The 53,369-nt window shown below is 48.4% G+C and carries 48 protein-coding genes and 2 tRNA genes (1 of these 50 only partly in view); 21 read left to right on the top strand and 29 right to left on the bottom strand.

Going from position 1 to position 53,369, the window contains the following annotated elements; all coding sequences use genetic code 11:
* The 15 genes from typA to secA form a co-directional block, all read right to left on the bottom strand.
* Positions 1–166, bottom strand: the 5' portion of a protein-coding gene (gene typA, locus H8705_RS11895; RefSeq protein ID WP_262396008.1) for a translational GTPase TypA. Its footprint begins 1,658 nt before the window's first position; only the first 166 of its 1,824 coding nucleotides appear in the window; the start codon lies at positions 164–166; the stop codon falls past the left edge of the window.
* 170 nt (positions 167–336) lie between these two features.
* On the bottom strand, positions 337–1,557 hold the full coding sequence (locus H8705_RS11900; RefSeq protein ID WP_262396009.1) for a sensor domain-containing diguanylate cyclase: 1,221 nt from the start codon (positions 1,555–1,557) through the stop codon (positions 337–339).
* Between the two features lie 24 nt (positions 1,558–1,581).
* Positions 1,582–3,819, bottom strand: coding sequence for a bifunctional diguanylate cyclase/phosphodiesterase (locus tag H8705_RS11905; protein ID WP_262396010.1), 2,238 nt, complete (start codon positions 3,817–3,819; stop codon positions 1,582–1,584).
* 408 nt (positions 3,820–4,227) lie between these two features.
* Positions 4,228–4,860 (bottom strand): V-type ATP synthase subunit D, encoded by a 633-nt coding sequence (locus H8705_RS11910; protein WP_392392097.1) that lies wholly within the window; start codon positions 4,858–4,860, stop codon positions 4,228–4,230.
* A 114-nt stretch (positions 4,861–4,974) separates the two neighbouring features.
* Positions 4,975–6,381 (bottom strand): V-type ATP synthase subunit B, encoded by a 1,407-nt coding sequence (locus tag H8705_RS11915; protein ID WP_262396011.1) that lies wholly within the window; start codon positions 6,379–6,381, stop codon positions 4,975–4,977.
* A 19-nt stretch (positions 6,382–6,400) separates the two neighbouring features.
* Positions 6,401–8,161 (bottom strand): V-type ATP synthase subunit A, encoded by a 1,761-nt coding sequence (locus H8705_RS11920; RefSeq protein WP_392392098.1) that lies wholly within the window; start codon positions 8,159–8,161, stop codon positions 6,401–6,403.
* A gap of 21 nt (positions 8,162–8,182) precedes the next feature.
* Positions 8,183–8,779 carry a V-type ATP synthase subunit E gene (locus H8705_RS11925; protein ID WP_262396012.1) on the bottom strand — a complete coding sequence of 199 codons (597 nt, stop codon included), beginning with the start codon at positions 8,777–8,779 and terminating at the stop codon, positions 8,183–8,185.
* A 14-nt stretch (positions 8,780–8,793) separates the two neighbouring features.
* Complete coding sequence (locus tag H8705_RS11930) at positions 8,794–9,102, bottom strand: V-type ATP synthase subunit F (protein WP_262396013.1); 309 nt, start codon at positions 9,100–9,102, stop codon at positions 8,794–8,796.
* A gap of 201 nt (positions 9,103–9,303) precedes the next feature.
* Entirely contained in the window at positions 9,304–9,750 is a 447-nt protein-coding gene (locus H8705_RS11935; protein WP_262396015.1) for an ATP synthase subunit C, read from the bottom strand.
* A 47-nt stretch (positions 9,751–9,797) separates the two neighbouring features.
* Positions 9,798–11,768, bottom strand: a complete 1,971-nt coding sequence (locus H8705_RS11940) for a V-type ATP synthase subunit I (protein WP_262396016.1) — start codon at positions 11,766–11,768, stop codon at positions 9,798–9,800.
* 180 nt (positions 11,769–11,948) lie between these two features.
* Complete coding sequence (locus tag H8705_RS11945) at positions 11,949–12,992, bottom strand: V-type ATPase subunit (RefSeq protein ID WP_262396017.1); 1,044 nt, start codon at positions 12,990–12,992, stop codon at positions 11,949–11,951.
* Between the two features lie 5 nt (positions 12,993–12,997).
* A complete protein-coding gene (locus H8705_RS11950; RefSeq protein WP_262396018.1) occupies positions 12,998–13,309 on the bottom strand; it encodes a hypothetical protein in 312 nt (103 codons plus the stop codon).
* 134 nt (positions 13,310–13,443) lie between these two features.
* Positions 13,444–13,614, bottom strand: coding sequence for a hypothetical protein (locus H8705_RS11955; RefSeq protein WP_262396019.1), 171 nt, complete (start codon positions 13,612–13,614; stop codon positions 13,444–13,446).
* 70 nt (positions 13,615–13,684) lie between these two features.
* A complete protein-coding gene (locus H8705_RS11960; protein WP_262396020.1) occupies positions 13,685–14,533 on the bottom strand; it encodes a hypothetical protein in 849 nt (282 codons plus the stop codon).
* Positions 14,534–14,724: 191 nt separating this feature from the next.
* Positions 14,725–17,454, bottom strand: a complete 2,730-nt coding sequence (secA, locus tag H8705_RS11965) for a preprotein translocase subunit SecA (protein ID WP_262396021.1) — start codon at positions 17,452–17,454, stop codon at positions 14,725–14,727.
* 306 nt (positions 17,455–17,760) lie between these two features.
* Between secA and H8705_RS11970 the strand changes: the two genes are divergently transcribed.
* Positions 17,761–18,453: an iron-sulfur cluster assembly scaffold protein gene (locus tag H8705_RS11970; RefSeq protein ID WP_262396022.1), complete on the top strand. Its 693-nt coding sequence runs from the start codon at positions 17,761–17,763 to the stop codon at positions 18,451–18,453.
* 23 nt (positions 18,454–18,476) lie between these two features.
* Positions 18,477–19,475 carry a GGGtGRT protein gene (locus H8705_RS11975; RefSeq protein WP_262396023.1) on the top strand — a complete coding sequence of 333 codons (999 nt, stop codon included), beginning with the start codon at positions 18,477–18,479 and terminating at the stop codon, positions 19,473–19,475.
* A gap of 88 nt (positions 19,476–19,563) precedes the next feature.
* Here the strand turns inward: H8705_RS11975 and H8705_RS11980 are convergent, their stop codons facing one another.
* The gene (locus H8705_RS11980; protein ID WP_262396024.1) at positions 19,564–20,466 is read right to left on the bottom strand and encodes a M14 family metallopeptidase; all 903 of its coding nucleotides are present in this window, start codon (positions 20,464–20,466) and stop codon (positions 19,564–19,566) included.
* A gap of 192 nt (positions 20,467–20,658) precedes the next feature.
* Here H8705_RS11980 and H8705_RS11985 point away from each other — a divergent pair, with 192 nt between their 5' ends.
* The 4 genes from H8705_RS11985 to H8705_RS12000 all read left to right on the top strand — a co-directional run bounded on the left by H8705_RS11985 (position 20,659) and on the right by H8705_RS12000 (position 25,126).
* Complete coding sequence (locus tag H8705_RS11985) at positions 20,659–21,204, top strand: NUDIX domain-containing protein (RefSeq protein WP_262396025.1); 546 nt, start codon at positions 20,659–20,661, stop codon at positions 21,202–21,204.
* Positions 21,205–21,513: 309 nt separating this feature from the next.
* Positions 21,514–22,098: a class I SAM-dependent methyltransferase gene (locus H8705_RS11990; RefSeq protein WP_262396026.1), complete on the top strand. Its 585-nt coding sequence runs from the start codon at positions 21,514–21,516 to the stop codon at positions 22,096–22,098.
* Between the two features lie 114 nt (positions 22,099–22,212).
* On the top strand, positions 22,213–23,172 hold the full coding sequence (locus H8705_RS11995) for a polysaccharide deacetylase family protein (protein WP_262396027.1): 960 nt from the start codon (positions 22,213–22,215) through the stop codon (positions 23,170–23,172).
* Between the two features lie 175 nt (positions 23,173–23,347).
* Positions 23,348–25,126 carry a Na/Pi cotransporter family protein gene (locus H8705_RS12000; protein ID WP_262396028.1) on the top strand — a complete coding sequence of 593 codons (1,779 nt, stop codon included), beginning with the start codon at positions 23,348–23,350 and terminating at the stop codon, positions 25,124–25,126.
* A gap of 185 nt (positions 25,127–25,311) precedes the next feature.
* On the opposite strand, the gene gyrA is transcribed toward H8705_RS12000, so the two are convergent.
* The 10 genes from gyrA to H8705_RS12050 all read right to left on the bottom strand — a co-directional run bounded on the left by gyrA (position 25,312) and on the right by H8705_RS12050 (position 36,739).
* Positions 25,312–27,792: a DNA gyrase subunit A gene (gene gyrA / locus H8705_RS12005; protein WP_262396029.1), complete on the bottom strand. Its 2,481-nt coding sequence runs from the start codon at positions 27,790–27,792 to the stop codon at positions 25,312–25,314.
* A 17-nt stretch (positions 27,793–27,809) separates the two neighbouring features.
* Complete coding sequence (locus H8705_RS12010) at positions 27,810–28,409, bottom strand: hypothetical protein (protein WP_262396030.1); 600 nt, start codon at positions 28,407–28,409, stop codon at positions 27,810–27,812.
* Positions 28,406–29,293, bottom strand: a complete 888-nt coding sequence (locus tag H8705_RS12015) for a YcxB family protein (protein WP_262396031.1) — start codon at positions 29,291–29,293, stop codon at positions 28,406–28,408. Before H8705_RS12015 ends, H8705_RS12010 begins: the two co-directional genes overlap by 4 nt.
* A 41-nt stretch (positions 29,294–29,334) precedes the next feature.
* On the bottom strand, positions 29,335–31,266 hold the full coding sequence (gyrB, locus tag H8705_RS12020) for a DNA topoisomerase (ATP-hydrolyzing) subunit B (protein WP_262396032.1): 1,932 nt from the start codon (positions 31,264–31,266) through the stop codon (positions 29,335–29,337).
* A gap of 86 nt (positions 31,267–31,352) precedes the next feature.
* Positions 31,353–31,622, bottom strand: coding sequence for an extracellular matrix regulator RemB (gene remB, locus H8705_RS12025; RefSeq protein WP_262396033.1), 270 nt, complete (start codon positions 31,620–31,622; stop codon positions 31,353–31,355).
* A 4-nt stretch (positions 31,623–31,626) separates the two neighbouring features.
* Positions 31,627–32,742 carry a DNA replication/repair protein RecF gene (gene recF, locus H8705_RS12030; RefSeq protein WP_262396034.1) on the bottom strand — a complete coding sequence of 372 codons (1,116 nt, stop codon included), beginning with the start codon at positions 32,740–32,742 and terminating at the stop codon, positions 31,627–31,629.
* Positions 32,732–32,956 carry an RNA-binding S4 domain-containing protein gene (locus H8705_RS12035; RefSeq protein WP_262396035.1) on the bottom strand — a complete coding sequence of 75 codons (225 nt, stop codon included), beginning with the start codon at positions 32,954–32,956 and terminating at the stop codon, positions 32,732–32,734. Before H8705_RS12035 ends, recF begins: the two co-directional genes overlap by 11 nt.
* Positions 32,957–33,144: 188 nt before the next feature.
* On the bottom strand, positions 33,145–34,248 hold the full coding sequence (gene dnaN / locus H8705_RS12040) for a DNA polymerase III subunit beta (protein ID WP_262396036.1): 1,104 nt from the start codon (positions 34,246–34,248) through the stop codon (positions 33,145–33,147).
* A gap of 347 nt (positions 34,249–34,595) precedes the next feature.
* Positions 34,596–35,924, bottom strand: a complete 1,329-nt coding sequence (dnaA, locus tag H8705_RS12045; protein WP_262396037.1) for a chromosomal replication initiator protein DnaA — start codon at positions 35,922–35,924, stop codon at positions 34,596–34,598.
* Positions 35,925–36,208: 284 nt separating this feature from the next.
* Positions 36,209–36,739 (bottom strand): GNAT family N-acetyltransferase, encoded by a 531-nt coding sequence (locus H8705_RS12050; RefSeq protein ID WP_262396038.1) that lies wholly within the window; start codon positions 36,737–36,739, stop codon positions 36,209–36,211.
* 247 nt (positions 36,740–36,986) lie between these two features.
* On the opposite strand from H8705_RS12050, the gene rpmH reads away from it, so the two are divergent.
* From rpmH to H8705_RS12125, 15 genes are all read left to right on the top strand, one after another.
* Complete coding sequence (gene rpmH / locus H8705_RS12055) at positions 36,987–37,121, top strand: 50S ribosomal protein L34 (protein ID WP_262396039.1); 135 nt, start codon at positions 36,987–36,989, stop codon at positions 37,119–37,121.
* A 107-nt stretch (positions 37,122–37,228) separates the two neighbouring features.
* Complete coding sequence (gene rnpA / locus H8705_RS12060; RefSeq protein WP_262396040.1) at positions 37,229–37,555, top strand: ribonuclease P protein component; 327 nt, start codon at positions 37,229–37,231, stop codon at positions 37,553–37,555.
* A gap of 3 nt (positions 37,556–37,558) precedes the next feature.
* The gene (gene yidD / locus H8705_RS12065; protein ID WP_262396041.1) at positions 37,559–37,789 is read left to right on the top strand and encodes a membrane protein insertion efficiency factor YidD; all 231 of its coding nucleotides are present in this window, start codon (positions 37,559–37,561) and stop codon (positions 37,787–37,789) included.
* A gap of 54 nt (positions 37,790–37,843) precedes the next feature.
* Positions 37,844–38,902, top strand: a complete 1,059-nt coding sequence (gene yidC / locus H8705_RS12070) for a membrane protein insertase YidC (RefSeq protein ID WP_262396042.1) — start codon at positions 37,844–37,846, stop codon at positions 38,900–38,902.
* Between the two features lie 185 nt (positions 38,903–39,087).
* Positions 39,088–40,137, top strand: coding sequence for an RNA-binding cell elongation regulator Jag/EloR (gene jag / locus H8705_RS12075; protein WP_262396043.1), 1,050 nt, complete (start codon positions 39,088–39,090; stop codon positions 40,135–40,137).
* Positions 40,138–40,274: 137 nt separating this feature from the next.
* Entirely contained in the window at positions 40,275–41,645 is a 1,371-nt protein-coding gene (gene mnmE / locus H8705_RS12080; protein ID WP_262396044.1) for a tRNA uridine-5-carboxymethylaminomethyl(34) synthesis GTPase MnmE, read from the top strand.
* A gap of 138 nt (positions 41,646–41,783) precedes the next feature.
* The gene (gene mnmG / locus H8705_RS12085; RefSeq protein ID WP_316248658.1) at positions 41,784–43,688 is read left to right on the top strand and encodes a tRNA uridine-5-carboxymethylaminomethyl(34) synthesis enzyme MnmG; all 1,905 of its coding nucleotides are present in this window, start codon (positions 41,784–41,786) and stop codon (positions 43,686–43,688) included.
* On the top strand, positions 43,681–44,394 hold the full coding sequence (gene rsmG, locus H8705_RS12090; RefSeq protein ID WP_262396045.1) for a 16S rRNA (guanine(527)-N(7))-methyltransferase RsmG: 714 nt from the start codon (positions 43,681–43,683) through the stop codon (positions 44,392–44,394). The genes mnmG and rsmG overlap by 8 nt, the downstream gene beginning before the upstream one ends.
* Before the next feature lie 184 nt (positions 44,395–44,578).
* Complete coding sequence (locus tag H8705_RS12095; protein ID WP_262396046.1) at positions 44,579–45,412, top strand: ParB/RepB/Spo0J family partition protein; 834 nt, start codon at positions 44,579–44,581, stop codon at positions 45,410–45,412.
* A 460-nt stretch (positions 45,413–45,872) separates the two neighbouring features.
* Entirely contained in the window at positions 45,873–46,643 is a 771-nt protein-coding gene (locus tag H8705_RS12100) for a ParA family protein (RefSeq protein WP_262396047.1), read from the top strand.
* Between the two features lie 38 nt (positions 46,644–46,681).
* Positions 46,682–47,542, top strand: coding sequence for a ParB/RepB/Spo0J family partition protein (locus tag H8705_RS12105; protein ID WP_262396048.1), 861 nt, complete (start codon positions 46,682–46,684; stop codon positions 47,540–47,542).
* Between the two features lie 5 nt (positions 47,543–47,547).
* The gene (gene serS / locus H8705_RS12110) at positions 47,548–48,825 is read left to right on the top strand and encodes a serine--tRNA ligase (protein ID WP_262396049.1); all 1,278 of its coding nucleotides are present in this window, start codon (positions 47,548–47,550) and stop codon (positions 48,823–48,825) included.
* A gap of 179 nt (positions 48,826–49,004) precedes the next feature.
* Entirely contained in the window at positions 49,005–49,736 is a 732-nt protein-coding gene (locus H8705_RS12115; RefSeq protein WP_262396050.1) for an acyl-[acyl-carrier-protein] thioesterase, read from the top strand.
* Between the two features lie 93 nt (positions 49,737–49,829).
* Positions 49,830–49,906: transfer RNA gene (locus tag H8705_RS12120), tRNA-Met, on the top strand.
* A 42-nt stretch (positions 49,907–49,948) separates the two neighbouring features.
* Positions 49,949–50,023, top strand: a tRNA-Glu gene (locus H8705_RS12125).
* Between the two features lie 240 nt (positions 50,024–50,263).
* Here the strand turns inward: H8705_RS12125 and H8705_RS12130 are convergent.
* The 3 genes from H8705_RS12130 to sleB form a co-directional block, all read right to left on the bottom strand.
* Positions 50,264–51,715, bottom strand: a complete 1,452-nt coding sequence (locus H8705_RS12130; protein WP_262396051.1) for a PH domain-containing protein — start codon at positions 51,713–51,715, stop codon at positions 50,264–50,266.
* Entirely contained in the window at positions 51,712–52,167 is a 456-nt protein-coding gene (locus H8705_RS12135) for a PH domain-containing protein (RefSeq protein ID WP_262396052.1), read from the bottom strand. The genes H8705_RS12130 and H8705_RS12135 overlap by 4 nt, the downstream gene beginning before the upstream one ends.
* 118 nt (positions 52,168–52,285) lie before the next feature.
* The gene (gene sleB / locus H8705_RS12140) at positions 52,286–52,999 is read right to left on the bottom strand and encodes a spore cortex-lytic enzyme (RefSeq protein WP_262396053.1); all 714 of its coding nucleotides are present in this window, start codon (positions 52,997–52,999) and stop codon (positions 52,286–52,288) included.
* Positions 53,000–53,369: the final 370 nt, after the last annotated feature.

A 53,369-nucleotide genomic window follows, 5' to 3' on the forward strand; every position in this document is an offset into this window, starting at 1 on the left:
CTCTTTCCCGCTCAATGTCGTTGGAATCCATCACCCGCTCCTGTACCACCTGATTTTCCCGGAAGGTGCCGCTTTGTTTGAGCATCCCGTCCACCAAGGTGGTCTTACCGTGGTCTACATGAGCTATAATCGCGATATTTCGCAGTTCATCCCGTTTGATATTCATCTTTAAAACTTCCTATGTTATCAGATTTTTTCACCGTACTATCATACCCCCAAACCCACCTGCTGTCAAGGTTTGCGGGGAAATCATCCTATGAATCTAAACATACAGGCCCTCTCTCCCAAAAGGGCGATGACGGTCAAACCCGTCATCGCCCTTTTTCATAAAAATTTTTAAGGGGCAGGGAAGCTCAAGCGCCCCGCGTCAGTAAGTACGTAGCCGTTTTTTCCCGCCCGCTTGGCACAATACAGCACTTGATCCGCCGCCTGAAACAGATGGACATAATCCTGTCCATCCTGAGGATAACACGCGATGCCGATACTGCAGGAAGTGTAGGTCTCCCTGTCCTCTTCCAAAGAAAAATGCAGCGCCTGCAAAAGGTCCGACGCCTTTCTTTCCAGCTGATCCTGACTTATATTTTTCATCAGCACGGCAAATTCATCGCCGCCTACCCGTCCAACAATATCAGAATTGCGAAACTGGGCGAACAGCTTTTCCCCGAAGGTGGAAATCACCTGATCTCCTAACAGATGTCCTTTGGTATCGTTGATCTGTTTAAAATTATCAATGTCTATGGCAATCAATGCATGAAACCCATTTTCTCCATTGTTCTCCAAAAATTTATCCACCAAAAGCTGAGTCGTTTCCCGGTTATAAAGCCCGGAAAGCAGATCCTTTTGCGCTTTGATCCGCAGCCGTTCATTTTCTTGTTTTTGCCGGTCAATATCCTCTATGCGCCCTACAATTCTTTCCGCCGCACCCTGCCTGGTTAAAATCACGGAAGCCCTTATCGAGCACCAATGCCAGCTGCCGTCTGTTTTTTTCATCCGGACTTCTGCCCGTTGGAAACTTTCCCCCCGCTCAAACCGGCCCAGTACGTCGGTTAGTATCTGCCGATCCTGTGTATCGATAATCTCCGAGGTTTCCAGCGCTTTGGAAAAACCCGGTATTTCCATTGGCCGGCCAAACAGCCGTTTCCAAGCGGAGGAATAAAACCGGCAGGTATCGTCCGCAAACGTGTATTCGTAGATAATATTTTGCGACTGTTCCGCTACCAGCCGGTATCTTTCTTCATTGAGCAGCACCTTCCGATGATTTTCCTGAATGTTATCCATCAGCAGATTAAACGCCAGACAAATTTCTCCCATTCCATTTTCTTTGTGATAATCCACCCTTTGGGAATAATCCCCGTCTCTTCCTTTATGGATTGCGTCCAGCAGTTTCTCCCTAGGTTCTCTAAGGGCCTTGAAGCGAACGACAAACGCTGTCGTTACCACCGCCAGCGCCACTGCTAAAAAAACGCAAAGCCCTAAGAGGATTGCCTGAAAATTAGGAGATGGGGAAGCAGATATCTGCAAAAGGGATACCATTGCCGCAATATAAAATATCCGCATTTCTTGCTGGACCCCCCTTTATTTTTAAAATATCTGCCGCTCAAATTCCTCTGCAGACATGGGTTGGGCAAAATAAAATCCTTGGACTATGTCACATCCGGTCCCGTCCAGCAAATCCAACTGCTCTTTGGTTTCCACGCCTTCTGCTACAACCATTATATGCAAATGTTTTGCCATTAATATCACGTCGCGGATTACCGTTTGGCTTCGGGAGGTCTGCGGCTGCGCCGCAAAAAACTCCCTGTCCAATTTCAGCACATCCACCGGCAGGTCCTTAAGCAGATTAAGGGAAGAATATCCGGTCCCAAAATCGTCCATGGCAATTCTAAAGCCATCTTGCTGGAGTTCTTCCATCATTTGCGCCAGCTGCTGAGTATCCTTAAATTCCTGTGCTGCGCTTTCTGTAAGCTCCAATTCTATCAGTTTAGGCGGCACTTTCCAGCGCGCGGCAGTTTCCTTTACCTTGGCGACAAACTGGCTGTCATGCAAATTTACCCGAGAAATATTCACCGCCACCGGAATAGGGGTATACCCTTGTTCCAGCCATCGGCTGATCCTCTGGCACACTTGGTCCAGAACATAATTATCCAAACGGATGACAAACTCATTTTTTTCAAACACCGGAAGGAAATCCCCTGGCAGCAAAAGCCCTTTTTGGGGGTGCTCCCAGCGGATAAGGGCTTCCGCCCCGGCAATTTTTTTGGTGCTTAAAAAAACTTTCGGCTGAAAATACACCTGAAATTCCTGATTTTCAAGGGCTGCCTCCATCTGATCCTCGATCGCCTTTTCCCGAATAATCTCCGAGCGAAGCTGTTCGTCGTAATAGGAAATTTTATTTTCATGGCTTCCTTTAATTCGCCGTTTTGCAATGGTAGCCCGATCTCTAATCCGACTCACATCTAACGTTTTATCATGGATAAGATAAACCCCGAAAGAAAGGATAATCTCATATTGATGGTTGCCGCCGCTTGCTCCGCAAATTTGATCGGCCAGGGTGTGCAGGCGCTGTTCCAGCTGATGGGGCTCGGTGTAGCGGATAAGCGCCCCAAAGTTATCCGAGGACACCCTCGCGAAAACTTCCCCCTCCTGGGCCCAGTCTTTCAAGATCCCCCAAATGAAACAAAGCATCTCATTGCCTGCATCGTGTCCGAACAGATCGTTAAACACTTTGAATTTATCAATATCAAAAATAATCATAGCATAATGGTATTCCGAACTGGATGCTAATATCTCCTGTGCGTCCAGCAAGAATTTATTCCAGTTGCGCCCGCCGGTAAGCCGGTCCTTGTAAGCCAGCTGCCGAAGTTTCTCCCGGTTTTTCTTTTCCCGGCGCATATTATAAATAAGCAGTCCCAAAAAAGCCGCCGCTACAACAAAACAGGCAAACAGGGTAAGCAAACTCATCTGCAGCGACCGCTTGGTAATCACATCTGCGGAAACCACCGAAAGTACAAACCAGTCGTTAATTCCAATGGGCGTATAATTTAAATATCTTTTCTCGCCCTCATACTGGTAAGAAAATCCGCCGTCTTGCTTTTTTTTCAAATTTTCTCGGATAGCGTCCTCTTCCTGTTTGGAAAAACCGTCGTCTTTTTCCACGATATCAAACAGGTTTTTCGCTCCTTCTATTCCTTTCGGATGGTGGGTCTCTATTACAATTTCTCCGTCGGCGTCTATAATATAAGAATATCCCTCTCCGTCAAAAGTGGACACATCCAAAGTATCTACCAAAAATCCCGTATCAAATGTTGCAAACAGCACCCCTACCGGCAGCTGCCCGCTGTAGTGGTAAATTGGCACAGCATAAACATTAATCACCCCGCCGCCGATTCGGTCAATCAGCCGGTCGGAAACGGTGGAAAACCCTGCCATCGCCCGCTGGTAATATTCCCGGTCGGAAAAATCCATGGTTTCTCCGTCTGTGGTGTAAGCAATCCCAGAAACAGAAATAATCCCCATTCTTAAAAATCTCCTGGAGAATTTTTGACGGTTTAATCGGCTTACCTGTTCCTGGATATCAAAGGTTTTTTCCGATCCCATCACAGCGGAAATCCCTTCTAAGGTTTCCAGATCGCTTTCAATCTGTTTGGAAACAAGGCGGGCTCCCTGCTGAGCAACCTCCGAAAGATATCCTTTTGTCTCCTGTGCCAGCGTCGTCTGAACCGCATGCAAATACCACCCGCCGGTAAAGACGAGCCCTAAAACAGCAGCAATCAACAGTAAAATTGGCTTGAGTAGGATTCCCTTTTTCCCTAAGGTCATAGTATACGCCCCTTTATGCGTATTTTCTGTCGAAATCTAGGATAAATACCTTTTCAGCTTTTCTATATCTTCCGCACTTTCCTTGGCGGTCTCCAAGCGAATCCGTCCCTGTTTGCAAAGCTTGTCCAAATAGGCGGGCAGGGTCTGCCTGCCTTCCCGGGCGCCGGTTTGCATCCTATATGTCCACCGCCTGCTTCAGACAATAAAAGGCAAAAATAAACGCCATACGGGTCTCCAGCGCTTATCGGTGAAGCCTCCTATGGCGGCGCGCTGATCATTACCTCTTCCTAAAGGACGTAACTTTTCAGCATTTTGTCATTTAGTTTCATATAGTCGTCTTTGCTTTATTAAGTGTACAATCAGTTTTCTTGGTTGTCAAGAAATTTGACCAAATCCGTACATAATCCATCATATTTCTTCTTCCTGCGACTTCATTTTCACTTCTTTTATCACTTTCAGCCGGGAAAATTCCTCCCGTTCTTTTTCTTCCAGCGAATCCCCAATAAATTTTACCGTATTGCGAAAGCGCGGGATAACGATGTTTTCCAGTGCGTTTGCCCGCCGCTGGGTCTTTTGGATCGCGTTTCCCAATCGGTAAACGCTGTTTTCCACCTCTGCCAAAAGCACGGTAATCTGTTTCGCTTTTTTAAAGCACACATAAGCGTAGTCAAACCGGGAGTTGGTCTGGTCCAGCCCATAACAAATCCCATAGTCCTTCTCTTCCCAATGGACGTTAGGAATTTCTACCCCCATAACGCTGCGGTAGGTAATGGTCACGCCATCGTCAATCGGCACTGCCATGGCCAGTTCCTGGACCACCCCCAGGGTAATATTCGCCTCCTGCAGCGCCTTATACGCTTTTTCGTAGGTTTCCCGAATTTCTCCCCGGAGCTGTTTTGCCTTATCCATGAGCAGCATCATCTCCCGGATCAGAATATTGCGCTTGCGGTCCAAAAGGTCAAAGCCCACAACCGACAGCTGCAGGGATTTGTTGGTGCTGATCAAGTTCCCTTTGGTTGGGGTGATATTCATCTGATCCATGATGTTCCTCCTTCGCTTGAGCCCGGGGGCTCCGGCGGCTTCGCCGTGCCCGGCCAAAGGCCGGGCCTGCCGTGTTTCACACGGCAGCCGGAGCCCCCGGGGCCAGTTTCCCCTCTAGCCTTCCTTGGGGCTGAATTTCATTTTCGCCGCTTCCGGCTGATAATAGGTTTCCAGCAGCTTATCGTCCACCCGGTCCAGTTCCTCCCGGGGCAGCAGAGAAAGCAGCGCCCAACCCAAATCCAAGGTCTGGGCAATGGGACGGTTTTCCTCAAATCCTTGGTTTACAAAATGTTCTTCAAACATCCGGCCAAAGTACAAATATTGTTTATCAATATCCGAAAGTTCCTCCTCGCCGATCACTGACGCCAGCGCCCGGGCGTCCTGCACCTTGGCATAGCTTGCGAACAGCTGATTGGCGCAGGCGCTGTGGTCCGCCCGGGTATATCCTTCGCCGATGCCGTCCTTCATCAGTCGAGAGAGGGAAGGCAGTACAGAAATCGGGGGATAAATCCCGGTCTGGTCCAGCGTACGGTCCAAAACAATCTGCCCTTCTGTAATATATCCTGTCAGATCGGGCACCGGATGGGTAATATCATCATTCGGCATAGTAAGAATAGGGATCTGCGTAACCGAACCGGGACATCCTTCAATTACCCCCGCCCGTTCATACAAACTGGCCAAATCTGAATACAGATAACCCGGATATCCTTTTCTTCCGGGAATTTCCCCTTTGGAGGAGGAGAACTCCCGCAGCGCCTCACAGTAGGAGGTAATATCCGTCATAATTACCAGCACATGCATATTTTTCTCAAAGGCCAGATATTCCGCCGCGCAAAGCGCGCAGCGGGGAGTTAAAATACGTTCAATAATCGGGTCGTTGGAAAGGTTTAAAAACATGACTACTTTTTCCATAACCCCGGATTCTTCAAAGCACCGTTTAAAATAGTCCGCCACATCATTTTTTACTCCCATAGCGGCAAAAACAATCACAAAATTTTCCGCTCCTTCCCCGGAAAGCTGGGCCTGACGGACAATCTGTACCGCTAATTTGTTATGGTTCATACCGGATCCGGAAAAGATAGGCAGCTTCTGCCCCCGGATCAGGGTAGTCAGTGCGTCTATGGAGGAAATTCCAGTGTTAATATAGTTTCTGGGATATTCCCGTTTCACCGGGTTTAATGGTTTCCCGTTAATATCCTGGCTTTTTTCGCTGAACACCTGTCCCAGCCCGTCAATAGGCCGGCCGGCCCCGTTAAAGGTCCTCCCCAGAATTTCCGGGGAAAGGGACAGTTCCACCGGGTGACCCAACAGGGTGGTGCGCACATTATCCAGCGCCATACCGGAAGTGCCTTCAAACACCTGAATTACCGCTCGGTTCCCATCGATCTGAACCACACGTCCAAACCGGCGTTCTCCGCTGTCTAGGGTTAACTCCACCATTTCATCAAAGGCGATGGAAGACGCGCTGTCCAGCGCGATTAACGGCCCGTTGATATCGCTGAGGCCTACCAGTTGTATCATTCTTCACCCACGCCCTTTCTTAAAATTGCTGGTCTAAGCCGGCCAGTTTTTCATCGATCTGTTTATAGTAATCATCAAACAGCTCCAGCTGGCTGTTGGGTATGTCATATTTCATCTTGGTCAGCTTGTCAACCAGTCCTGCGGCGGCAATCTCCGAAATAGGCACCCCTTTGGTTACCAATGCTTTGGCTTTGTCATAGAAATATAAAATTACTTCCATCATCTTAAGCTGTTTGGACAAAGGGACATAGGTATCCTCTTTATGATAGGCATTCTGCTGCAAAAAGCCCACCCGGATAATTTTTGCCGTTTCAATGACCAGCTTCTGATCGTCCGGCAGCACATCCGAACCAATCAGTTTTACAATTTCCATCAGTTTGTTTTCTTCCAGCAGCAAAGAAGCAATCTGCTGGCGCCGGAGCAAAAAGTCCGGAGAAATATTCTTCCGGTACCATCCGGACAGATCGTCCAGATATTCACTGTAGCTGGTATTCCAGTTAATCGCCGGGTAATGCCGGGCATACGCCAAAGATTTATCCAGCGCCCAAAAACAACGAACAAACCGCTTGGTGTTTTGGGTTACCGGTTCAGAGAAGTCCGCTCCCTGGGGAGAGACCGCCCCAATAATAGAAACGGATCCTTCCCTTCCATTTAAATTGGTCATATAGCCCGCCCGTTCGTAGAACTGGGAGATTCGGGAGGGCAGGTAAGCGGGAAAGCCTTCTTCCGCAGGCATCTCTTCCAGCCGCCCGGAAATTTCCCGAAGCGCCTCCGCCCAGCGGGAAGTGCTGTCCGCCATCACCGCCACATGATATCCCATATCCCGGTAATATTCCGCTAACGTGATCCCCGTATAGATAGAAGCTTCTCTGGCGGCTACCGGCATATTGGAAGTATTGGCGATGAGCACGGTGCGGTCGGTTAACGGCCTGCCGGATTTTGGGTCGATCAGTCCTCCAAATTCTTTTAACACCTGGGTCATCTCGTTGCCCCGTTCGCCGCAGCCGATATATACAATAATATCCGCGTCGCACCATTTGGCCAGCTGATGCTGGGTCATGGTTTTTCCCGTTCCAAATCCCCCCGGCACCGCGGCGGTACCGCCTTTGGCAATAGGGAAGAGGGTATCGATCACCCTTTGTCCCGTAATCAGCGGCCGGTCGATGGCAAGCCGTTCTTTGACCGGACGGGCTCTGCGGATAGGCCATTTCTGGGAAAGGGAAAGGGAATGTTCTTTTCCTTTGTCATCTTTAATTACTGCCAGGACGTCTTTTACGGTATATTCTCCATTTTCCGCCGCGGAAATCACCGTTCCTTCCAGGGCAGGAGGAACCATCGCCCGGTGTTCCACCATCGAGCTCTCCGGACACAGGGCAAAAATATCCCCGCCCTTTACCCTCTCTCCAGGCGCCACCTTCATGGTTACCGTCCAGGTTTTTTCTGTATCCAAAGAATGAATATCGCTGCCGGCGCTGATAAACGCCCCTTCCTTGGAAGCGATTTCTGCCAGGGGCCGCTGAATGCCGTCAAAAATATTGGAAATAATCCCCGGGCCCAGGCTGGCGCACAGCGGCCCGCCGGTACCAAGCACCGGATCTCCCTTGCGAAGACCGGTAGTTCCCTCATACACCTGAATGGTAGTGCGTTTTTTAGAAATATTGATCACTTCGCCAATCAGCCGGTTTTTCCCCACATATACCATTTCCATCATCTGAAAATCCTGGGTATCACGGACGGTGACAACCGGGCCGTTGATGGAATAAACTACATTTTCACTCAAGATATCACCCCTCTGCGACCATTAAAAGTGAAAGCCGGAATTTTTATAAAACCAGTCTTTCTGCTGCCGCAACGCGGCGTCCAGGCTGCAGTCCTCTTCCACGCTGTGGACAGCGTTAAACAGGATCACCCCGCCAATTAAGATATTCTCATCATCTGTAACAATATCGGCCCCAGGACAGGCCTTCTCCAGCGCGTTTTTCAGCGGCAGATCTTTTGTGTTGATCCTAAGCTGATTTTTGGGAAAAGGATATGCCTCTGCCAGCTTTGAAACCTTATTTACCAAATAAGTTTCATACTCGGCCGACTTGGAAAACTCTATTAATTTCATCCGGGCATTGGCAAAAATCTCCTTTAGATACTGCTCCCGCTGCAGATACATCTGTTTTCTCAGCGCGGTTGTTTCCTGGGAAATTTTTTTCGTATTCTGGGTTTTCATATCTTTCATCTGCTGCTGAATTTTTGTATATAATTCTCCCAGCAGTTTATTTTCTTCCGCTTCCAGTTCCTGATGTTTGATCTTTTTTACCTCGTCGAGGATTTCCTGCTGCTGCCGGGCGGCCTTTGCCATAATCGCCTCTTCAAACTGGAATACTTTGTCATCCGACGCCTGAGCCATCCTCTCACCCCGCTTTACAATTTAATACCGATAGCTTCGCTTACATACCGCTCGATCATCTGGGACACATCCCCCGACCCATGGCGATCAGGAATTTCCACAATCAGCGGACGCTTTTGTTTGAGCTTATATTCATAAATCAGCTGGGGGCAGGTATTAATAAGCTTTTCTGTCATAAGCACAATGCCGATCTGAGGGTTTTTCATCACCCGTTCCAGCGCCGAGCTCACTTCCTGGGCCGTATGGATAACCTCCCCCTCAATCCCGGCCAGACGCATCCCCATATGGGTGTCCACGTTGTCGCTTAAAGTATAGAACCGCAAAACCGCTCCCCCTCCTTTTTTTAGGTTTACCGCATTATTTGTTTTCCCCGGGCCGCCAAGGCATTATCGGAACCAAAAAGCTGTCAGTGAAAACGCCCCGCGCAAGGCCCGCCGCCCCTGAAAGCCTCGCCTTTGGCCCAAAAGAGACCGTTTGTTCCTTTGTCCCTGGGGCCAAAGAACCGCCGGCGGGGGCTGCCCCGCCTAGAGTTTATTAATAATCAAAATAGAAATCAGCAACCCATACAGCGCTACGCCTTCGCCTAATACTACGAAAATCAACGCCTTACCAAAGGCCTTGGGGTCTTCAGAAAACGCCCCGATTGCAGCGGGAGCGGTGGACGCAATGGCAATGCCGGCGCCCAGGCAGGACAGACCTACCGCTACAGCCGCCGCCATATAGCCGTTGCTGCCGGAAGAATCAGAGGCTGTCTGACTGGCTGGCGCGGCCTCCCCGGTCTGAGGCTCTTCCGATTGGGCGCTGACGCCCATAGCCAGCATCACAATCAACAAAACGGAAATCAGGAAAACTCCCGCGTTAAGCGCCACCCGTTTTCTGGGATTTGCCATGGTATGCTCTTTTTTAAAAAAAGGTAAAAACATAATTACTCCAAGAAGGACAGCCGCCATAGGAATTAAAAACAACATCATCAATAACCTCCAATTATTCATCCATCATTTATATCATCCGCTAAACTTTAAGCGCGGTTTTTAAAAGGGGTTACAGCAATGGGGGTAAAGGGTACGCCGTCCCCGTCGAAATACCGGCTGAACATCTCATAGAACTCCAAGCGAAGCACCTGGATGCCTACAATCAGTCCTTCCATTGCCATAACAAACAGATTGCCGATAATCATCACCAAAAGACTGCCTGCGGAGCCTACCATCTCCGAAAGGGTAAGCACTACCGCCATCATTCCCGCGTGGCTTAAGACAAATCCGCCCACCCGCAAAAAAGACATGGTGTTGGAAAAGAAGCTGAGCACCACCTCAAACAGCTCAAAGGCTCCTTCCGTCAGATAAGAGCCCATCCCATCCTTGGGTTTTGCTTCCCGCAGACGAAATCCCCGCGCCAGTTTTCCTACCGGCTCTTTAAACAAAATAATCGTCAGCGGGAGTACCAACAGGCAGATCACATAAGGGGCATGGAACAGGTTCACTCCCTTTAACAAAAGCATTACTCCGCCTGCCAGCACAGAAGCATAGAATATAAATCCCGCTACTCCATTGGCGGAAAACAGCGCCCGTTCCAGATCTTTCTTGCGCAAACCGATATAAATATCGACCAATATGGAGGAGCAGATAAGCACTACGCCTAAGGCGATAGACGCTACCAGCACCACGTTTGTCATCGCCGGATCCATCACCTCAATGGGTTTCCCCGGCAGCCCCAGCAGATTGGTATACAGCGGGTCCAACACATGCTCTAAACCAAACACCGATCCATACAGGGCGCCAAAAATACAAGAGAATATTCCAATGCGGTTAATTACCCTGGCAATATTCATCCGTTTCCATTTCCACACCAGCGCCCCGCCGATCACCAGCAGCAGCCCCTGGCCCAAATCACCGAACATAATCCCGAACAGCAGGCAATAGGTAAAAGCCACATAGCCGGTAGGATCGATATCCGTGTAGGAAGGAAGGCCGTACATTTCCACAAACATCTCAAACGGTTTGGAAAACCAGCCGTTTTTCAGTTTGGTCGGCGTTTGCAGCCGTTTGTCCGAGTCATGGGGTTTTATTTCCGCCGCAACCCCGGGCAAAGCCTTAAATTCTTCCTGAAACGCTTTTTCCTTTTCCTGGGGAATAAAACCGGTAATATAAAAGTTCCCTCCTAAGGCCGCCGCATATTTGCGCAGGCCAAAGGAATCGTTTAAAAACTTCAGCGTGCTGTAAACCAGGCGAAACTCTTCCCGGTTTTGGCTCACAATTTCCTCCAGCCGGCTTTTTACTTGTTCCAGCTCCTGCCGGTTAGCCGCCAGTTCTTTTTCAATGGCGGCAAACGCCTCTTCCGGTTTTCCATGGACAAAATCCGGCACCCGGATACGCTCGTAATACAAGGAAGAGAACACATTGTCAATATCCGGCGCGTTTTCTTCCAAAGTAAAATAAGCCCCCCAATAATACTCCTTATCCTTATCAAAGGGCACAAAGACAAACATCCGGTCCTTGTAATAGTTCAGCTTTGGGTAGCTGTCCACCGGCAGCCGCCCGAATCGGATTTTAATATATTCACAGGAGAACAGCTCGTCGAAATCCACTTCCAGGGCGGCAATATGCTTTAACTGCACCAAAGCGTTTTCGTCCTGCTCGATCTCTCCCCTTAAAAAATTCCTTCGTTTATTTAAATAGGTAAGCTCATCGTTAAATTTGTTGTAAAAATCCTGATAATACTGCCGGCTGTACTGCCGGGCGTCTGTCTGGCCGGAAGCTTTGGGCGGCTCATATTGAAGCTTCATCCCCGCGTCCAGGCCAATTTCTGTAATCTTACTCAGCAAGCCGGAATACGGATTTTCGCCGCTAAGCGGCTCAAATCCTCGAGCGCCGGCATACTGAAGCGCCTGTTCCGGATGAAAATCCCCCTGCCGGTACAGCCGCATTAAAACATCGTCTAACACATCCATGCCGCCTGTCAGACTGACCAGCGACATTTTTGCAATCGACATGTTACCCACCTACACTTTCCTATTGAATTTTCCTCTCTGTTTTCCCCTCATCCCCATGAGAGAAAACAAAGAACCCAGGAAGCTTTTCATCCCCATGAAATCTTCCTAAACTATACGGCGGTTTTTCGTCCCCACGAAAAACCGGCCGGCCGCCGAAAAGCGCCCCCGCTCTCACTGCGGTCAATAAATATACAGCATCCGGGAAATCTCTTCCGGGGCCAGCTGATAGCGGACCCCTTCGATAATACGGATGATGTTTTCCACCTCCACACTGCACATTAGCATAAAACTTACAAATACTACCTGGGGGTTTTGAGAAAAACGCAAATATTTTTTGCTGCATTCATACCGGACGGCATGGACAGCATTTTCGATAAATTCGGTCTTAGGATGGATCTGTTTGCCGTATGCCGTCTGGGACATAAGCTGTAAAAACTCCCCCTCGTCCCTGGCGTGGATCAGTTGAGAGAGTGTTTTCTTTTTTATCTTGCCTTCAAAGGGAAGCATCAACTTTTCTATCTTTGAAGGGGACATCTGGAAAAAGGTTTTCGCCCGGTAGATAGAAGTAATGTTCAGCAGCTCCGCCTGCCGGTTAATAATCTCGGTCAGCTGCCGGCGGGTGGTAAAATAGGTGTTCTTTTTGATCCAGTCCAGCATGGTCTGAAAATAATAGGTGCGCAGCGCCACTTCATAGGAGGTGTAATCAATCTGCCCATTGACAGTTTTCAGCATCCGGCAGCGCTGGATCACCTTTGCGTAAGGCGTTGTAGAGAGAGCCTGGATCAGATCGTCAATGGTTCTCACCGCCGCTAAAGAAAACAGATTAAAGGACGTATACGGCCCGATAAACGACGGGACATTGACAACAAATTCCTCCGAGCGTCCAGAAATCAGATACCGCAGGCAGGAGAGGATAACATCAATCTCATCGTCCATAATAACAAAGTTATAAATACTGTTCTTTGTGCGCTCATATTTCATCAGCCGGGTATACTGGTAAAACTCCTCTTTTCGCACCAGGTTTTCCAGCTGGCCCCGGTGGACCTGGGAGTCCTTCAGCCATTCCATTTCCGCTCCGTAGGGGGTTTCATCCCGCAGGTAAGCGGAGATTTCCTGGACGGTATGTTTGTGGATAAGCTCCTCATATTGGGAAGGGGTGAGCATCTTTCCATACATCGCCCGGACCTTGGTCATGATCGCATTGTCATATTTTGTGAACATCATACCGCTCACCCGTCAATACAGCGCCGGACAATTTCATCCACCCATCTGTCCTTGTTGGCCTCATAGGTTTCTTTAAGCTGGGCAAGCTGAGCGTCGCATTGCTTTTTAACCTGGGTGATTTGTTCGGTTTTTTCCTGCTCCATCTGGCTGCGCATCATCTCCAGCCGGGACGTGGCCTTTTTATTGTACTGGACCGCGATGGCATATTTGTGGTCGGACAGATGGTCCAGTTCCTCCTGGCGCTGCTGTTTGGCCTGCTGCACCAGATCCCGCGCTTTTTTGTCGCATTCCACCAGCATTTGAATCACTCGTTCCACTTACATATTCCTCCCTTGCCGCTTAAAAATTCTTTCAAAGAAAGGACGTTTTCCCCTCTGGGAGCCAGTCATATTTCATACACGGATTGACCCATTTTTAACAAATAAAATATTAGCCTCATTTTTCCATGATTTCAAGCAAATTTCAGACTTATTTTTCTTTTTTCCGCTTTCCTGTAACCACTGACGATTTTATCCTGTTTTTTTTTCAATTTTAGTGCATTATTACCGCAGTATATCTCCATTTTCCTGGATTTTCCTAGTATTTGCTTCCCTCTCCTGCCAAATGCTTTTGTTTCCTTCAAGTTCTGCCCCCATGGTCCATACCATGCAAAAAACCTCCCTCCTGCCTGGCAGGAGGGAGGTTCTCATGTTTTAATCGTTATTGTCCGCTTTCGGCAGGGCGTAGGAACCGTCGTACAGATAGATGTTATCCCATTCGACTGTATATTCCTTCCCATAGTTATAGGCGTTTACCGCAATCGCCTGAGGATAAACGTCGGTGGTATCCAGGGTGCAGTTGCCGATCTTTTTGTTGCCGATCCAGTAGGTGATCACGCCTTTGTTGCACTTGATCATGACTGTTACCCAGCCTTCCTCCACATACAGCTCTTCCAGCTCGTTGTCTTTGTTCAGGAAGCTGTCGCCGGTATTCCAGCCTCTGGCTCCTTTGCCCTTGGGATTATAATATCTCCAAATGGGGGAGTTGTCGCCGTTTTTATGCAGGGAAAGGGTGGGGCAGATTTCAATCGGATTTCCTTCGCCGTCCTTTAAGTAAACGCTCAGCTGGGTTCTGCGCTGATCACTGCCGGAGAAGTACGCCTGGCCTACATACAATTTTCCTGTAACCGTCCAGGTGTTTTTAGACGAGGTTTCCACGGGAAGTTTCTTTCCCTGGACCATATAGTAATCACTTTTGCGGTCGGCCGGCCGGTTCTGATAAAATCCGCCGCTTCCCACAGTAAGGCGCAGAGTTTTTACTTTTCCGTCGTTATCCACTTCGTCATAGTTGCCTTTGGAGTCCTTCACCAGTTTGGTGGAACGGGCGTTTCCTCTGGCTACATCAAATTCTTCCGGCTCGTACCGGTCGGTAACCCACCGTTTATCCACCGTAGCTTTGTTAAAGCCGTCCCCGTCCAAAATCGCAACGGCAGCCGGAGCCAGCATCCCGGTTGTCATGGCAAGGATCAGGGCCAGGCATAATAGAAATCTAACTTTTTTCATCGGTTCTTCCTCCCTCAAATCGGTAATCAGCGTATATATATTATATTATAGTATGTTTATTTTCAAAAATCAACCAAATATGGCAAAAAATATACAAAATGTATAGTTTTTTATCCGGAAATTTTTGGAAAACAGGCCCAAAAAAAGCCCGGCGCGCCGGGCTTTTTTGTTTTTGCTGTTAAAGGGGACTTTTATGCCCCGCAGCACTTTTTATATTTTTTCCCGCTGCCGCAGGGACAGGGATCGTTTCTTCCCACCTTTTGCACATGACGGGGCTTGTTTTGCACCGTACCATCGCTGCCATAGCCTTCCTGCGAGGGTTTGGCCACCTGTTCCCGCCGGGGCTCCTCATTGGTGCGCACCTGAATGGTGTACAGCAGCCGCACCGTATCCTCCCGGATGCTGTCGATCATCGCATCAAACATGTCGAAGCCTTCCAGCCGATATTCCACCACCGGATCCTTCTGGGCGTATCCGCGCAGATACATTCCCCGCTTGAGCTCTTCCATATCGTCGATGTGCTGCATCCACTTGGTATCTACAATCTTCAGCAGAACTACCCGCTCAATTTCACGCATCCGCTGGGGAGTAAATTCTTTCTCCCGGCGGGCATAAATCTCATCCGCCCGCTGGGTCAGCTGATCCCGGATCTGTTCTTTTGTCGTCTCCGCCAGCTGCTGGGTTGTATAGCGGAAGTCGTCCTTGGTGGTCAGCCAGCCTAAGAAGTAATCCCGCAGCCCTTCCAAATTCCAGTTGTCATGGACCTCGTCGTCCACCAGGTACTGCCGTACCCGGGCGTCGATATTTTCATGGATCATATTTTTAATGATCCCGCTGATGTCCTCTCCATCCAGCACCTTGGCTCTCTGGGAATAGATCAGCTCCCTTTGACGGTTCATTACATCGTCAAACTGCAGCACATTTTTCCGGATACCAAAGTTTCTGGCCTCCACTCTGCTCTGGGCGCTTTCAATGGAGTTGGAGAGGATCTTCGCCTCAATGGGCATATCCTCGTCGGCTTTGATCATATCCATCACGCTCTGGATCCGCTCGCCGCCAAACAGCCGCATCAGATCGTCCTCCAAAGACATGAAGAACCTGGTTTCCCCCGGGTCCCCCTGACGGCCGGACCGTCCTCTGAGCTGATTGTCGATACGCCGGCTCTCATGGCGCTCGGTGCCGATAATAAACAGGCCCCCGGCTTCTTTGACCTTTTGGGCCTCCGCTGAAATTTGCTCTTTGTATTTTTGCAGCAGGGAAGTATACTCTTTTCTCGCCTGGATAATTTCCTCATTATCCGTATCCGCGAAACCGGTAGCTTCGTTAATAATATCGTCCTCATATCCCGCCTTGCGCATATCCGCTTTGGCCAGATACTCGGCGTTTCCTCCCAGCACAATGTCCGTTCCGCGCCCAGCCATGTTGGTAGCGATGGTCACCGCGCCGTATTTGCCGGCCTGGGCGACAATCTCCGCTTCTTTTTCATGGTATTTGGCGTTGAGCACCTCATGTTTGATCCCTTTGCGTTTGAGCATTTGGCTGAGCAGTTCGGATTTTTCAATGGAAATCGTACCCACCAGCACCGGCTGCCCTTTTTCATGACACTGGGCAATATTATCAATTACCGCGTTAAACTTGGCTTTCTCTGTTTTATAAACAACATCCGCATGGTCGTCCCGGCAGATGGGCTTGTTGGTGGGGATTTCCACCACGTCCAGCTTATAAATTTCCATAAACTCATCCGCTTCGGTCAGCGCCGTACCGGTCATGCCGGCCAGCTTCTCATACATGCGGAAAAAGTTCTGGAAGGTGATGGTGGCAAGGGTTTTGCTTTCCCGCTCCACCTGAACGCCTTCCTTGGCTTCAATGGCCTGGTGAAGTCCTTCGTTATACCGCCTCCCCAGCATCAGACGCCCGGTAAACTCATCTACAATGATAACCTCGCCGTCTTTAACCACATAGTCCACATCCCGGGCCATCACCCCGTTGGCCTTGATCGCCTGATTGATATGGTGCTGGATGCTCATATTGTCCCCGTCGGTAAGATTTTCAATGCCGAAATACTCTTCGGTCTTGCGCACCCCCCGGGGAGTCAGCGTAGCGGTTTTGGCTTTTTCGTCCACAATATAATCCGCGTCGATATCGTCGTTGTCCTGCTTGTTGTCCACTTCCGCGGTGCGGTAGCATTTGAGGGATTTCGCCAATTTATCCGCCCGCATATACATATCGGTGGATTTGTCTCCGGCCCCGGAAATAATCAGCGGGGTCCTGGCCTCATCAATCAAAATGGAGTCCACTTCGTCCACAATGGCGTAGTGGTGTCCCCGCTGGACCATGTCCTGTTTATAGATCACCATGTTATCCCGCAGGTAATCAAATCCAAACTCATTGTTGGTGCCGTAGGTGATGTCGCACCCATAGGCTTCTCTTCTCTGGGAGTTGGTCAGCCCATGGACAATCAGCCCTACCGACAGTCCCATAAAACGGTATACCTTGCCCATCCATTCGCTGTCGCGCTTGGCAAGGTAATCATTGACGGTAACAATATGCACGCCTTTGCCGGTCAGAGCGTTTAAATAAGCGGACAGGGTGGCCACCAAAGTTTTTCCTTCACCGGTGCGCATCTCAGAAATCCGCCCCTGGTGCAAAACAATTCCCCCGATGATCTGTACGGGGAAATGGCGCATGCCAAGCACCCGGTCGGCCGCCTCCCGGCAGGCCGCGAAGGCGTCCGGCAAAATATCATCCAAGGTTTCTCCCGCGCCCAGCCGTTCTTTCAAAGCGGGAGTCACCGCTTTGAGCTGCTCATCGGACATGGCCCGGTATTTATCTTCCAAATCCAGAACCTGTTTCTGAATGGGATAAATCCGTTTTAATTCCCTTTCGGAATAGGTTCCGAAAATTTTACTCATAATTCCCATATTTATTTCACCTCTTAATATCTTCCTATAGCAGAGTTCATTTACTTAAAACAGGCAATAGTATAACGGAATAATTGTACTCTCAGGGGCAGTCAATGTCAATCTTTTCCTAAAACCGCTCCAAATGACTAAAAAATCCCCGAAGGGATACTATATGTTATTATACACATTTTTCCCATAAAAAACATGCAAAAATTGTTGTTTAAACTTTAACAAATGCTGAATACCCCTCTTGATAAACCCCGGACATGCAAGTATAATAAAACAAGGATGATATCTTTTAAGAAAACCGAAAGGAGTATCGATATGAACTATTCTCATGAAGTTGAGAGAATGTGCCCTCTCACAAAGGGACCTCATCATGGCCCCGCCCCGATCCCTGAGGAAGGCAAGTGGGTAAAAGCTTATCAAGTCAGCGATATTTCCGGCCTGTCCCATGGGGTGGGCTGGTGTGCTCCCCAGCAGGGCGCCTGCAAACTTACTCTGAATGTTAAAAACGGCGTGGTAGAAGAGGCCTTGGTGGAGACCCTGGGCTGTTCTGGAATGACCCACAGCGCGGCCATGGCCGGAGAGATCCTGCCGGGCAAAACCATTCTGGAAGCGCTGAACACCGACCTGGTCTGCGACGCGATCAACGTGGCTATGAGGGAAATTTTCCTTCAGCTGGTATACGGACGCACCCAGACCGCTTTTTCGGAGGACGGCCTTCCCATCGGCGCCGGCCTGGAGGATTTGGGCAAGGGCCTGCGCAGCCAGGTAGGCACCATCTTCTCCACTGCGGCTAAAGGCGTGCGCTATCTTGAAATGGCGGAAGGTTACATCCTTTCTATCGCTGTTGACGACAACGGGGAAGCCATTGGATATAAGTTTGTAAGAGTCGGCAAAATGCTGGAAGACATCCGTCACGGCAAAGATCCGAAAGAAGCGTTCGAAAATAACGTGGGTACCTACGGCCGTTACGAAAACGCTCCCAAATATATTGACCCGCGTGAAGAATAAGTAGAGAAGGAGGTAACTTGACTATGGCAAAGTTTGAAGGACAGGAAAGAAGAATGCCTAAAATCGAGGCTTGTCTGAAAGAATATGGCATGGCTTCTTTGGAAGATGCGAGAGATCTCTGCCTGAAAAAGGGCATCGATGTAGATGCAATCGTAAAAGGCGTGCAGCCCATTGCTTTTGAAAACGCCGTATGGGCGTACACCCTGGGCACCGCTGTAGCGATTAAAAAAGGAATCACCAGCGCCGCGGAGGCCGCCGAAGCAATCGGTATTGGCCTGCAGGCGTTTTGTATCCCCGGCTCGGTTGCGGAACAGCGGGCGGTTGGTCTGGGTCACGGCAACCTGGGCGCCATGCTCCTGCGGGAAGAAACCGATTGTTTCTGCTTCTTAGCGGGACATGAATCCTTTGCCGCCGCGGAAGGCGCGATTGGAATTGCCCGAACCGCCAACAAAGCAAGAAAATCCCCTCTGAGAGTTATTCTCAACGGCCTGGGCAAAGACGCCGCTTATATTATCTCCCGAATTAACGGCTTTACCTATGTGGAGACCGAGTATGATTTTTCCACCGGCGATTTGAAAGTTGTCCGTGAAGTGGCTTTCTCCGACGGGGATAAAGCGAAAGTAAGATGTTACGGCGCCAACGATGTGCTGGAAGGCGTAGCCATCATGAAAAAAGAAAAGGTGGACGTCTCCATCACCGGCAACTCTACAAATCCTACCCGTTTCCAGCATCTGGTGGCGGGCACCTATAAAAAATGGTCTTATGAAAACGGCGTAAAATACTTCTCAGTCGCTTCCGGCGGCGGTACCGGACGTACCCTGCATCCGGATAACGTGGCGGCGGGCCCTGCTTCTTACGGGCTGACCGACTCCATGGGACGTATGCACGGCGACGCGCAGTTCGCTGGTTCTTCCTCCGTTCCCGCCCACGTGGAAATGATGGGTCTGATCGGAATGGGCAACAACCCCATGGTAGGCGCCACCGTCGCCTGCGCGGTTGCAGTAGAAGAAGCGTCCAAATAAATTTTTCTGGCGGAAATGCCCTGGTGTTTAAACCAGGGCATTTTTCATTTCGTTGAAATTCAAAGAAAAAAAGGGTATAATATACGTATTACAATAAGACGCATATAAGCATCATTTCCAAAAGTCTTGCATAAATAGGCTCCAGTTCCTCTATAGGCAGGGGATTGACGCCTCTTCCGATTTCGATGGTAAATCCGGGGCGGTGCAGCTTATCAATAAACCAATCCTTAAATCCCCCGTGGGAAGCGATCGCTTCCGGCTGGCACAGCTTATACCCGCTGGCGGAAGCCATCACCTGGGCCATCAGCTGAGAACGGGCCGGCGTCCCGGAACCATAGCGGTAATAGATTTCCTCCCCCTGGGAGTGGAACGCGTATGCCTGGCGGATATGAAAGGCCAGGCAAAAGTTTACAAGGGCTTTGCTTTCCGGTTCGCTGTGGGGGAACTTTCCGCCGTAGCGGGTGGGGCCGGGGGTAAAAATTCCTGCCGCTTCCTCCATTTTTTTCAGTTCCCGGAAGCCTGCGTCAAAGTTGTGATTTAAATCAATTCCCCGGGCGTTTGCCTGCCAGCGGCTGGTATCTCCGCCGCTGATTTTTTCTACATAGCTTTCCAGATGTTTGGCGCTTTTGGGGCCGTTAATTTGGATTTCTACCCCATCCGGGTTTAGGCAGGGGATTACCACTAAAGAACGGTTTTCCAAGGCTCTTCCTATATCAATATCCGCTAAAGGGGTCCTGGAATAAACCGATTTTAGAACATCTTCCATAAACCGAAACAGCAAAAGGGTCGTCAGCCATTCCATCCCATGGACGCCCCCTACAAATAATGTCCCTTTATGGATATCCCCCAGCCCCAAGGCAAAAATGCTTCGTCCCAGGACAGATTTTCCAATAGGAAAAGCTTTAAGAAGGGGATAGGTCCCTTTGAGCTGGACGACGGCTTTATGTATATTTTCATAACAGGCAGGCGTTTTATAAAATTCATCAAACATTGACTTCACCCCTTTCCCATCTTATGTAGAGGGTTTATCCCATTATGTTTGTACCCTCGGGGAGTTTTCAAAAAGTCTTTGACTCCTTCTGGGAGACTGTATTTTTCCGGCATTGTGCAAGCCGGAGAAAATCCGCCGGGGAGCGTGTGATGTTTGACGCCGGGAAAAACGCGTTCAAAGGAGGAAAGAACCTTGGAACATTACGAAAAAACACTGGATACCACCCCAATTTATAATGGAAAAATATTAAACTTAAAGGTGGACACCGTAGAGCTGGAAAACGGAAAAATTTCCAAACGGGAAGTGGTAGAGCACCATGGCGGCGTGTGCGTGCTGGCGGTGGACCACCAGGGCTGTATTTTATTTGTTTCTCAGTTTCGGTATCCTTTTGGAGCTGTATTATTGGAACTTCCGGCCGGTAAATTGGAAAAAGGAGAGGACCCGGCGGACTGCGGACGCCGTGAGCTGGAAGAGGAGACCGGATATCAGGCGGGAATTTACCGTCCTTTGGCTAAAATGTATCCTACCGCCGCTTATGATACGGAAATTATCCATATTTATTATGCTTCTGATTTAACCGCTACGCAGCAGCGCCTGGATCCCAATGAGTTTTTAACCGTACAAAAAATTCCTGTGGAAAAAGCGGTGCAGATGGTGCTGGCGGGAGAAATCCCTGACGGCAAAACCCAGTTGGGTATTTTAAAATACAAAGCTTTATCAGAGCAGGGGCTTCTGTGACACCGTCCGGGGGCAAAACACCGTTTTGCCGGGGTTTTTTATAGCCGCGCCCAGTAAATCGAAGATTTGCAGCCGCCACAGGCGGAAAAACCCTTCGGGTTTTGGGGCGCCGGCTGCAAAGTGCACCCCTTGGTTTCGCATTTAGGCGAAACCATTCCCGGACACCGTCCGGGGGCAAAACACCGTTTTGCCGGGGTTTTTTCTAGCCGCGCCCGGCAAATCGAAGATTTGCTCTTATTTCATAGGACAACACGATTTTACATACATCCCATTTCAGATTAAAACAACGTTGGAGGAAGAAATGTATTCATGAAAAAAGAAGAACAGATCGCGTTTTTTGACAATTTGGCGGAGAGCTGGGATTCCCTTCACCATCCGGACCCTGAGCGTCTTGCCTGTCTGGCGGAGCTCTGCGGAATTGCTCCCGGCGCTCGGCTTCTCTATGTGGCGTGCGATACAGGAACATTGATCCCCTATCTTTTAAAAAAAGATCCCGCTTCCATTTTAGCCGTAGACTATTCGCCCCAGATGATCCGCCGGGCCAAAGAAAAATTGTCCGATCCCCGGGTCACATTCTTGTGTACGGATACAGTTGATGTGGGGGAACAGGATTTCGATTGCGCGGTTATTTACGGCGCTTTTCCCCATTTTGAAAACCGAGGAAGCATTATCCGCCATATGTACCGGATTTTATCCCCACAAGGCAGGCTAATGATCTGTCACAGCGAGTGCCGGAAAAATATTAATGCCGGCCATGGGGAAAATATTCCCGCGGAGATTACCATTCCTCTTCCTACAGGATATATTTTAAAAAAATCGCTGGAGGATTATTTTTCGGTAGATATTGTGGTAGATACGGACAAACTGTACGTGGTTTCCGGGATTAAAAATTAATTTCCAGTAAATTCCTGTTGGTGATTATGGTATTTTGCGTTCCTTTGCACAAAATAATTTAGAAATAATCACTATTATTTCAGTAGCAAATATATTTGTGAAAGGAAGAAATTCATGAAAAGCACATTAACCTTACTTTTATCCTTACTAATGATAATTGCAATGACAGCTTGTACTCCACGTGATAATGGAAACAATTCTTCCTCCGCAATAGAGCCCTCTTCTTCTTTGGCGCCGTCCAGCAGTTCGGAACCCAGCAGCATGGATGAATCCAAACCGTCTTCGGCACTGGAAGATGAAAGCGCTCCTTTGGAGGACGAGCCTTCCACAACAGCGATGAGCACCGATTTTGAAAAAATCGGTGCTCTGGAAAATACCGCCGTTACCTGGGGACCAGGAGTTCAGGTGGATGAAAACAACCGTACTCTGGGCAGTATTCAAATGCAGGAACAGTATGAAAAATACTGCGCATATTTTATCGCTCCGGAAACTTCGGATAAAGTTTATCTGACTTTTGATGAGGGGTATGAAAACGGATATACCCCGGTAATTTTGGATGTACTTAAAGAAAAACAGGTCAGCGCTGTATTTTTTGTCACCATGGATTACGTAAAAACCCAGCCGGAACTGGTACAGCGTATGATCGATGAAGGACATATCGTTGGCAATCATTCCACCCACCATCCTAATTTCACTGCTATTTCTCCGGAAAAAGGGATGGAGGAGATTAAAGAACTCCATGATTATATGCTGGAAAATTATAGTTATCAAATGACTCTTTTCCGTCCGCCGGAAGGAGCATTCAGTGTACAAAGCCTGTCTTTGGCCCAGTCCATGGGATATCAAAATGTTTTTTGGAGCTTTGCTTACGCCGATTGGGACCCTAACAACCAAGTGGGGTATGACGCGGCTTTCGAACGCACAACGAAATTTATTCATCCGGGGGCCATTTATCTGCTGCACGCGGTATCCAAGGACAATTCTCAAATTTTAGGTCCTCTGATCGACGAGATCCGCGCCCGGGGGCTGACTGTGGCAGAATACGATCTGCCCTATATCCCAGTAAAAAGTTAAATGATATTCCTTTCATATGCACGCCTTATTTGGCGTGCATATTTTATGTCTATGATATTTTACATAGATTTTACATTCCAAGGCCCTATACAAAACTTGTCCCGTTGGATATAATAGTAATGTATGTGTAGGGTAAAAAATAAGTAAAATTTAAGGGAAAGACGGGGTGATCCGGTTGGATTTTTTCGGGGCTGTAAAGCTGTTCGGGGGCCTGGCTCTGTTTTTGTATGGAATGTCCATTCTTGGCACCGGCCTGGAGCGGGTGTCCGGCGGCCGGTTGGAAAAAACGCTGGAGGCATTGACAAATACAGTAATTAAAGGAGTGCTTTTAGGGGCGCTGGTAACTGGGGCAATCCAATCCTCTTCGGCTACCACGGTGATCGTAGTGGGTTTGGTAAACGCCCGGGTATTAAAACTGCGTAACGCCATCGGCGTCATTATGGGCGCCAATATCGGTACGACCATTACTGCGCATATTATCCGTTTAACAGATTTGGAATCTTCTAACTTTTTGCTGATGATTTTAAAACCAACTACCTTGGCTCCTTTAGCCTCGATTGTAGGCATCATCCTGTTCATGGCCTCTAAACGGGGGCGCCGTCAGGACATCGGTCAGATCTTATTGGGCTTTGGAATTTTATTTACCGGGATGTTCGCCATGGAAGAAGCGGTGCGCCCTCTGGGAGAAGTTCCGGCCTTCCAGCAGTTGTTTTCCACCTTTGCCAACCCGGTCATCGGAGTATTGGTCGGCGCGGTGGTCACCGCTGTTATTCAGTCCTCTTCCGCGTCGGTGGGTATTTTGCAGGCCCTTTCCTCCACCGGCCACATTACCTACGCCATGGCCTTTCCTATTATTATGGGGCAAAATATCGGTACGACCATTACCCCTATCCTGGCGAGTATCGGCGCTTCTAAAAACGCGAAGCGCGCCGCCGCAATCCATGTAAGTTTTAATATTTTAGGTACGATCATTTTTTTAATCGGATGTTATACCATCCAGTACACCATCGGCTTCCCTTTCTGGGATCAAGCCATTGACAAAGGCGGCATTGCTAATTTCCATACAATATTCAATGTGGTTGTCACCATGCTGTTCATACCCTTTGCCTGGGTTTTGGAAAAAATTGCCTGCGCCCTTGTAAAAGACAGTCCGGACGATGCGGTGCAGGACGTTACCGCTATTGAACTGGATGAACGTCTGATGATTTCCCCCGGTCTTGCGGTGGATCACGCCCGCTCCGCTGTTGTGGAAATGGCTCTGATTGCCCAGCATAATTTTATTAACTCCATCGGTCTGCTGGAAAATTATGATTTTAAAGTAGTGGAACGAATAAACGAAAACGAAAATGTGCTGGATAAATTGGAGGACCGGCTGGAAACTTATTTGGTGAAGCTCAGCGAATATGAGCTTTCTGAAAGCGACAGCCGCAATGTCACAGAGCTTTTGCATATCTCAGGAGAATTTGAGCGTATCGGAGACCATGCAACCAATATTATGGAATCCGCCCAGCGCTTGTTTGAAACCAAAACCACCTTTTCAAAAAAAGCCACAGAAGAGCTTCATATGCTTTGCGAAGCCATTAACGAGATTATTGACTTGGCCATCGACGCTTTTCAAAACCGAAATGTTTATTCCGCCGCTTCCATTGAACCTTTGGAAGAGGTAATAGATGAAATTGAGCAGTCTTTAAAGGACAAGCACATCAATCGGCTGCGCAAAGGAAAATGCACTGTGGAGGCCGCTTTCCCCTATGTAGAAACCCTTTCCAACCTGGAGCGTATCGCCGACCATTGTTCCAACGTGGGAATCTCGGTGATCACCTATGCCGACGACGATATGGCTATGATCGACCGGCATGATTATCTGCGTCAGCTCCATAAGGGGCAGACGGAGGATTACCAGGAAAAATACGCTGTTTACAGCGCCAAGTTTCTTCCGAAAACAAAAAAATAATAAAAAGCAGCGATAAAAATTTTCTGCCGGTCAGTTTAACCCTTCTCCTTTTAAGAAAAAACTTTTTCCCTTTAGCTCCCGCTCCTTCCCTTTTTTGCAGATTTCCGGGAGGGGCGTCCCAGGGAAGGCGGGAGAGAGAAGAAAAAAAGAGTGCTTCGATCGAAGCACTCTTTTTTACTGTTCTTTTATTCTTCCTCAGAAACTTCCCCTTCGGCGGTTTCTTCTTCCTCTTCCTTGGGGGTTCTTGCAAGGGTAACCACACGGCTTCCCTCGGCCACACGCATTGCGCGCACGCCGCCGCCGTATCTGGACTGAATGGTAATCTGATTTACCGGGATACGGATAATCACTCCGTCATCGGTAATCATGATCACATCGTCGTCCTCGTCTACTATTCTCACTCCGGCTACAGGACCGTTTTTATCCACATAATAATTGCGGATTCCCTTGCCGCCCCTGGATTGGAGACGGTACTGGGAAACAAGGCTTCTTCTGCCGGAGCCGCCTTCGGACACGGTCAGGACGGTCGCTTCTTCCCGCACACGGTCCATCCCCACCACTTCATCTCCTGGGGACAGGGTGATGGCTTTTACCCCGCGGGCCGTACGGGAAAGGGGACGGGCGTCCTGCTCGTTAAAGCGGATGGCCATACCCTGCTTGGTGGCCACAATCAATTCGCTGGAGCCATCTGTCTGACGCACCCAGGCAAGCTCGTCGTCCTCGTCCAGGCCGATGGCAATCAATCCCATTTTCCTTACATTCCGATATGCGGAAAGCAGGGTCCGTTTAATAATCCCCTTACGGGTAACCATCACCAGATACCGCTGTTCTTCATCAAAATCAGATACCTGGATCATGGAGGTTACTTTTTCATCGCTGTCTATCTGCAGCAGATTTACAATATTTGTCCCTCGGGAGGTGCGGGAACATTCAGCGATCTCATATCCTTTTAACCGGAAACACCGCCCTTTGCTGGTGAAGAACATAATATAATCATGGGTAGAGCATACAAACAGTTCTTCTACAAAGTCCTCCTCCCGTCTGCTCATTCCGGAAATTCCTCTGCCTCCCCGGCGCTGGGTCCGGTAGGCGTCCACCCGCTGGCGTTTAATATAGCCGAAATGGGTGAGGGTGATCACACAGTCCTCCACCGGGATTAAATCTTCAATGTCCACTTCGCCGCTGACCGCCATAATTTCCGTACGGCGTTCATCTCCATATTTTTCTTTGAACTGAACCAACTCTTCCCTTACAATAGCCAGCACCCGGCCTTCGTCCGCCAAAATCGCTTCATATTCAGCCACTTTTTTCAAAATAGCGGCTAATTCTTCTTCAATCTTAATCCGTTCCAAACCGGACAGCTGTCCTAACCGCATAGCTACGATAGCGGACGCCTGGGCGTCGGTAATTCCAAACCGGGTCATCAAATTGGTTTTCGCGGCAGGCTGATCCTTGGAATTTCGGATAATGCGGATTACTTCGTCTGTATTATCTACCGCTACTTTTAATCCTTCCAGCACATGTTCCCGTTCTTTTATCTTTTTCAGGTCATACTGGGTGCGGCGGGTGATTACTTCCTCTTGAAATTTGATATAGTGGGTAAGCATTTCCCGCAGAGGCATCACCTTGGGAACGCCTCCGGCCAGAGCCAGCATAATCACCCCTACGGTATCCTGCATCTGGGAGTAGGAATACAGCTGGTTTAACACTACCTGGGCATTGGCGTCCCGTTTCAGCTCAATGACAATACGCATCCCTTCCCGGTCGCTTTCATCCCGCAGGTCGCTGATCTGTTCAATCCGCTTGTCTTTTACCATTTCAGCGATATGTTCAATCAGCCTTGCTTTATTCACCATATACGGCAGCTCGGTTACTACAATACGCTCTCTGCCATTGTGCATTTCCTCAATTTCCGCTCTTGCCCGCAGGGTAATTTTTCCTCTTCCGGTAGCATACGCCGCCCGGATCCCGCTGCGGCCCATAATAATACCGCCGGTAGGGAAGTCGGGACCTTTGATGCACTGCATAATCTCTTCCAGCTGGGCTTGGGGATGATCAATCAGCAGACAGACCGCATCAATTACCTCGGATAAATTGTGGGGAGGGATGTTGGTTGCCATTCCCACAGCAATTCCGGTAGAGCCATTGACCAAAAGGTTGGGGAACCGGGAGGGAAGGACGGAGGGTTCTTTTAAGCGGTCGTCATAGTTGGAAACAAAATCCACCGTATCCTTATCGATATCCGTTACCAAGGACAGGGAAATTTTGCTCATACGGGATTCTGTATAACGGTAAGCCGCCGGCGGATCTCCGTCTACCGAACCAAAGTTTCCATGGCCGTCGATCAAAGGATACCGCAGGGAAAAGTCCTGAGCCAGCCGGACCATAGCGTCATAAACGGAAGCGTCGCCATGGGGGTGGTAGCGCCCCAATACGGACCCAACCGTATCCGCGCATTTACGATAGGCTTTATCCGGAGTCAGGCCATTTTCATGTAAGGTATAAATAATACGGCGATGCACTGGTTTCAGCCCATCGCGGACATCGGGCAGCGCGCGGCTGACAATAACGGACATGGAGTAATCCAGAAAGGATTTCTTCATTTCACTTTCGATGTCCACATCACGCAGCCGTGCGGCTGTGCCAAACTCTTCATTGTTGTTCATCTGTACATCTCCTCAGACTACGATTTCTTAAACGGGCTTTTTTTCTTGACGGGATCGCTGTACACCTGGTATTGATCATCCAGCCCGGCTTTTAAAAGCTCTTTTATCCTCTCCCAGGCATCCTCGTCCACTTGGTTTTGGGGAAGTACGAGCAGGCGTGTTTTATCATAATTTATCACCAGTCTCCCAGGGCATTGGTAAGCGAATACCCCCGGCTCATACGTCACCTCATAACTGCCCCCCGAGGCTTCCACATGGATACTGCCCGGATAGATCACCAACCGGTATTCCGGAGCGCTTTGGGCCTTATTAACAGCAAGTTTCCGGTTCATATAGGCGGGATATTTCCAAATAAAAGCGAATACCCCCGCGCACAAAGCCAGCATCACCCATCCTAAAATCCGGGTAGGGTCCGCCACTAGCTGATCAATAAACATAAAGCTGACCAGCACAATCGCAAAAGCCTGGAACTGTTTTCTCCTGGCAAGTCCGCTTTTTACATCATATACATTCAGCCCATATTCCAAATCTTCGGCTTTGGTCTGATAAGAGACTTCCACCGGGGCAAGAGCAGGGACTTGTTCCAGTTCCATGGTGTTTTCCAAATTCTCACTCATATCTTAATCCTCGGTTTTTCAAAATCAGTACATACCTTTTCCAGACGCTGGTTCAGTTCCTGCAGCTGCCCAGGTATTTCGCTTTTTGGGATCAGCAGGCACCGATGGTCGCCGAATACGATCATAAACATATTTTCCGCTTCTCTGATCTCATGGATGTTGTACCAGTAAACCACATTTTTATATTCTCCCGACTGTTCGATAAACCGGTTGGGATATAATTTGACAATTACGTCATGCTGGAAATAATCGTTCTGCTCATAATGTTTTTTCACCGTTTTGCGAAGGGATTTTTCAAAGAGCAGCTTGTAATAAAGCATCCCATACAGCCCCATAGCTATGAGCAGGAAGGTGATTACATAATAAATCAGGCCGGAATGAACCTTTCCCATCAGCATGGCGATCAAAAACGCCACGCCCATGATCACTTCGATAACCCCTAAAATAATGGTGCGTTTTTTTGCCTTTTTCACATTCTGCACCATAAAAATCCGGTTGAAATCCACGTAAACGTCCAGCGGCACCCGATATACCAGCTTTAAATATTTTTTTAGATCTTCCGGCAGGCTGTCGTTCTCCTCGTCATCCTCTTCGTCTTCCGACTCGCTGTCGGCCTCTTCTTGCGCTTCGCTGTCCGTCTGCTCTTCTGTCCGGCCGGCCTGGGATTCTTGTTCCTCCGCCTGGACAGTCTCATCGCCGGCTCCATCCTCTTGGGCGCCGTTCTGGGCAGGCTCGTCGTTGCCGGCCCCGTCCTCTTGAGCGCCGGCCTTTTCGTCCGTCTGGCTGCCGCTTTCCGGGGCCTTGTCCTCCTGCGCCCCTTGGACCGGGGTCTCATCTTCTATCTTCTGTGCGCCGTCAAGCTCTCTTTTTTCCATCTCATCCATCAAACGATCTTCTCCTTTCTTTTCCCGGAACTCCCAAGTTATCAAATATCCAAGTTTTGTACATATCTGGCGTTGCTTTCAATAAATTCCCGGCGGGGTCCCACTTTGTCCCCCATCAGGACGGTAAAAATTTCGTCCGCTTTTACCGCGTCCGCCATTTCCACCCGAAGCATGGTACGGCTTTCCGGATTCATCGTAGTTTCCCACAGCTGTTCCGGATCCATCTCGCCAAGACCTTTGTAGCGCTGAATATCCACTTTTCCGTTTCCTTCCGGGTTAAGCTCTTTTATATACAAATCCCGTTCCTCATCGGAGTACGCATAACGCACCTGTTTGCCTCTGGTCAGCTTAAACAGGGGCGGCTGGGCAATATGAATATGCCCCTCTTCGATCAGCGGGCGCATAAATCGAAAGAAGAAGGTGAGCAGCAGGGTACGAATATGGCTTCCGTCCACATCCGCATCCGCCATAATAATAACTTTTCCATAGCGGAGCTTTTCAATGTCAAATTCTTCCCCAATTCCAGTCCCCAGCGCAGTGATGACCGGCATTAGCTTATCGTTGCCGTATACCTTGTCCAGCCGGGCCTTTTCCACATTGAGCATTTTTCCCCACAAAGGGAGAATTGCCTGGAACCGGCGGTCCCGTCCGCTTTTTGCAGAACCGCCTGCGGAATCTCCTTCCACGATATAAATTTCTGTCTGGCTTACATCCTTGGAAGAACAATCCGCCAGCTTTCCCGGAAGGGAAGCGGTCTCCAGCGCGGATTTGCGCCGGGTAAGATCCCTTGCCTTTCTAGCCGCTTCTCTGGCCCTGGCCGCTCCAAGAGCCTTATCCATAATTGCCCTGGCGACCGCCGGATTTTCTTCAAAATAGGTAATCAGCTTGTCATAAACCATGCCGTCTACCATGGCGCGTATAGAAGTATTGCCCAATTTCGCTTTGGTCTGGCCTTCAAACTGGGCGTCGGTCAATTTGACTGAAATTACCGTCGTAAGTCCTTCCCGCACATCCTCGCCGGAAAGGTTCTTATCATTTTCTTTCAAAATATTATACCGCCGGGCATAATCGTTCATCGCCCGGGTCAGCGCGGCCTTAAATCCCACCTCATGGGTGCCGCCTTCGCTGGTATGGATGTTATTGGCGAAAGACAAGATTAACTCATTGTAGCTGTCGTTGTACTGCATAGCCACTTCAGCGGTAGTGTCCCCGTCTTTTTGGGAAAAATAAATCACATCGTCATGAAGGACTTCTACCCCTTTGCGCTGATGAATATATTCTACGAAGCTTTGAATCCCGCCTTCGTATTGAAGCTTTTCCTCCACAGTCTCCTGCTGGCGCAGATCCCGCAGCACAATATTGACCCCCGCGTTTAAAAACGCCTGTTCCCGCAGCCGGGTCAGCAGGGTATCATAATCGTATGCCGTGGTTTCAAAAATCTGCCGGTCCGCTTTAAACACCACCTGGGTCCCGGTGTAATCCACGTCTCCCATCATCTGTAAATCACAGATGGTATTTCCTCTCTCAAACCGCTGATAATACCGGTGCTGTCCGTCGCAGACCTCTACTTCCAGCCATTCGGACAAAGCGTTCACCACAGAAGCGCCTACCCCGTGCAGGCCGCCGGAAACCTTATAACCGCTTCCGCCGAATTTTCCCCCCGCATGAAGAATAGTAAAGACCACCGTAACCGCGGGAATCCCCATTTTCGGCTGAATGCCCACAGGAATACCCCGGCCGTTATCCCGTACCCGGATAATGTCATCCGGCAGCATTTCTACCACAATTTCAGAACAGGCGCCGGCCAGCGCCTCATCAATCGAGTTATCTACAATTTCATATACCAGGTGATGAAGACCTCTGGGCCCAGTGGAGCCGATATACATGCCAGGGCGCTTGCGAACGGCTTCCAGCCCTTCCAATACCTGAATTTGTGATCCATCATAATTTTGATTTTGAGGTGTGTTTGACACTATTTTTCTCCCTCTCTTTTGACGAAATAAAAAACAATCTATCAAAAAGCCCGCGCTGTTAACGCCGCCGAAAAATAAATAACAAATTAAACGTTTGAAATATCATCCATATACCCTGAACGTTTTTTCAGGGTAGCGGAAGAAATCTGCGTAATATACACGGTTGTTTTTCCTTTGCTGTTACAGATAACAAAGGATTTTGGAAGTTCATAGGATACATTGAATACCCGGCCGCTTTTTTCCGCATCCGCCAAAAAGCCTTTGGTAATTTTAGAAATCGAGGTGTTTTCCAAATCAAAAATCGCCACAATTTCATCAGTTTTTACCACCGTATCCTGGCCTAAATGAAGATACAATCCATTACCCCCCATATTTTCGGGAAGAAATTACTTTTCCCTCTTTTATTTTAAATCCCATCCCTTTTCCCAGGGTTTTAAAATACGCTTTGTCACAGCAAGTCATAATCAGCTGCCGGTCCCTTAAATGGTTAAGCAAATAATCCCTTCTAAGCGCATCCAGTTCGCTCATTACATCATCCAGCAGCACTACCGGATATTCTCCAATGGTTTCTTTTATCAATTGACATTCCGCCAGCTTTAAGGATAAGACACAGCTTCTCTGCTGGCCCTGAGAACCATAAATTCGGGCGCTCTTCCCATCCAGGAGAATTTCAATATCATCCCGGTGAGGCCCATAATTGGAAATACCGGTTTTACTGTCCTCCTCCCGCTTGGAAAGAAGGCTTTCATACACCTGTTTTTCAATTTCCGGAATGGACCCTTCCAAATCGCAGTCCAAACTGGACAGATACATAAAATCAAGGGCTTCTTTTTCCCGGGAAATCCCCTTGTACGTTTCAGTGGCAAACGGCTTCAGACGCTGTAAAAAAGTAGCTCTGGTTTTGATCAGCACCGCCGCGTAACTGGCAAGCCGTTCATCCCAAATATCCAAAGTATCATACAAAGCAGGCACAAACCGCATATCTTTTAATAAGCTGTTGCGCTGGTTGAGCACCCGGTTGTATTGATTTAAAATATGGATGTATTTTGATTTGATCTGGCAGATAGAGGTATCAATAAACCGTCTTTTTTCCTGAGGTCCGTTTTTAATCAAATTCAGATGGGTGGGAGAAAACACCACAGCGCAGAACCGGCCCGCCAGATCGGCAGGGGATTTTAAAGGAATTTCATTGACGCTGGCGGTTTTTTTCCCGTTGATCTCCATTCGCGCCGTCTGTTCTCTCTCCCCGCTGAAAAATTCCATCTCCATTACCGCTTTTTCCTGCCCAAACCGAACCATCTGCGGGTCTTTTGCTCCCCGAAAGCTTTTTGCTCCGGTAAACAGCCAAACCGCTTCTATAAAGTTGGTCTTTCCCTGACCGTTTTCCCCATAGATAATATTTGCATTTTCACATAAGGAGATTTCCATCTCCTGTATATTCCGAAAATCACAAATTTTTATCCGGTTAATCTTCACTGGCCATAACCTCAACTTCTATTTCGTCTACCCTCAGCACGTCTCCGGGATAAATTTTTTTTCCCCGCTGGGTGCAAACCTCGCCGTTTACATACGCCGCCCCTTCGGCCACAATCTCCTTGGCGTGGCCGCCGGTTTCCGCTATGCCGCAGAATTTTAAAAGCTGATCCAATTTGATAAAAGGGGTGGTAATTTCAATTTTTTCTCTGCCCATATTTTTCCTCCCCTGCGCCTTTTAAAAGAAAAGCAGGCGTAAAATTTCTTTCTTTTCTGTAAGAAAAGGCCGCCTTAAACGTTATCATTTCTATTTTACATCCGCTTTTTCACAGCTTTAAAAACACCGGATTTCTCCCATGAAAAAAGCAGATTTAAAACAACTTTCAAAAAATCGAAATTTCCGACTTATTCGCTCTTTAAACGAACAGGCAATACTAAAAATACAAATTTATCTCCCTGTGTCGGGACAATTTTAATCGGAGAGAGAGGACCGTTAATAATCAGCTGCACCTGGTCGCATTCGCTCGCTTTTAACGCGTCCAGCATATACCTGCTGTTAAAACCAATTTCCACATCATCCCCTGTCTGCTCACAGCGGATTTCATCATACGCCCGGCCAATTGCCGTAGAACAGGACATTTTAATCAGCCCGTCTTGGAAATTCAAGCGCAGCGGGCTTTTAATATTGTCCGAAATCAGCAGGGAAGCGCGTTCGATACTGCTGATCATCTCCCGGGTATTTATTTTTACAACCGTTTGGCTGCCGCTGGGAATAGCAGATTTATAATCCAAAAATTCCCCTTCCAACAGCCTGGATACTACATTATATCCTCCCACATCAAAGATAATATGTCGTTTTGACACATTAATCTCAATTTCTCTGTCCTCTTCCTTTAACAGTTTGGAAACCTCGGACAAACTTTTTCCCGGGACAATAAAAGAAAATTCCCCATCCATAGCTATTTTTTCACACCGCATAGCCAGCCGGTATCCATCCACAGAAACCACATGAAGTTCCCCGTTTTGAATATCAAACAAGCTTCCGGTATGCACTGGTTTTGTATCGCTCACCGCTATGGCAAACAGCGTCTGACCAATCATATTTTTCAGCGCCGCCTGATTTAAGGTAATGCCGGTGGTCTGGCTGACAGCAGGAAGCTCCGGATATTCGCTGGCCGGAATCCCTAAAATGGTATATTCAGTCATAGAACCTTTGACTACTGTAAGCATTTTTTCATCCGAGGTAATACTGATAGTTTCACACGGCATCCGGCGGATCATATCTAAAAACAGCCGGGCGGACAATACGATGTCTCCTTCCTCCACCACTTTCGCTTCTATCGTAGTGGAGATAGCCAGCTCCAGGTCATATCCGGTCAAAGAAAGCTGGTTGCCTTTTGCTTTTAAAAGAACCCCTTCTAAAGCGGCTAACGTATTTTTGGAAGAAACCGCGCGGGATACGTTGGCGACCGCTTCGGTTAAAAGTTGTTTGTCACAGACAATGTTCATAGGGAAACCTCCTTTATTTTGTCAGACAGTTTTTCCACAAAGGGAGAATATCTCTTAAATTTAGATAGAGAGATATAATAATAATTAGTAGTAGTAGTAGAGTATGGGGAAATGTTGATATCTTTATAAATAAGCTTGTACGCTTTGTTTGTCCATGAAATTTTTTAAAACTGCGCTGTGGACAACCAACAAGAAATGTTTAAAAATTATTTTTTTTCCACAGAGACCTTGAAAACAGCAGGGGAATGTTTAGAAAATGTGGAAAATTCGGTGGAAAACGTTTAAAGTTGGAAAACCCGTTTCCTGTTTTTCACAAACGGTGAATTGTGGAAAGTGAAAAACTTCAGTTAACTGTCCCGGATGTTTTTAATAATATCTTCGATGGTTTCTTTGTACCGCTGATCGTGCTCCATATTTTTTTCCACCTGCTGAATTGCATAAACAATGGTGCTGTGATCCCGTCCTCCAAATTCTTCTCCGATGGTGGACATAGACATTTGAGTAATTTCCCGGACAATATAAATGGACACCTGACGGGCGGCGGAAATTTGAGCGCTGCGTTTGTTGGAACGGATATCCTGGGAGGAAATGCCGTAGGTTCTTCCCACTTCGGAAATAATCCGCTCTACGGTCACCGGTACCGGAAGGTTGTCGTTTAAAATATCCCGGATAGCATTTTGGGCGATCACAATAGACGGGGAGGTGCCCTGCAAAAGCTTGTACGCTTTTAGTTTTTTTACGACTCCTTCCAGTTGACGAATATTCGTTTTTAACTTGTTGGCAATATATTCTGCCACGTCGTCTGGAATATCAATATCCAATAACTGCGCCTTGCGGCGGATAATAGCTATTCTGGTTTCAAAATCCGGCGGCTGGATGTCCGCCAGCAGCCCCCATTCAAAGCGGGTGCGAAGCCTGTCCTCTAAGGTTTTAATCTCTTTGGGCGGTCTATCGGATGTAAGAACTATTTGTTTTCCCGCTTCGTACAAGGTATTGAAGGTGTGGAAAAATTCTTCCTGAGTGCCTTCCTTGCCGCCGATAAACTGGATATCGTCCACCAAAAGTACGTCCGCCTGACGATATTTTTCATGGAAAGCGGCGGTGGTTTTATTTCCGATCGCATTGATCAGTTCGTTGGTAAATTCATCCCCTTTGACATAGATGATATTATATCCTTCTTTATTTCGCCGGATATCTTCGCAGATAGCATACAAAAGGTGAGTTTTGCCAAGGCCGGAGGCTCCGTAGATAAACAGCGGGTTATAGGCGTTGGCAGGATTGGCCGCTACGGCGATGGACGCTGCATGGGCAAACTTGTTGGACGGACCTACAATAAAGGTGGCGAAGGTATATTCATACTCGCCTCCATTGATAAACGGCTCCATCGCAGCGCTGTTGGAAGCGGGTTCCTGCTGCTGGATCGGGGGAGAGCTGGTGCAGGAGATGCTGATCTCCACAGGAAAGCCCAGTACTTCCTCAAAGCAGGTTTGTAAGAGCTTGGTATATTTATCTTGAATAATGCCCATTTTAAATTCCGTACTGACTTTTAAATATGCCGTAGATCCCTCCAGGCGCAAAGGGACAATGTCTTTAAGCCAGACATTGAAGGCCACATCAGACATTTTGGTCCTGCAGTTTTCCAACACAAGACCAAAAAGCTCCGCGAAAGACTCCATATTCCCGATCCTCCATCTGAATGTTTATAAGCTGTGAAAAAGAGGGTAAAACAATGTGGAAAGCAAATTTTTTCCACAGAAATTGCACCTTTTAATTTTAGCACAAAATCCCCTCTTTTTCAAGTATTCAACCGGCCAGATTGTATATATATTATAATAGTATATTTCTCCTTCGGCAAAAGAAAGTTTGCGGAAAAGTTAATTTGAGTCAGCGGTGAAAACAGCCGGCCAGCCCACGTAAAAAAGGCGGCCGCACAATTGCGGCCGCTTTGTAATCAGCGTTTTTATAACCGGCATTCCAGCTGACAGTCAAAAGGCTCCTGCTCTACATGAATTTGGCTGTATATTTCAGCCTCGGTACACCCCATGGACTTGTAAAAGGCTTGGGTTTCCACGGCGCTGTGGGCGGAGAGATACAGCTTTTTCGCTCCCTTTTTCTTCGCCCATTCTTTTGCCGCCAGAAAAAGGCGTTTTCCAATGCCCTGGCCGCGCATCTCCTCAGACACATGAATATTTGTGAGATCCAGGTATGTTTGCTTTTCGTCCATCAAATCAGGTTTTACCGAAACAAAGCCCTTGAGATGGCCGCCGCAAAAAGCGGCATATACAAAACCGCCGGCGAGAAGGGTGGACTTTAACTCGGCGAGAAGGGCCTGATACTCTTTTTCTGTCCAGTCATCTATGAAAGGATCGTCTTTAATCACCCACCCATTTTTTTCTTTTCTCCAGCATTTTGTAACTTTCTGGCGGCGCGCGAAGGAATGAAATAATTCCGTACAGACCTCCTGCGGGCATAATTCTCTATACTGGATCATGGATAAACCGCCTCCCGTTTTGCTGGTTTTGCTGTTTTCATCTTATCACAGCGTCCAGTTTCCATCAAGGCGGCGGCATAGAGCGGCGATCAATATTTCTTTTTAAGGGAGAAAATATCGGACAAAGCTTGACAAAAGCCCTTAATTTGGGGTATAATGCTACTCTGCAAGGTGTAAATATAGCTGCTAGTCACAGCTTTTATATTATACTGCTTATGATTAGCTTTTGAGAGGAGGTCAAAGGATTATGAAAAGAACTTATCAGCCCAAAAAACTTCAGAGAAAAAAAGAGCACGGTTTTAGAAAAAGAATGGCTACAAAGAACGGCCGCAAGGTGCTTGCCCGCAGAAGAGCCAAAGGCAGAGCCCGTCTGACCCACTAATCCTTGATTTCGTATGGGTGAAATTAGAAAATATACGACCACAGCCTGTGTTGTGGTCTTTATTTTTAATTTCTGAAAGTTTTACCCCCTAACGCTTGGAGGCAGATATGCTTCATACGTCTACCTTAACCCTGAACAAAGAGTTTCGCAGGGTCTATTATCGAGGAAAAGCCTTTTCAACTCCTGTAGTTGTGGTCTACGCCTTAAAAAACCACAAAGGCTATAACCGGATCGGTTTAACCGCTACAAAAAAAATCGGTAAGGCTGTCCAGCGCAACCGCGCCCGCAGAGTGATGCGGGAGGCGTATCGCTTGCTGGAGCCCCAGTTTCCTGTGGGCTACGATTATGTCCTGGTCGCCCGCAGCAAAACCACCCAGTGCAAGATGGACGAGGTGCACCGGGCAATGAAATTTGCTCTTGGAAAGCTGTTTTGATCTATGAAAAAATGTATGCTTTGGGCTATCCGCTTTTATCAGAAACGGATTTCGCCCTTAAAAGGACGTCCAACCTGCCGGTTTTATCCTACCTGTTCTCAGTATGCCTATACCGCTATTTCCCGGTTCGGGGCGCTCAGGGGCGGTTGGCTGGCGGTAAAGAGGATCTGTAAATGCCACCCTTTTCATAAGGGGGGGATCGACTATGTGCCGGAAACACTCGATAGAAAATAATACGGGCAAGACCCCGTCTGAGATTATCAAAACTACATGGAGGAGAAAAGTCTGATGCAATTTATCAACTCGATATTTGGCTATCCCCTTGGCTGGGTGATGTGGCTTTGCTATAAAATTATCCCGGTGTACGGCGTTGCCCTGATCCTGTTTACAATTATTACAAGGGCAATATTAGTGCCTTTGTCTATTAAACAACAAAAGTCTATGGTTAAAATGGCGATCTTTCGCCCCCGGATGGAAGAGATCCAGAAAAAATATGCCAACAACCGGGAAAAGATGAACGAAGAGCTGATGAAGCTTTATGAGGAAGAGCATTACAATCCTATGTCCGGCTGCCTTCCCATGCTCATTCAGTTTCCGATTTTGTTCGGTTTGATCGATGTAATTTACAGACCCCTTACCCATATCCTCCGGCTGGGTACAGAACTGATCGAACCGGCCACTGAAATTGCCAAGACAGTGCTGGGCGGCACTTTGAACAGCTATAGCGTCCAGCTGAATATTATTGATGCGGTAAACCAAAATCCCGATGCGTTTGTTTCTCTGCCCGGGTTTGCCGAAAAGGTAAGCAGCATGAACCTGATGCTGGGACCTATTGACTTGACCCAGCAGCCCACCTTTGCTTTTAATCTGCTGCTGCTGATTCCGATTTTGTCCGGCTTGACTTCCTTGTTTCTGTCTATTCTGACAATGAAACAGAGCTCCGCTACTGCGGGAGATAATGCGGCTGCGGCGGGGATGTCAAAAAGCATGATGTTGTTTATGCCGATCTTTTCTACGTTTTTTGCGTTTCAGGTTCCGGCAGGAGTTGGTATTTACTGGATTATGTCCAACGTGCTTATGGCGGTGCAGACCTTCCTGCTGAATAAGTTTATGAACCCGCAGGAGATGGCGGAAAAGGCGAAGGCGGAATATGAGGCCCGTAAAGAACAGCAGCGCCAGGAAAAAATTGAGGCCAAAAAACGGGCGAAAGCTGGGGAAGCGGACGCAATTAAAAAGGCGATGTCCGCAAAAGAAATTAACCGGATTAAATTAGCGGAGGCCAGAAAGCGGGACGCGGAAAAATACGGCGAAGAATACAAAGAGGTTACGGACGAAGATTTTAAATAACAAGCCGGGGAGCGATCCTTGGGGAGGGACGGAGGAGCTGAATATCAGGTCCTCCATTGCCCGTTTCTTAAGATGCAAAATAGTAGGAAAAAGCCTTTCCGACAACTTCAACCACATGATCACAAGGGAAGGCGGGATCGCCGCGGAAAAAACCTGCGGCGGCAAAAAATGATGGAGGTTGCAGCATGAAGGAGATTATCCAAGAGGGAAAAAACGTAGAAGAAGCCATTGAGCTGGCTTGTAAAGCGCTGAACGTAGACCGGGATATTATTGAGTTTGAAATCATCGACCTGCCGAGAAAAGGCGGTTTTTTAGGATTAAAAAATATTCCTGCCAAAGTGCGCGTGTATGTGGAAGAACCGGAGAAACCGGCAGAGAAGCCAGAGGTTCGGCCGGAACCCAAACCTGCGCGCCAGGAAGCGAAACCCAAGCCTCAGCCGGTCAGAGAGGAGAAGGCGGCGGCGGAAAAGCCAGCCCCTGCGCCTCAGGAGGAAAAAGAGGAACTGGTTTTTGCAGATGCTCAGACGGTAACCGGAAAAGCCAAAGTAGCGGCGGATTATGTTATGGCTGTGCTTTTGGAAATGGGTGTGAACGCGCATATTGAAGTTGCCCTTACCCAGAGCGGCGGCGCGGTGCTTCGTTTGTCCGGGGACGGCTTAGGCGTGATTATTGGACGCCGGGGCGAGACCTTAGATTCTTTGCAGTACCTGTCCGGCCTGGTTGCCAACCGGGAGGAAGGGGACTATATGCGTATTACGATTGATTCCGGTAACTATCGCGAGAAACGGGAAAGAACCCTGGAACGGCTGGCGACCAAACTTTCCAACACCGCTATCCGTTATGGCCGCTCCTCTACCCTGGAGCCGATGAACCCTTATGAGCGCCGGATTATCCACGCTACGGTTTCTAAAATTGACGGAGTAACTTCCACCTCCATTGGGGAAGAACCTAACCGGCGAGTGGTAATTTCTCCCACCAATCCCCGTCCGCAGCAAGGCCGCGGTTCCAGGGGCGGAAGATATAATAATAACCGCGGTCCCCGCAAAGACAATAGGGACAGCCGCGGTCCCCGCAGAGATCACCGGGACAACCGGGATCGGGGAGGAAACCGCACAGTAACCAATCCAGGGGCACTTTCAGAAACAAAGGCGGCCCAGCCCAAAGAGCATACCGCTCCCACAAAACCTATGAAAGAGGTTGTGGACGCGCCCCTTTACGGAAAGATCGATTTATAAAGTCCGGCTGACGAAGCATTTCGCGAGGCGGATGTTTCCGCATAGGCCTGCGGGAAAAGGAAAGTACCTTGAGGGAAATGTTTCACGTGGAACATTTCCCTTTTTTATGGGCAGAAAGAAAGACAGGAGGAAAACCTATGGATACTATTAATACCATCGCCGCGATCGCCACCCCTTTAGGTACTGGCGGAATAGGCGTGGTGCGTATTTCCGGAGAGGACGCGCTTAAGGTGGCGGACCGGATCATAAAAAGCCCTGCCCATCCAGAGATTTCCTCAATGAAAGGATATACCTGCGCTTTTGGGCGGGCATATGATATGGAAGGGGCCATCGACGAAGTAGTGGTGACTGTATTCCGCGCCCCAAAAAGCTATACTGGGGAGGATGTGGTGGAGATCTCCTGCCATGGGGGGGTCTATATTCTCAACCGGATTTTGCGGGCCTGCTGTGACAGCGGCGCTCGTTTGGCCGAGGCGGGGGAGTTTACTAAACGGGCGTTCCTTCAGGGAAAGCTGGATTTAACCCAGGCGGAGGCGGTCATCGATCTGATCTGCGCTCAAGGCCGCCAGGCGGCGAAAGCGGCGCTTACCGCGAAAGACGGAGCCCTTTACCGCAAGATAAACCGTGTTTGTAAGCTTTTGGTGGAATATGCCGGACATTTGGCGGCGTGGATTGATTATCCGGAAGAGGATATTGTAGAGATAAATCCCAGAGAGCTGGAGCGCCAGTTGGGAAAATGCGGTGATGAGCTGGAAAATTTACTGGCCTCTTATGATACAGGGAAACTGATCCGGGAAGGAATTGAGGTCGCCATTGTAGGGCGGCCGAATGTGGGGAAATCCACTTTGATGAACCTGCTTACGGGATACGACCGGAGCATTGTCGCAGATTTGGCCGGGACCACTCGGGATGTGGTCAGCGACACGGTTTCTTTAGGGGATGTAGTGCTGCGGCTGTCGGATACGGCGGGAATCCGTTTTTCAAACGATCCGGTGGAACAGGCTGGGGTAAATTTAGCGATGGCGCAGATAGAACGAGCCCAGCTTATTTTGGCGCTGTTTGACGGAGGCGACCCCCTTACCAAAGACGATTGGAAGGTAATCGAACGGTGCCGGCGGCGGCAGGTAATTGCCGTTGTAAATAAAAGCGATTTGCCCCAGGTGTTGGATATGGGGGAGATTCAGCGGAGTTTTGAACATGTGATTACAATTTCCGCCAAATCCCTGGATGGGGTCCAACAGCTCAAAGAAAAAATTATTCAGTTGTTTCATTTGGGCAGCTTTGACAGTTCGGCGGCCATGGTTGCCAACGAGCGCCAGCGCCTGGGGGTCACCCAGGCGTTGGACGAAGTCCGGCAGGCGCAGCATGCACTGGCGCAGGGGATCTCTTACGACGCGGTCTCCGTATGTATTGAAAACGCAGTGGATCATCTGCTGGAACTAACAGGGAAACGAGCCACCCAGGAGGTTGTAGACCAGGTATTTTCCCGGTTCTGCGTAGGGAAGTGATTGGGGCTCATGGGCGCTTAAAAAGCTTTGAGGTTTTTTTCAGGTGCAGTAAGGGCGCCTGAGGAGAGAGGCCGGAGTGTGCAAAGAGACTATGGAGCGCAAAGAGCTATTTGAAAATGTCCGGAAAGGGAGAAAGTCATGGAACAAGAACCTATTCGCTATCATGCGGAAGATTATGATATTGCGGTGATCGGAGGGGGCCACGCAGGGATCGAGGCGGCTTTGGCCGCGGCGCGCCTGGGGGCGAAAACTATTTTATTTACCATGTCCTTGGATGCTGTTGGCAATATGCCGTGCAATCCTTCTATTGGCGGTACGGCAAAAGGCCACCTTGTCCGGGAAATTGACGCCTTGGGCGGGGAGATGGGAAAGGCCGCAGACGCTACCTTTTTACAGAGCAGGATGCTGAACCGGGGCAAAGGTCCGGCGGTTCACAGTCTGCGGGTGCAGACGGATAGAAAAGCATATCACCAGTATATGAAACATTGTATTGAAAACCAGCCGGGCCTGGATATAAAACAGGCGGAAATTATGGACATTCTGTCCCAGGATGGAAAGGTAACCGGCGTGGTGACCGAGCTGGGCGCTGTTTACGGCGCAAAAGCGGCGATTTTATGCACCGGCACTTTTTTGCATGGTACGATTTATGTGGGAGAATATCAGGCAGTCAGCGGGCCGGATGGGATGCACGCCGCTATGGGGATTTCCAATTCCCTGCGCAAATTAGGAATACAGCTGCGGCGGTTTAAAACCGGGACTCCCGCCAGAGTGGACAAGCGTTCCATCGACTTTACCGAGCTGGAGGAGCAAAAAGGGGATGATCCGATTGTTCCCATGTCCTTTACTACGGACGCCAGTTCCTTAAAAAATACGGAGGTCTGCTATATTGCTTACACCAATGAACATACCCATCAGGTAATTATGGATAATCTGCACCGCTCTCCCTTGTATGGGGGGAAAATTGAGGGGGTAGGCCCCCGGTATTGTCCCAGCATTGAGGATAAGGTGGTGCGGTTTCATGATAAGCCGCGGCATCAGCTGTTCATTGAACCTATGGGGGCAAACACCAATGAAATTTACCTTCAAGGGATGTCCTCCTCCTTGCCGGAAGAAGTGCAGATTAAAATGTATCGGACGATCAAAGGGTTTGAGCATCTTAAAATAATGCGCAACGCCTATGCTATCGAATATGACTGTATTGATCCTACTTGCCTGAAGGCGACCCTGGAATTTAAAGCGGTAAACGGATTATATGGAGCGGGGCAGTTTAACGGCACCTCAGGGTATGAGGAAGCCGCGGCACAGGGGTTAATTGCAGGGATAAACGCCACCCGGCAGGTACAGGGAAAGGAACCGGTTATTTTGGATCGGGCCAGTTCTTATATTGGTACCTTGATTGACGATTTGGTGATTAAAGGATGCAACGATCCTTACCGGATGATGACCTCCCGTTCGGAATACCGGCTTTTGCTTCGCCAGGACAATGCGGATACCCGGTTGACTCCGCTGGGACGACAACTGGGACTGATCTGCGATCAGCGCTGGGAAAAGTTTTTGGTGAAAGAAAAACAGATTGAGAAGGAGCTTGAACGGCTGGAAAAGGCGACGGTCTCTCCCAGTGAAGAGCTTAACGCCCTGCTGGTTTCACGTGAAACATCCCCGATGACTACTGGGGTGAAACTGGCAAGTTTGCTTCGGCGTCCCCAGATCAGCTATGAAGATTTGGAGCCGTTTGATAAACAGCGCCCAGATTTGCCGCCAGAGGTAAAAGAACAGGTGGAGATTACTATAAAGTACGAGGGCTATATTAAAAAGCAAATTGCCCAAGTGGAGCAAATGCGGAAACTGGAAACCAAGATTTTACCGGAGGGCATAGATTACCAGCAAATTGCCGGACTGCGTTTGGAAGCCCGGGAAAAACTTTGTAAGGCGCAGCCGGTGAATATTGGACAGGCGTCCCGGATCAGCGGGGTCAGCCCGGCGGATATTTCGGTTCTGCTGATTTGGCTGGAACAGCAGGGGAGGGAGGAGCGTCATGATTGATCAGGAGCAGCTGGGAAAATATTGTCTGGATTTAGGGGTTCCATTAAACGAACGGCAAAAAGAGCTGTTTGATTTGTATGCAGGCACACTGGTGGAATGGAACGAAAAAATGAATTTAACCGCCATTATCAAACCGGAAGAGATCGTAATAAAACATTTTGTGGACAGCATCAGCCTGTTGTGGGCGGTAACGCCTTCGCAGGGCGCCTCACTGATTGATGTAGGGACGGGAGCGGGATTTCCTTCCGTACCGGTAAAAATTGTCCGGGAGGACATGAAGATTACCCTGCTGGACAGCTTAAACAAGCGAATAACCTTTTTAAAAGAGCTTTCTCAAAGGCTGGGACAGGAAAATCAATGCATTCATGCCCGAGCGGAAGAAGCGGGAAAAGCTCCCGCCTGGCGGGAAAAGTACGACTTTGCCACTGCCAGGGCGGTAGCCCACCTGCGGGAGCTGAGTGAATATTGCCTTCCCTTTGTAAAAATCGGCGGAATATTTGCCGCTTTAAAAAGCGGGGAAGTAGAACAGGAATTGGAACAGTCCCGAAAGGCCATTGGAGTTTTGGGCGGAGAAATTCAAGAGATAAAACGGCTTGAGCTTCCTGATGAGAGCAAAAGAAGTATTATTCTCATAAAAAAAATATCGCAGACCTCGACAAAATACCCCCGGTCTCCCGGAAAAATATCAAAAAATCCACTGGTTTAATGAAAAAACCAGTGGATTTTGGCGTATTTTGCGATCGAAAATTCTGGAAAATAGGAATATTTCATGTTACCATAAGACCAACCCAAAACAAACAAACGCTTAAATCAATAGGCGGGCCGATGATATTGAGGGTATCAGGGCAAAACGTCTTTTTTATAAAAAGACATGGGAAAGGGAAAAGAGCATGGGAATTTTAAAATCGCAAAAAACCATCAATAAAGTAGTATTGCTTCCAATCAGCGATATTTCTGCCAGTCCGTTTCAGCCGCGCCGTCATTTTGACCGAAACGCCATGGAAGAGCTGGCTCGGAGTATAGAAGCCAATGGACTGCTCCAGCCGGTAACAGTAAGGCGCGGGGAAGAAGGAAAATATGAGCTTATCGCCGGGGAACGACGACTACTTGCATGCCAGATGATTAAGATGGACAAAATTCCTGCTATCATTGAAAATTACGGCGATAATCAATCGGCCATGTTCGCTCTGATTGAAAACCTGCAGCGCAAAGATTTAAACTACTTTGAGGAAGCGCAGGGGATACAAACCCTGATGGAACAATGCGCTATGACCCAGCAGCAGATCGCAAAGCAGTTAGGAAAGGCTCAATCGACGATTGCCAATAAATTAAGGCTGCTTGCCTTTCAGGAGGATTTGCGGGAAAAAATTATGGACGGCGGGTTGACTGAACGTCACGCCAGAGCCCTGCTGCGACTGGAAGATAAAAAGACAATGGAAGAAACCATTGATTACATTGTAAAACAAAGACTAAATGTAGGCGAAACAGAAAAATACATCGATAACTTGCTTATGTCTGCACACCAACCGGAAAAAAGCAAAGCGACCCGCCTGTTTATTGTCAAGGATCTGCGTGTATTTTTTAATACCATTTCCAAAGCGGTAAGCACCATGAAATTGGCGGGAATTGAAGTAAACACCACTCAGATTGAGGATGAGGAATACATTAACTACACCTTGCGTATCCCCAAAAAAGGCTCCTTTAAACAACCACACACCGCTTAAAACACATCCCCTTCTTTGCCGGTCTATAAGAGGCCGGCCCCCGACACCATAATCTGTACCGGAATAAGGGAAGACAGATCACCTTTTCCCGGACAGTTTGGTATAATACACGTTTCCCTGCAAAAGCGCCGCGTCTATTTTAAGACGCGGCGCTTTTGTATGTCCTGGGGGAAGTTCACCGAAGCGGGGAAGGGGAGGCCCGGCCCGGCGGCTTCGTCGCCGCCGCGCACAGCGCGGACCGCTGCAAAGCAGCGGCGGCCGGGCCTTTGCCCCTGGTTTACCAGCTTACTTTCGGAAAGCCGCCAGTGTTTCACGTGAAACAATCTTTATCCCAAAACCACAAGAAACCCCTTTGAAAAACTACAGAAGTGTGCTATAATAACCCAGAAATGTTATTTATGGGTTATTCGTATAGAAAAGCCGGGAAAAAATAGTAAGTACGCCGAAGGGAGGCTGTAAATTGGGAAAGATAATAGCGGTGGCCAACCAGAAGGGCGGCGTAGGAAAAACAACCACAGCGGTAAATTTAACAGCGGCGCTGGGAGCAAAAGGAAAAAAGGTGCTGCTGGTGGATGTGGACCCGCAAGGAAATTCTACCAGCGGACTGGGGATTAATAAACGGGATTTAAAAGGCTCCACTTATGAGCTGCTGTTGTCTATGGTACCGGCACAGCAGGTGCTGCTGCACACTCCCTTTAAAAATGTGGATATTCTTCCTTCCAATATTGCTCTGGCCGGGGCGGAAATTGAACTGGTGGAAATGGAAAATCGGGCGATGCGGCTAAAAAATGCCTTGATTAAATTAAAACCAGCGTATGATTATATTTTAATCGACTGTCCGCCCTCTTTGGGAATTATTACCCTTAATGCCTTTGCTGCCTGCGATACTTTGCTGATCCCTATCCAGTGCGAATATTATGCGTTGGAAGGGTTGTCACAGCTGATGTCTACCTTGCGTCAGGTAAAACGGTTATATAATCCCCAGATTGAAATTGAAGGGGTGCTGCTTACAATGTATGATAGCCGGTTAAATCTTACCTTGCAGGTAGTGGAAGAGTTAAAGAAGTATTTCCCCCAGAAGATTTATCATACGGTAATCCCAAGGAACGTTCGCCTGTCCGAAGCGCCCAGCTTCGGTCAGCCGGTAATGTATTACGATAGAACCTCCAAAGGCTGCGCGGCATATGAGGAGCTGGCAGCAGAAGTTTTGAAAAAAAACAAAGGATCTTAAGGATAGAAGCATAAACAAGCAAAGGAGGCGAAATTTCGATGAAAGGGAAAAAAGGCGGTCTGGGAAAAGGCTTAGACGCTTTGTTTGTGGACAATACTACAGATGGCGCATCTGTTACAGCCTTATCCATTAATGAAATAGAACCCAATAGGAACCAGCCAAGGAAAATATTCGATACCTCCGCTTTAGCGGATTTGGCAGACAGTATTCGTCAATACGGGGTGCTTCAGCCTTTGGTAGTGCGTCCTATGCCGGATGGAAGCTATCAATTAGTAGCAGGTGAGCGCCGGTGGCGGGCTGCGCGGATGGCAGGGCTTTCCCAGGTGCCGGTAGTTGTAAAAGAGCTGAGCGATGGGGAGACCATGGAACTGGCGCTGATCGAAAACCTGCAAAGAGAGGATTTAAACGCTATTGAAGAAGCCTCTGGCTATAAAGAGTTGATGGAAATGTTTGGGCTCACCCAGGAGCAGGTTTCCGCGCGGGTGGGTCGTTCTCGTCCGGCGATAACCAATTCTCTGCGGCTGTTAAGTTTGCCGGAGGGAGTGCGATCTCTGGTGGAGACGGGAGAGCTTTCTGCGGGACATGCCCGCAGCCTGCTGGCGCTGGAAGAACCAAAACTGATAGAAGAAACTGCCCGAGAAGTCATTAAAAAAGGCTTGTCCGTGCGGCAGATCGAACAGCTGGCGAAAAAACATAAGACAGAGAAAAAAGCTCCGGTAAAAAAGGAAACGTCTCTTTGGGACAACAGTTATTTTTCCGAGGTGGAGCTGGCGCTGACCCAAAGCCTTTCCCGGAAGGTAACGATTGAAAAGGATGGCGGCAAGGGACGGCTGATTATTGAGTTTTATGACAAAGACGATTTAAAGAATTTAGCAAATCAGCTTGATAAAGGAGAGTAAGGACAATGTTAGACATTAAGATTATCAGAAACAATCCGGATATGGTAAAAGCCGCTATGAAAAAGCGGAATAAAGATATGGACGCGGCAGTGGATGAAATTATGGAGATTGACCGGCAGCGCCGGGAGATCAGTTCCAAATCGGATGGGATGAAAGCGCAGCAGAATGCCGCTTCCAAAAAAATTCCCGCCATGAAAAAAGCCGGGGAAGACACCACAGAGCTGATGGCAGAAATGAAAAAGCTTTCTGAGCTGGTCAAAGAATGTGATCAGCAGGTAGCTGAACTGGAAGAAAGACAAAAACAGATTATATATAATATTCCCAATATTCCTCACCAGTCGGTACCTGCTGGAAAAGATGACAGCGAAAATCAAGAGATGCGTCATTTTGGTACCCCCAGAGAGTTTGCTTATGAACCGAAAGCGCATTGGGACATCGGTGCGGATTTGGATATCCTGGATCCGGAAACCGCCGCTAAGGTTACCGGCGCCCGTTTTCATTTTTATAAAGGACTGGGAGCCCGCTTAGAGCGGTCTGTGATCAACTTCTATCTGAACACCCATTCCGGAAGAGGATATAAAGAAGTGTTCCCGCCGTTTATGGCGAACCGGGCTTCTATGACCGGCACCGGCCAGCTGCCCAAGTTTGAGGAGGACATGTATCGCCTCCAGGCAGAAGGCCAGGATATGTATCTGATTCCCACTGCGGAAGTTCCGGTAACCAATATGCATCGGGAAGAAATTATCGACGGGGCGAAACTGCCTATTAAATACTGCGCATATTCCGCTTGTTTCCGGGCGGAAGCAGGAAGCGCTGGACGGGATACCAGGGGACTGATCCGTCAGCATCAGTTTAACAAGGTAGAACTGGTGAAATTTGTAAAGCCGGAAACCTCTTATCAGGAATTGGAAGAGCTTACCCAGGACGCGGAGTTTGTGCTCCAGCAGTTAGGTCTTCCTTACCGGGTAGTCACCCTTTGTGCCGGAGATCTTGGTTTTTCCAGTGCAAAAACATATGATATTGAGGTTTGGATGCCTTCTTATGGCAGATATGTGGAAATCAGTTCTTGTTCCAATTTTGAGGATTTCCAGGCCCGCCGTGCGGCGATCCGATACAAGGAGGATCCCAAATCCAAAGCTCAGCTGGTGCATACTCTCAACGGCTCCGGCGTCGCAGTGGGCCGTACGGTAGCGGCAATTTTAGAAAATTATCAGAATGAGGATGGTTCGGTTACCGTGCCGGAGGTGCTGCGGCCGTATATGGGTGTGGATGTGATCAAATAACCGGGATTTGTGTAAGACAGGGGCGCTCCGGCAGCCGCGGTACGCGGCTGGGGCCGGCCTTTGGCCGGCCACGGCAAAGCCGCCGGAGCGCCCGTGCCCGTTTTCGCGAAAAAATTTCGCCGGGGGCAAAATTTTAAAGGAAACGCCTTGAAGGGAAGCCGTTAAAACAGGAGGAACTTATGGCACAGATGTATCAAAAGAAAATATTGGTATTGGCTCCGGAATGCGACGTCCATGAGAAAATGTCCCTGTCCAGCATTTTAAATCACACTCAGCAGATGGGCAATGAGCATTTGGACAATCTGGGCATTACTTATGATAAGATGGTAGAGGACGGAATGGTATTTCTAGTGGCAAAATCACTGGTTACCATTACCCGGCGCCCTCGAATGGGGGAGAGAATAATTCTTACCACCATTCCGAAAAAGCCAAAGGGCGCACAATTTATTCGTGACACTGTATTTGATGCGGAAAATGGGGAAAGACTAATAGAGGTAAGCATTGCATGGCTTTTAGTGGAACCGGCCTCCCATCGGATATTACGTCCAAACGCGTTTGATGTTTATGGGTTTGATATGTATCCCAATGAAGGGGAATATATCACTGGCTATAAAATAAAAAAACCCCAGGGAACAGGGGCTTTGTCTTTTCGTCAGGTCAGATATACAGATCTGGATTATAATCTTCACGTAAATAACGCGGTTTATGCAGATATAGTATGCGATGCTGTTCCTTCGCAAGTGATGCTCTCCCAGGAAATTGCTCAGTTTGGCATCTTATATCAGAAGGAAGCGAAATTGAATCAAGAGATCCGCCTAGAGGTTATCCCGCAGCAGGAAAACAAGGAGTACTACATCGGAGGCCAGGCAGATGGGGGAAAATGCTTTGAAGCGCAGATAAAATTCCAATAAAGCCCAAAAAACCTATTGACAAAAAGGGAAACCTACGATATAATTTAACTCGCTCGCTTGTACTATTGGCATGAGCGGGGACGAGAAGAATGTGGCGGTATAGCTCAGTTGGCTAGAGCATTCGGTTCATACCCGAAGTGTCATTGGTTCAAATCCAATTACCGCTACCATGGTAGTTCCTTTGCTGAAAAGCAAAGTTCCTATATATGCGCGGCCCGTTGGTCAAGCGGTTAAGACACCGCCCTTTCACGGCGGTAACGCGGGTTCGATTCCCGCACGGGTCACCATGCCGGAGCAAAGTTAACCTTTGCTCCGGCTATTTTTTTGCCTGAATAGGTGCGGGGCGCAATAGATCCTGCGAAAGGGCAAAAGCGGAGCTTCTTTTTTGTGGGAGAAGAACAGGCAATTTCCTTTCTGCGGATACGGATAAAAACAGAAAGGAACCTTTTTTATATTTAAATATGAAAAACAGCTATTTCATCCGGTTAGGATATTAAAAAGAGAGAGGTAAAAATACCTCTCTCTTTTTAGTGATTTTCATGAGCGTGAAAAATTTCTAAAGAAGGCTGCCGGTCCAAGTTGCGAATGTGATGAGTACGGCGGCCTTCCGCCCGGGTGGAGATTACAATATCGCATTTGTCATCCCCCCGCTGAAGGATACTTTGCCGGATGTTAATCAGAGCAATTTTATCCCAATTAAATACAACTGTGTGTATATAATATAATTTAGAATAACGAAGAGTATAATAATCGTCTATTTTTGATATGCCGGAAGTGGCAAAGTCCACCAACCGCACGCCTAAGAACCAAAAGGCCGGGACAGACAGCATAAACCCGGTAAAGCGGATAATAGACGTCCAGTTGGGCAAAAACCAAGCGGCCACAAGAGTCCCGGCAGGGATCAGCACACACGGCCAGAAGGGATCGATAATAAATTTAAAGACAGCGCCAAAGTTTGGCTTGAGCTGCCGGGGAGAAATCCGATACTCCGGCAAAAGCAAAGACAAGCGGTTTAAGGTGCGCTTTTGGGTGGAAAAGGGGATAATAGCGCTGATATCGTCTTTTTCCTTGCCAAAGCCGATGGCGTTTAAATAAACCGAATACAAACGAAACAGCTTCGTAAGCAGGCTTTGCCGGATATCTACAAAACTGATATCGCTGATCCGCAGCTCGTAATGTTTTTGTGTTATCACGCCGCCGCCGATTTGCAGTCCGTGCTGCGTACGGCGGGTGCATAGGTTTTTTGTCTGAAGCAGGTTAAAGCAAAAAGCAATCAGCCATCCGGCGACGAGTATAAGCGCGGCCCCGGCGGCGATAGGCGGAATACCAATTGCCAGCAGTCTGGAAAGCTCCTCGAAAGTATAAAACACAAAATCGTTGAACTGCCGTCCCAATATCTGACCCATCTGGGAGATAAAGGTGGCCATAAGCACGATTCCGATAAACGAGTTGGAGGTAAAGAGGGAAAGGAACACCACCCCCATAATAGAAGGTCGGTACTGGCACAGCACTTTTCCCTGGGTAAGAGGAGATGTGTTGAAAAAATCCTGCAGGCGATCCGCCTGATCGAAGGAGACAAAAAATTCCAGGTCCGCCTTCTGGGGGCGCAGAGCGATGGTGTCCACCCGGACTTTGCTCACTCGCAAAGGACGCAGCCAAAAAGGTTTCATCACAGCGAAAGTGGAAATTTTTTGGGATGGAATAAATCCAGCACGTTTAAAAAATATACCATAAGTATAATATATGCCATGAATATCCATATAGTATTTAAAATTATCCCATTTCAGGTATGCTAAAGAAATAATCGCCACAACAATCAGCACATCCAGCCAGGCCCCGGACAGCCAGGCGGCAAACCCGCCGGTAAGGCCGGTAAAGAAGCCGCGGGCCACAGGGATAATCAGCAGGAAGATATACCGGTAAAGGTAGGTAAAAATAGAAAATGGATGGGCGTGTACGGCTTTGGAGGCGTTATTCATAACGGATCACCCCCGGAAAATTTGCCTGGAGTAAGAATGTCCTGAAGCTGGAGAGCGTCCTGAGCGTCCAGTCCGGGAACATATACGCTGGCTCCCGCGCACATCACCGCCAGGGAGCGAAGTCCAAATAACCGCTCCAGCGGGGTAGAAATGACGGCTGCATATTGGATATTTTGTAAAGGGAGCGCCTTTACACGGGTGTAAATCACCCCGCAGTTGAGGATAAAGCAGCGGGAATTAAAGGTGTAGGAAAGCTTTTTATATTTAATAGGGTAGTAGAATATGTAAAGGTACAAAAAGCCGCCGACCCACAAAACCGTCCAGACCTTCCATACCCAATGGAAAGCCCAGGCGGAAAAATATGCGGTAAAAAAGGAAGGGATGACGCTCATACCCAGCAGGCGGATACGCCAGATGCTTAAAATTTTATGATTTGGTTTTTTTAAGGTCATAGGCAGCCTCCCTTTGCCATTGGAATAAGATGTTTTTATTATACCTCAATTAAAATAGAAAAAACATCCTTATTTTGTAAATGAAACAGGCAAAGGAAAAATTCCTTTGCCTGCAGTGCTATTTACAAAACAGGTGACTGCCAATGCGTTTGATTACCGGACGGGTACGGATCCACTTATTGGAGGTTTTATCCGGGTTATAATAGTAAATAGCGCCGCCGGAAGGATCCCAGCCGTTTAAAGCGTCCTTGGCGGCCCGTTTGGAGCTTTCGGCCACCGGCTGGTTGATCTGTCCGTCGGTAATGGCGGTAAACGCCCCAGGCTGGTAAGCCACTCCTGCAATCGTATCCGGGAAGGAGGGGTGTTCTACCCGGTTGAGGATGACTGCGCCTACCGCCACCTGTCCCTCATACACTTCCCCGCGGCTTTCCGCAGAGATCAGCCGGGCCAGCAGATTGATATCGCTGTCAGAATACCCGGAACCGGCGCTTCCGTTGGAGGTACTGGAGGAAATCCCCATGGCCCGCAGAGTGGCCGGACCGGCGATACCGTCGGCGGTAAGCCCGTTTTTTTTCTGGAAATAAATGACGGCTTTTTTTGTCTGTACCCCGTAGATACCATCTACCGAGCCGGAGTAGTATCCCCATTGTTTGAGCCTTTGCTGTATCTGGCGAACCTCGTTGCCCCGGGAACCATATTTGGAAAGGGCGTCGGCGGCGTCTATTTTATGGTTATAGACGCTTAGCCCAATCAAAATAAATGCCGCAATAAAAAAAGTGATCATCCTCATAATAAATACGGAAAGAGAAACGGTTTTTTGTTGCCCGTCCATAAGACGCGCCTCCTTTGCGTTTGACAGATACTAAAATTATTCCTTTTTGGGAAATAATTATGTGTGACAAATATTGGCGATAGGCATACTATATATAATGCGTTTTTCAAATTCCTTTCCCGTTTTACAGCGAACAAAAGGAAAAAGTAAAGTTTTTTATAAAAACATGTAAAAAGCAGTTGACAGAACAGGCTTTCCGTGATATTATATAAAAGCTGTCTCCGAGGGGGATACACCCAAAAGGGGCAGTGAAGAGAGCACCTTGAAAAATGAACAACGAGAGAAGAAAAGACCCTGAAAAGATGACTTTGAGGCGAAAGCCAAGAAGGCAAGAAGCAAAGACCAGCGAGAAGAAGCTGGATTAAAACTT

This window comes from Youxingia wuxianensis, assembly GCF_014385085.1.
Taxonomy (GTDB): domain Bacteria; phylum Bacillota; class Clostridia; order Oscillospirales; family Ruminococcaceae; genus Youxingia; species Youxingia wuxianensis.

What these genes read in the sequence shown, in the direction of transcription:
- H8705_RS12095 (WP_262396046.1), top strand. Translation starts at nt 44,579, where the DNA reads ATGGGAATTTTAAAATCGCAAAAAACCATCAATAAAGTAGTATTGCTT.
- H8705_RS11975 (WP_262396023.1), top strand. Translation starts at nt 18,477, where the DNA reads ATGGCAAAGTTTGAAGGACAGGAAAGAAGAATGCCTAAAATCGAGGCT.
- H8705_RS11960 (WP_262396020.1), bottom strand. Translation starts at nt 14,533, where the DNA reads ATGAAAAAAGTTAGATTTCTATTATGCCTGGCCCTGATCCTTGCCATG.
- H8705_RS12115 (WP_262396050.1), top strand. Translation starts at nt 49,005, where the DNA reads ATGGCACAGATGTATCAAAAGAAAATATTGGTATTGGCTCCGGAATGC.
- rsmG (WP_262396045.1), top strand. Translation starts at nt 43,681, where the DNA reads ATGATTGATCAGGAGCAGCTGGGAAAATATTGTCTGGATTTAGGGGTT.
- dnaA (WP_262396037.1), bottom strand. Translation starts at nt 35,924, where the DNA reads ATGGAGTCTTTCGCGGAGCTTTTTGGTCTTGTGTTGGAAAACTGCAGG.
- H8705_RS11980 (WP_262396024.1), bottom strand. Translation starts at nt 20,466, where the DNA reads ATGTTTGATGAATTTTATAAAACGCCTGCCTGTTATGAAAATATACAT.
- H8705_RS12015 (WP_262396031.1), bottom strand. Translation starts at nt 29,293, where the DNA reads ATGGATGAGATGGAAAAAAGAGAGCTTGACGGCGCACAGAAGATAGAA.
- yidC (WP_262396042.1), top strand. Translation starts at nt 37,844, where the DNA reads ATGCAATTTATCAACTCGATATTTGGCTATCCCCTTGGCTGGGTGATG.
- H8705_RS11935 (WP_262396015.1), bottom strand. Translation starts at nt 9,750, where the DNA reads ATGATGTTGTTTTTAATTCCTATGGCGGCTGTCCTTCTTGGAGTAATT.
- H8705_RS11995 (WP_262396027.1), top strand. Translation starts at nt 22,213, where the DNA reads ATGAAAAGCACATTAACCTTACTTTTATCCTTACTAATGATAATTGCA.
- H8705_RS12135 (WP_262396052.1), bottom strand. Translation starts at nt 52,167, where the DNA reads ATGACCTTAAAAAAACCAAATCATAAAATTTTAAGCATCTGGCGTATC.
- sleB (WP_262396053.1), bottom strand. Translation starts at nt 52,999, where the DNA reads ATGGACGGGCAACAAAAAACCGTTTCTCTTTCCGTATTTATTATGAGG.
- H8705_RS12105 (WP_262396048.1), top strand. Translation starts at nt 46,682, where the DNA reads ATGAAAGGGAAAAAAGGCGGTCTGGGAAAAGGCTTAGACGCTTTGTTT.
- H8705_RS11970 (WP_262396022.1), top strand. Translation starts at nt 17,761, where the DNA reads ATGAACTATTCTCATGAAGTTGAGAGAATGTGCCCTCTCACAAAGGGA.
- secA (WP_262396021.1), bottom strand. Translation starts at nt 17,454, where the DNA reads ATGGGAATTATGAGTAAAATTTTCGGAACCTATTCCGAAAGGGAATTA.
- H8705_RS12130 (WP_262396051.1), bottom strand. Translation starts at nt 51,715, where the DNA reads ATGAATAACGCCTCCAAAGCCGTACACGCCCATCCATTTTCTATTTTT.
- H8705_RS11900 (WP_262396009.1), bottom strand. Translation starts at nt 1,557, where the DNA reads ATGCGGATATTTTATATTGCGGCAATGGTATCCCTTTTGCAGATATCT.
- rpmH (WP_262396039.1), top strand. Translation starts at nt 36,987, where the DNA reads ATGAAAAGAACTTATCAGCCCAAAAAACTTCAGAGAAAAAAAGAGCAC.
- H8705_RS12050 (WP_262396038.1), bottom strand. Translation starts at nt 36,739, where the DNA reads ATGATCCAGTATAGAGAATTATGCCCGCAGGAGGTCTGTACGGAATTA.
- serS (WP_262396049.1), top strand. Translation starts at nt 47,548, where the DNA reads ATGTTAGACATTAAGATTATCAGAAACAATCCGGATATGGTAAAAGCC.
- H8705_RS12010 (WP_262396030.1), bottom strand. Translation starts at nt 28,409, where the DNA reads ATGAGTGAGAATTTGGAAAACACCATGGAACTGGAACAAGTCCCTGCT.
- rnpA (WP_262396040.1), top strand. Translation starts at nt 37,229, where the DNA reads ATGCTTCATACGTCTACCTTAACCCTGAACAAAGAGTTTCGCAGGGTC.
- H8705_RS12035 (WP_262396035.1), bottom strand. Translation starts at nt 32,956, where the DNA reads ATGGGCAGAGAAAAAATTGAAATTACCACCCCTTTTATCAAATTGGAT.
- H8705_RS11990 (WP_262396026.1), top strand. Translation starts at nt 21,514, where the DNA reads ATGAAAAAAGAAGAACAGATCGCGTTTTTTGACAATTTGGCGGAGAGC.
- yidD (WP_262396041.1), top strand. Translation starts at nt 37,559, where the DNA reads ATGAAAAAATGTATGCTTTGGGCTATCCGCTTTTATCAGAAACGGATT.
- jag (WP_262396043.1), top strand. Translation starts at nt 39,088, where the DNA reads ATGAAGGAGATTATCCAAGAGGGAAAAAACGTAGAAGAAGCCATTGAG.
- H8705_RS11945 (WP_262396017.1), bottom strand. Translation starts at nt 12,992, where the DNA reads ATGATGTTCACAAAATATGACAATGCGATCATGACCAAGGTCCGGGCG.
- mnmE (WP_262396044.1), top strand. Translation starts at nt 40,275, where the DNA reads ATGGATACTATTAATACCATCGCCGCGATCGCCACCCCTTTAGGTACT.
- dnaN (WP_262396036.1), bottom strand. Translation starts at nt 34,248, where the DNA reads ATGAACATTGTCTGTGACAAACAACTTTTAACCGAAGCGGTCGCCAAC.
- mnmG (WP_316248658.1), top strand. Translation starts at nt 41,784, where the DNA reads ATGGAACAAGAACCTATTCGCTATCATGCGGAAGATTATGATATTGCG.
- gyrA (WP_262396029.1), bottom strand. Translation starts at nt 27,792, where the DNA reads ATGAACAACAATGAAGAGTTTGGCACAGCCGCACGGCTGCGTGATGTG.
- H8705_RS11940 (WP_262396016.1), bottom strand. Translation starts at nt 11,768, where the DNA reads ATGTCGATTGCAAAAATGTCGCTGGTCAGTCTGACAGGCGGCATGGAT.
- H8705_RS11915 (WP_262396011.1), bottom strand. Translation starts at nt 6,381, where the DNA reads ATGATACAACTGGTAGGCCTCAGCGATATCAACGGGCCGTTAATCGCG.
- H8705_RS11910 (WP_392392097.1), bottom strand. Translation starts at nt 4,860, where the DNA reads ATGGATCAGATGAATATCACCCCAACCAAAGGGAACTTGATCAGCACC.
- H8705_RS11925 (WP_262396012.1), bottom strand. Translation starts at nt 8,779, where the DNA reads ATGGCTCAGGCGTCGGATGACAAAGTATTCCAGTTTGAAGAGGCGATT.
- H8705_RS11905 (WP_262396010.1), bottom strand. Translation starts at nt 3,819, where the DNA reads ATGACCTTAGGGAAAAAGGGAATCCTACTCAAGCCAATTTTACTGTTG.